Below are 57,671 nucleotides of genomic sequence, written 5' to 3' on the forward strand. Positions count from 1 at the left end.
CAACGAAAAAGTGGAACAGGCCGAAGCGATGGGTCGTCCGATTCCCGATCCGTTCTGGAAACCGGGCGACAGCATGGATATGACGCCGCCGGTTCTGGAGAAGCTGCCTTATATTGTTGTGATGGTCGATGAGTTTGCTGACCTGATCATGGCAGTCGGTAAAAAGGTGGAAGAGCTGATTGCGCGCCTGGCACAGAAAGCCCGTGCTGCCGGCATCCATCTGGTACTGGCGACACAGCGTCCATCTGTGGATGTCATTACCGGTCTGATCAAAGCGAACATTCCGACGCGTATCGCCTTTACCGTTTCCAGCAAAATTGACTCACGTACCATTCTCGATCAGGGCGGCGCGGAGTCATTGCTGGGTATGGGTGACATGCTCTACATGCCGCCGAACTCCTCGCTGCCGATTCGTGTTCACGGTGCGTTTGTTCGTGACCAGGAAGTGCATGCAGTGGTTCAGGACTGGAAAGCGCGTGGTCGTCCGCAATATATCGACAGCATTACGGCGGGCGAAGAGAGCGAAAGTGCCGGTGGTATCGACAGTGATGAAGAGCTCGATCCGCTGTTCGATCAGGCGGTCGGTTTTGTGGTCGATAAGCGCCGAGCGTCGATTTCAGGCGTTCAGCGTCAGTTCCGCATCGGTTATAACCGCGCGGCACGTATCATTGAACAGATGGAAGCGCAGGGCATCGTTTCTGCACCAGGACACAATGGTAACCGTGAAGTGCTGTCGCCACCGCCACACGATATGTAGTGGCTAAATGTTTTGAAACACAACGCAATGAGCCAGTTCCGACTGGCTCATTGTTTTTATGCGGTTAAACCCCATATCTGAATCAGCTTTCGGTTTTTTCCTCTGTTCTGAGGGCGGAACGGCGGCCAGGCTTAATGCAGTTATTGATGGGAACGTTTAAATAAGGAATTGAAGCAGATGAAATTACGCGTAATCGCTCTGGGCCTGTTGGCCACCTTTTCTTCAGCCAGCGTTCTGGCTGATGCTTCCAGTGATCTGCAACAGCGCCTGAACAAGGTCAGCAGCTTCCACGCCAGCTTCACCCAAAAAGTGACCGACAGCAGCGGCGCGAATGTGCAGGACGGCGAAGGCGAATTGTGGGTAAAACGTCCCAGCCTGTTTAACTGGCACATGACCGCGCCGGACGAAAGCATCATCATCTCCGACGGTAAATCGCTGTGGTTCTACAACCCGTTTGTTGAGCAGGCGACAGTCAGCCTGTTGCAGAATGCGACCAGCAACACGCCCTTTATGCTGATTGCCCGCAACCAGTCAAATGACTGGAAGCAGTACAATATCAAACAGCAGGGTGACAATTTTGAACTGACACCTAAGAACAGCGACGGCAACCTGAAACAGTTCACCATCCAGGTGACGTCCAGCGGGACCATTAACCGCTTCAGTGCTATCGAACAGGATGGCCAGCGCAGCGATTACCAGCTGAAAAGCCAGCAGAATGGCGCTATCAGCCCGGATAAATTCACGTTCACACCGCCAAAAGGCGTGACGGTGGACGACCAACGTCAATGAGGTCACGGTGAGTAACCTGTCCCTGGATTTTTCCACCGAAAATTTCAAACCTCTGGCCGCGCGTATGCGGCCAGAAACATTGAAACAGTACATTGGTCAGCAACATCTGCTGGGCGCAGGCAAACCTCTGCCGCGCGCGATTGAAGCAGGGCACCTGCATTCAATGATCCTGTGGGGACCTCCCGGGACCGGCAAGACCACGCTGGCTGAGATCATTGCCCATTACGGTAACGCCGATGTGGAGCGTATTTCGGCCGTCACCTCTGGCGTAAAAGAGATCCGTGAGGCGATTGAGCGGGCCCGTCAGAATAAACATGCCGGGCGGCGCACGATCCTGTTTGTGGACGAGGTCCATCGGTTCAACAAGAGCCAGCAGGATGCCTTTCTGCCCCATATCGAAGATGGCACCATTACCTTTATTGGTGCGACCACCGAAAACCCCTCTTTTGAACTTAACTCTGCGTTGTTGTCACGCGCCCGCGTTTACCTGCTGAAATCACTGACTCTGGAAGATATTGAGCAGGTGCTGGATCAGGCAATGCAGGATAAAGCGCGAGGTTATGGCGACAGTGACATCGTGCTGCCGGACAACACACGCAGGATGATCGCTGAACTGGTTAATGGTGATGCACGTCGGGCGCTGAACACGCTGGAGATGATGGCTGATATGGCCGAAATCACCGCATCAGGTCAGCGAGAACTGACGCCGCAGCTGCTTAACGAAGTCTCTGGTGAGCGATCCGCGCGGTTTGATAATAAAGGCGATCGTTTTTACGATCTGATTTCCGCACTGCACAAATCGGTACGCGGCTCCGCACCGGATGCGGCGCTCTACTGGTATGCGCGCATTATCACTGCGGGCGGCGATCCGCTCTATGTGGCTCGTCGGTTGCTGGCAATCGCCTCCGAAGATGTCGGCAATGCCGATCCACGCGGTATGCAGGTGGCGATTGCGGCCTGGGATTGCTTCACGCGCGTCGGGCCGGCAGAAGGGGAGCGCGCGATTGCCCAGGCCATTGTTTATCTGGCTTGCGCGCCTAAAAGTAATGCGGTCTACAACGCGTTTAAAGCCGCTATGCGTGATGCGCGCGACCATCCCGATTACGATGTGCCGGAACATCTGCGCAATGCCCCGACTAAGCTGATGAAAGAGATGGGCCTGGGTAAAGAGTACCGTTATGCCCATGATGAAACCAACGCCTATGCTGCTGGCGAAGTCTATTTCCCGCAGGAACTGGCCAGCGCGCGCTATTACACCCCAACCCAGCGCGGGCTTGAGGGTAAGATTGGTGAAAAGCTAAGCTGGCTGGCCGAGCAGGATCAAAATAGCCCGACAAAACGCTACCGCTGAAACAGACGTTACGGTAATGTGGGCAATGTTTTCAACGCATTCCGCTGGAATGCGTCCCTTCTTTCAACCAACTTTTTATACACAGGATAAGCATGCTCGATCCCAATCTGCTGCGTAACGAGCCAGACGCAGTCGCAGAAAAACTGGCACGCCGGGGATACAAACTGGATGTGGAAACGCTGCGTTCGCTTGAAGAGCGTCGCAAAGTGCTGCAGGTGGAAACAGAAAATCTGCAGGCAGAGCGTAACTCCCGATCCAAATCCATCGGTCAGGCCAAAGCACGTGGGGAAGACATCGAGCCGCTGCGTCAGGAAGTGAACGCGCTGGGCGAACGCCTGGATGCCGCAAAAGCAGAACTGGATGAACTGCAGAATCAAATCCGTGACTTCTCACTGGCACTGCCGAACATTCCGGCCGATGAAGTGCCGCTGGGCAAAGATGACAGCGAAAACCAGGAAGTGAGCCGCTGGGGTATCCCGCGCGAGTTCAGTTTCCAGGTTAAAGATCACGTTGAGCTGGGTGAAGCGGCTAAAGGCCTTGATTTTGCGTCTGCCGTGAAACTGACCGGTTCACGCTTTGTGGTCATGCAGGGGCAGATTGCCCGCCTGCACCGTGCACTGAGTCAGTTTATGATTGACCTGCACACCGAGCAGCATGGCTACCTTGAAACCTACGTGCCTTATCTGGTTAACCACGAAACGCTTTACGGTACCGGACAGCTGCCTAAGTTTGGCGAAGACCTGTTCCACACCCGTCCGCTGGAAGAGGAGTCAGACAGCAGCAACTATGCGTTGATTCCTACTGCGGAAGTGCCGCTGACTAACCTGGTGCGCGATGAGATCCTCGAAGAGGATAGCCTGCCGGTTAAACTGACCGCGCATACGCCGTGCTTCCGTTCTGAAGCGGGTTCTTACGGTCGTGACACGCGTGGCCTGATCCGTATGCACCAGTTCGACAAAGTTGAGATGGTGCAGATCGTCACGCCGGAGCAGTCAATGGAAGCACTGGAGGAGCTGACCGGTCACGCTGAGAAAGTGCTGCAGCTGCTGAACCTGCCATATCGTAAGGTTTTACTCTGCACCGGCGATATGGGCTTTGGATCGACTAAAACTTACGATCTGGAAGTCTGGCTACCGGCGCAGAATACCTATCGTGAAATTTCATCCTGTTCCAACATGGGTGATTTCCAGGCGCGTCGTATGCAGGCGCGTTGCCGCAACAAACAGGATAAGAAACCGCGTCTGGTTCATACCCTGAATGGCTCAGGGCTGGCCGTAGGCCGTACCCTGGTGGCGGTGCTGGAAAATTATCAGCAGGAAGATGGCCGCATCACTGTGCCTGAGGTTTTACGCCCCTATATGAATGGCGTCGAAATTATCGGCTAAGCAACAGTGACTCTCTGAACCCGGCCATGGCCGGGTTTTTTTATGTTATAGCTCCGGAAAAACTGTTTTGTCATGCCTTAATTTAATCACAAATAAACGTTATCGATATCAGTCAGGCCGGAATGGCTAAAAATCTAATTTTTCATAGAGATAGCATTTAGCGACCTGCCGCTTCTTACAATTGTAACCTACTGAAGATTAGTAAATTAAATTGTCGCACAGCAAAATGTGCTGCCGTTAAAATTCGCCCATTGACTTTAAAAAAGCCAGTGGCAAACTGCGCGCAATTTCCTTCATTTGCTCTGGTTTCTATCCCCTATGTCAACCTGGTCACGCCCTGTGATATTGCTGCTTTGCGGCCTGATGTTAATGACGGTCGCAATTGCCGTGCTGAATACGCTCGTTCCACTGTGGCTGACGCATGACTTACTGACAACCTGGCAGGTGGGCATCGTAAGCTCCTCCTATTACACCGGTAACCTCGCAGGAACGCTGCTGGCTGGCTGGTTAATCAGGCAGTACGGCTTCAACCGCAGCTACTACCTGGCTACCTTGATGTTTGCCGTCGCGACCCTGTGCCTGGCGATGATGTCGGGTTTCTGGGCATGGAGTTCAATGCGTTTCATCGCCGGTGTCGGCTGTGCGCTGATGTGGGTGGTAGTTGAGAGCGCACTTCTGTGCAGCGGAACGGTACGTAATCGGGGACAGCTGCTGGCGGCCTATATGGTTGTCTATTATATCGGCACCGTGACAGGCCAGTTGCTGGTCAGCAAACTGTCTACGGAATTACTCAGCGTGATCCCGTGGGTGACGTCGCTGGTCTTCTGCGCCGTGCTGCCGCTGGTCTTTACTCGCGTCTCCGCCAGCGGTGAAGCGACAGAAGCCGCTCCGGCCCGCATCTGGCCGATGCTGCGTCGCCGTAGCTCACGGCTGGGCATCAATGGCTGCATTATCTCTGGCATCCTTCTGGGCTCGCTTTATGGCCTGATGCCGCTTTACCTGTCACATCAGGGTATGAGTGATGCTAATGTGGGTTACTGGATGGCGTTGCTGGTCAGCGCAGGCATTGTGGGCCAGTGGCCAATTGGCCGTCTGGCCGATCGTTTTGGTCGCATGCTGGTGCTGCGAGTCCAGGTCTTTGTGGTTATCCTGGGGGCGATGGCCATGTTAACCAATGCCGCGATGGCGCCAGCGCTGTTTGTTCTGGGACTGGCGGGCTTCACACTCTATCCGGTGGCGATGTCATGGGCTTGCGAGACGGTTGCGCATCATGAACTGGTTGCGATGAATCAGGCGCTGCTGATGAGTTATACCGTGGGCAGTCTGGCTGGACCGGCAATGACCTCTGTTCTGATGCAGAATTATTCTGACCAGCTACTGTTCGTGATGATCGCTGCTGTGGCGCTAGTTTATCTGGTGATGCTGCTGCGCAAAGCGAATCATCAGGCTACGCCAGTGGCACATGCCTGATCGCTGAACAGCAAAAAGGGAGCGTTAAGCTTAATGCCAGTCAGTTAAGCGACAGGGGATAACGCAGTCTGGTGCCGGGCAGGGGCTGGCGGTCCTCGCGCCGCTGCGCGGTTCCTTCACGTCATTCCTCTGCCTGACGGACCGCCGGGGATGGCACATCCTGTGACGTCCCGTCTTTCGCCCGCGTCCTGCGGGCTCTCCTGGCTAATGTTCAGCGCTGCGGATTGCCTGCCCCTGCCCGGCACCTGCCTGCTCTGAAATTTCAGTGTGTATTTGTTAAAAAGGGCACGAGAGTGGAGGCCTGAGCGCCTCTGCTGCTGAAAGGGCTATCCGCAGCGCTGAGGCGTGACGGCGGGCCAGAATTCCACGCCGTCACAGCCGAAGGTACCGCGTGAGCGGCGCGAGGACGGCCCGGCAGCAGCAGAGGTGCTGCGGCTCGCTCGCCCGGAAAAAAAGCTGCCACGTTTGACCGTGACAGCCTTTACAAATCTAATCTTAACTGACCAGCATTAAGCACCCTTTTTTGTGGCAGATTCTTCAGTACATCACTTCGTGGCCATAGCTGGCGAGAATGTTTTTCACGCGCTCCATCGTCTCTTTGCTCGGTGGCTTCACCCCGTCCAGCTTGTACTCTTCACCCATCGCAATCCATTTATGCTTACCCAGCTCGTGATAGGGCAGTAATTCAATCTTCTCAACGTTCTCCATGTCACGCGTGAATTCACCCAGCCGATGCGCGGTGTCATCATCGTCGGAATAGCCAGGCACCACGACAAAACGGATCCATGTCCGTTTGCCTTTTTTCTGCAGGTAACGGGCAAAGTCCAGCGTACGGTGATTGGAGACACCCACCAGAATCTGATGCACGTCATCATTCATCTGTTTCAGGTCGAGCATCACTAAGTCGGTAACGTCGAGCAGTTCATCGATCACCGGATCATAGCGGCGTACGAAGCCGTTGGTGTCGAGACAGGTATGAATACCTTCGGCCTTGCAGGCCCGGAACCAGTCGCGCACAAATTCAGCCTGAAGAATGGCTTCACCGCCTGACGCCGTGACGCCGCCGCCAGAGGCGTTCATAAAATGGCGATAGGAGAGCACATCCGCCATCAGCGCTTCGACGCTGATCTCTTTGCCACCGTGAGTATCCCAGGTGTCGCGGTTGTGACAGTAGAGGCAGCGCATCAGGCAGCCCTGGAAGAAGGTGATAAAACGGATACCGGGACCATCGACGGTGCCGCAGGATTCAAATGAGTGGATACGACCGTTAACTGACATTGCGATGTTTTCTCCAGTGAGTCTGCCAGGACAGACGGCGCAATCTCTGTTGCGCTCAGGGCAGGAAATCGATTCTGGTGGGAACCTTGATGGAGATGACCACCAGAACAGACTTTAAATAAAAGGCTCCGCGAGGAGCCTTTTTTATCGGGTAGAGCAGGTAATTACAGTGACTGAGTGAAGGTTCGGGTAATCACATCCTGCTGCTGCTCTTTAGTCAGTGAGTTAAAGCGGACAGCGTAACCGGAAACGCGAATGGTCAGCTGCGGATATTTCTCTGGATGTTCCATCGCATCCAGCAGCATTTCACGGTTCATAACGTTAACGTTGAGGTGCTGACCGCCTTCGATGCTGGCTTCGTGATGGAAGTAACCATCCATCAGACCGGCAAGGTTGGTTTTCCGCACGTTATCATCTTTACCCAGCGCGTTTGGTACGATTGAGAAGGTATAGGAGATACCATCTTTCGCATAGGCAAACGGCAGTTTCGCGACGGAAGTCAGTGAGGCAACCGCACCTTTCTGGTCACGACCATGCATCGGGTTAGCACCTGGTCCAAACGGTGCGCCAGCGCGACGTCCATCTGGTGTGTTACCGGTTTTCTTACCATATACCACATTCGAAGTAATGGTCAGAACAGACTGAGTCGGCACGGCATTACGATAGGTGTTCAGCTGCTGAATTTTCTTCATGAAGCGTTCAACCAGATCGCAGGCCAGGTCATCTACCCGTGAGTCGTTGTTACCGAACTGCGGATATTCGCCTTCGATATCGAAGTCGATGGCCAGACCATCTTCGTCACGGATCGGTTTCACTTTGGCATATTTAATGGCAGAAAGTGAATCCGCAGCGACAGAGAGACCCGCGATACCACAGGCCATGGTGCGGTAGACATCCCGATCATGTAAGGCCATCAGTGCCGCTTCGTAGCTGTACTTATCATGCATGTAGTGAATGATGTTCAGCGAAGTCACATACTGTTTTGCCAGCCAGTCCATGAAGTGATCCATACGCTCCATGACGGTGTCGAAATCCAGCACGTCGTCGCTGATTTTGTCGCCTTTCGGTCCAACCTGCATTTTCAGCTTTTCATCCACGCCGCCGTTGATTGCGTAGAGCAGCGTTTTCGCCAGGTTGGCACGTGCGCCAAAGAACTGCATTTGTTTGCCGACAATCATCGGGCTCACGCAGCAGGCGATTGCGTAGTCATCATTGTCGAAATCAGCACGCATCAGGTCATCGTTCTCATACTGCAAAGATGAGGTATCGATAGAGACTTTAGCGGCATATTTTTTGAAATTAATCGGCAGTTTTTCTGACCACAGGATGGTCATGTTCGGCTCAGGTGAAGGACCCATGGTGTAGAGGGTATTCAGGAAGCGGAACGTACTTTTTGAGACCAGAGTACGGCCATCAACGCCCATACCTGCCAGGGATTCCGTTGCCCAGATTGGGTCACCTGAGAACAGCTCATCATATTCAGGTGTGCGCAGGAAGCGAACCATGCGCAGTTTCATCACCAGATGGTCAATCAGTTCCTGTGCCTGTTCTTCAGTCAGTTTGCCGGCTTTAAGGTCACGTTCGATGTAAACATCAAGGAAGGTTGAGACGCGGCCAAATGACATGGCAGCACCGTTTTGTGATTTAACTGCAGCCAGGTAGCCATAGTAAGTCCACTGTACTGCTTCAACCGCATTGGTAGCCGGACCGGAGATGTCATGGCCATATTTTGCTGCCATCTCTTTGATCTGGGCCAGCGCATGATGCTGGTCAGAAATCTCTTCACGCAGACGAATGGTCGCTTCCAGATTAACGCCATTCTCTAAATCTTCCTGCAGTGAGGCGAACTGAGCGAATTTATCCGCCATCAGGAAATCGATGCCGTACAGCGCCACACGACGATAGTCACCGATAATACGGCCACGGCCATAAGCATCAGGAAGGCCGGTCAGGATACCTGATTTACGGCAGCGCAAAATGTCCGGGGTATAAACATCGAACACGCCCTGGTTGTGCGTTTTGCGGTATTCGGTGAAGATTTTTTTCAGTGAAGGGTCGAGTTCACGGCCATACACTTTGCATGACCCTTCGACCATTTTGATGCCGCCGTAAGGAATGATGGCGCGTTTTAATGGCGCTTCGGTCTGCAGACCAACAATTTTTTCCAATGGCTTAATGATGTAACCCGCGTCGTGCGAGGTAATGGTTGAGGCGAGATCGGTGTCGAAGTCGACTGGCGCGTGGGTGCGGTTCTCAATTTTGATACCTTCCAGCACGCTTTCCCACAGTTTGGTGGTCGCTTCGGTGGCACCCGCCAGGAATGACTCGTCACCTTCATATGGGGTGTAGTTTTTCTGAATGAAGTCGCGCACATTGACGCTATTCTGCCATTCGCCTTCAGCAAATCCTTCCCATGCTGAAGCCAGTTTTGCATTAAGTTCGGTCATAATATACCTGCCTTATATGAGGAGACTTTACGGTCGGGCACAGCCAACTTCCTGTGCCGTCAAAAATGCGTTTAATGAACCTGGTCACCTTTACGGAGATAGATAACCCAGTAGGTCAACCCAACCAGAACGCCGCCGCCGATAATGTTTCCGATCGTTACGGGAATCAGGTTGTCGATAATAAAGTTACTGAGGGTCAGTGAGTGAAACTGTGCCGCCGTGGTGCCAGCTGCCTGCCAGAATTCAGGTGTCGCGAAGTCACGAATAGCAATGGCATAGGGTATAAGAAACATGTTGGCGATACTGTGTTCGAAACCGCTTGCGACAAACATCGCAACAGGCAGAATCATCACGACCAGCTTATCGGTCAGGGTGCGGCCTGAGTAACTCATCCAGACGGCGAGACAGACCAGCAGATTGGCCAATGTACCCAGACAAACCGCTTCTATGAAGGTGTGATGCATCTTGTGGTCGGCGGTTTGCAGGACATTCAATCCCCAGGCACCATTCGCGACCATGTGCTGTCCGGCAAACCACATCAGGGCGACAAAGAAGAGTGCGCCTGCAAGGTTACCGGCGTAAACGTTAATCCAGTTGCGGGCCAGCTGTCCCCAGCTGATACGGCCACTGGCTTTGGCGACAACGATTAATACAGTAGAGGTAAAAAGGTCAGCACCGCATACCACGACCAGCATTAAGCCGAGTGAGAAGCAGATACCTCCAATCAGTTTGGCTATGCCATAGGGCATCGCGCCGCTACCGGTGGTTGCTGTAATATAAAAAACGAATGCGATTGAGATAAATACGCCGGCGTTTATTGCCAGAAAGAAGGTCGTAAAAGGATGTTTGGTTGCTTTATAGATACCCGCGTCTTCGGCCACTTTCGCCATCGCGGCGGGTAATAAAAGATTAAAAGGGTTGTCAGTTTTCACACTAACTTACTCCTGAAGTTGTCTGAAAAAATACTAACAAAGGAGTATAGGTCAGTAATTGATATGGATCATGTTTGCCAGGGTGGTAACCCACTGGTCGCAAATTAATGAGAAAATAATGAGTTAACTAACTGAATATAAAAAAATAAATATATTTTAAAAATACAAAAATATTTTAATATAAAGTGACGCGCCACTTTTTAAGTTCAGGCTGTGTTATTAATTAATGGCTTATATGTTAATTAAAATGATGTGATGTAATAGGAAGGAATTTTAAAGTAGCTAATGTTTCATAGAGAAAGTGGGGAAGGATGGCACCAGATAAATCCAGTGCCATGTTTAGCCGTCTGCTTTCAGTCTGACGCGTTATGGCTTACGCGTTTTTCCAGTAGTGACGTTTGGCGTTTTGCAGTTTTTCGTAGGCGGCAAGCAGAGACTGATGGGCCGGGAAGGCCTGCAGCTCATCATCAACAGCCTGAAGGCCGTTAAACGGATTCTCACCACTGATCGCGGCGGAGGCTGCTTCCATTGCGCTCTCACCATACATCCGCAGGAAAGCGTGATGATACTGCAATGGATCACGCTCATCTTCCATAGCCAGTAACAGCAGGGTCTGCAGGCAACGATAGTAGTTAGCGCGCTCTGGCGTAAAGATTGAGCTGTTAAACTCCATCGTCCATTCTGTCCAGATCAATGCCTGATCCAGATCGCCGCCCGCCAGCGCCAGCATCGCTTTTAATTCGCCAACACGCAGCGTGTACCAGCCATTGTCTTTACCGGTCGCCAGACCCAGCAGCTCACGAACGCGGGTGAAGTCATCAAAGCCTTCATCATCAAGCTGTCCAATCAGATCCAGATACTCTTCCGGATTCCAGTTGCTGTCAGGCAGGGCCAGCAGGGTTTCACGCATGCCCGCTCCCATGCTGTTGTTCGCCAGGAACAGATCTTCTGCCGGATAGATATCAGACATGCCTGGCACGATGATGCGGCAGGCATAGACACCAAGATGTTCGTAGTCTGCAATATAGACTTCCTGATCTTCCGAGGCGAAGATTGCCATCAGCGTGGCGAATTCCTGTTCGGTGCTGCCCGCGAATGACCAGTCGACAAAAGGATAATCCGCAGTTTCTTTAAACAGATCCCAGGAGATCAGGCCGCTTGAATCGATGAAGTGTGTTTCAAGGTTGGCATGCTCAGCCACTTCTTCGTCATCAAAGGTCGGTGGGGTAAACACATCCAGATCTTTGAGGCTTCGGCCCTGCAGCAACTCGGTAACGGTACGCTCCAGCGCCACACCGAAATCAGGGTGAGCACCAAATGAGGCAAAACAGGTACCGTTGGTTGGGTTAAACAGCACCACGCAGATAACCGGATATTTACCGCCGAGAGAGGCGTCATAAGCGAAAATCGGGAAGCCTTCCGCTTCAAGACGTGCAATTGCTTCGATCACCTCAGGATAACGCTGCATCACGTCATCAGGAATCGCAGGCAGGCTGATCGCTTCAGCAATAATGCGGTTTTTAATGTAGCGCTCAAACACTTCAGACAGCCCCTGAACACGCGCTTCATTCGCGGTATTACCTGCCGACATGCCGTTTGAGACATAGAGGTTGCCGATAATATTCATCGGGATATAGACAGTCTGCTGGTCGGACTGACGGGTAAAGGGCAGGGCGCAGATACCACGTTCAGTATTCCCGGACTGCAGATCAATCAGGCCGGAAGCCGTCAGTGCATTGTCGGGATCGTAAAATGCGCGCAGGCGCGGATCCAGAATACCTTCAGGTAAGGACTCATCATCAGGTAACGCAAACCATTTTTCATTGGGATAGTGAACAAAATCGCCGTTAGCGATCTTTTTTCCCAGCCAGAAGTCAGCAAAAAAATAGTTAGTTGAGAGACGCTCGAAATACTCGCCCAGCGCGGAGGCCAGCGCCGCTTTTTTACTGGCGCCCTTGCCGTTGGTAAAACAGAGCGGGCAATCGCGGTCGCGGATATGCACTGACCAGACATGGGGGACAGGATTAAGCCAGGATGCTTCTTCAATGTTAAAGCCAAGATCCTGCAGCTTGTTCTGGAAACGCGCAATGGAGTCTTCCAGTGCGGCATCTTTGCCCGGGATAAATGTTTGCGTCATAGTGCCGCTCTCTCAGTTGTCATAGGGTGCGTAAAGCGCGCAATGATACGGATTTTGCTAACAGACCGCTATCAGGGCGGGACATTTTTACCGGCTTACTTTACCGGCTTAGTTTTCATCACTTCTGCTCTCAGGCCAAACGCGGATTAATGGCGCTGGATAAAACCTCACAAAATTCCGCGCAGGTTTGCATTGGTAACATAACCTCCGGCGAGCCAGATTCAGAAAATGTGACCGCTCCCTGATTTATGATTGCAGCTATCAGAATGCAGTGATAAAACCGGATGGTTATTCATAACCGTTCGATATGACAGTGGTGAGGGGAAATGACGCAAGTTTATAATTTTAGCTCTGGCCCGGCGATGCTACCGGTTGAAGTGCTTCGTCGTGCAGAACAGGAACTGACGAACTGGCGCGGTCTGGGTACCTCTGTAATGGAGATCAGCCACCGCAGTAAAGAGTTTATCCAGGTGGCTGAAGAAGCGGAGCAGGACTTCCGTGATCTGCTAAAAATACCGTCCAATTACAAAGTTTTATTCTGTCATGGCGGGGCGCGTGCGCAGTTCGCTGCCGTACCGGGAAATCTGCTGGGTAAAGCGACCAGTGCCGACTATGTTGATGGTGGTTACTGGGCGCATAGCGCAATAAAAGAAGCGGAAAAGTATTGTTCCCCACGCACGCTGGATGTCAAAACAACGCGCGACGGTAAACGGGCCATCCTGCCGATGAGCGAATGGGAGGTGAGTGAGACGTCCGCTTACCTGCATTTCTGCCCGAATGAAACCATTGATGGCATCGCGATTGACGAACAGCCCGACTTTGGCAGTAAAACTGTTGTTGCTGATTTTTCATCCACCATTCTGTCACGCCCGATCGATGTGAGTCGTTACGGTGTGATCTATGCGGGTGCGCAGAAAAATGTGGGCCCGGCCGGATTAACGCTGGTTGTCGTTCGCGAAGATCTGCTGGGTCAGGCGCACGCCTCTGTGCCCTCAATCCTCGATTACAAAGTGCTGGCCGATAACGATTCGATGTTTAACACCCCGCCGACTTTTGCATGGTATCTCTCAGGTCTGGTGTTTAAATGGCTGAAAGAGAAGGGCGGTGTGGCTGAAATTGATCGTATCAATCAGGCAAAATCTGACCTGCTTTATGGCGTAATCGATCACAGTGGCTTCTATCGTAATGATGTGGCGACAGAAAACCGCTCACGCATGAACATCCCTTTCCAGTTGGCTGATGCTTCACTCGATGCGCTGTTCCTGGAAGAGTCGTTTAAGGCGGGATTACACGCGCTTAAAGGCCATCGTGTAGTAGGCGGTATGCGCGCCTCTATTTATAATGCGATGCCGCTGGAAGGTGTGAAGGCCCTGACCGATTTCATGGTCGATTTTGAACGCCGTCACGGCTGATTATTAAGATATCAGCATTGATGCTGATGCCAGACCTCGTCACACGGCGAGGTCTCTGTATTTTTTGAGGATTTCGTTTCACATGCAGGACTCCCTGACTCTCCAACCGATTGCGCGCGTCAACGGCACGGTAAATCTGCCCGGCTCAAAGAGCGTTTCCAATCGTGCATTGCTGCTGGCTGCTCTGGCTAAAGGTACAACCCGTCTCACCAACCTGCTCGACAGCGACGACGTTAAGCACATGCTGAATGCGCTGACCGCGCTTGGCGTAAACTATACGCTTTCCAGCGATCGCACCCTGTGTGAAGTGACGGGAAATGCCGGGCCACTGCACGCATCTCAACCGCTGTCACTGTTTCTGGGCAATGCCGGAACCGCAATGCGTCCGCTGGCCGCGGCGCTTTGTCTGGGCCAGCACGATATCGAACTGACCGGTGAACCCCGCATGAAAGAGCGTCCGATCGGGCATCTGGTTGACGCACTTCGTCAGGGCGGAGCAACCATTGAGTACCTGGAAAACGAAAACTATCCGCCGCTGCGTTTACGCGGTGGTTTTACCGGGGGGGAAGTCAGTGTGGATGGCAGCGTTTCCAGCCAGTTCCTGACAGCGCTGCTGATGACCGCGCCGCTTGCACAGCAGGATACCTGCATCACCATCAAAGGTGATTTGGTGTCGAAACCTTACATCGATATTACCCTCAATCTGATGCAGTGCTTTGGCGTCGAGGTTGAGAATCAGAACTATCAGCGCTTCCTGATCAAGGGACAGCAACAGTATCAGTCGCCGGGTGATTACCTGGTTGAAGGCGATGCCTCTTCCGCTTCCTATTTCCTGGCCGCTGCCGCCATTAAAGGCGGAACGGTTCGTGTTACCGGGATTGGACGCCAGAGTGTGCAGGGTGACATCCGGTTTGCTGACGTGCTGGAAAAGATGGGCGCGACGATTGAGTGGGGCGATGATTACATTGCCTGTACGGCCGGAAAACTGCAGGCCATCGATATGGATATGAACCATATTCCGGATGCTGCAATGACCATCGCGACTACAGCGCTATTTGCAGAGGGCACCACCCGGTTACGCAATATTTATAACTGGCGGGTAAAAGAGACCGATCGACTGAGTGCAATGGCTACAGAGCTGCGTAAAGTCGGGGCAGAAGTCGAAGAGGGTCATGACTACATCCGTATTACGCCGCCAGCGACGCTGATTCATGCGGATATTGGTACCTACAATGACCACCGCATGGCGATGTGTTTCTCTCTGGTTGCACTTTCTGATACCCCGGTGACCATTCTCGATCCTGGCTGTACTGCTAAAACCTTCCCGGACTATTTCGTTCAGCTGGCTAAAATAAGCCAGAGCGCCTGATATCTCCCTTTCCGGTGCGGTTCGCACCGGAACTCCCCTGATTTTATCTGGCTGTAACAGGCCAGAGATCCTCTGAATTGACTAAGATTACGAACCTGATCAGTGCGAAAGGGTAACCAAGCCGTGCTATGCAGCGTATAATGCTAGTCATTAATGGTGACCGAAAGGTCAGGAAGCACGCAGCAACAGGAGGGAATAATGACAGTAACTGCCCCGGTCATAACTATTGATGGGCCAAGTGGAGCGGGAAAGGGAACCCTGTGCAAAGCGATGGCGGAATCGTTGCAGTGGCATCTGCTGGACTCCGGTGCTATTTATCGCGTGCTGGCGTTAGCCGCATTGCATCATCAGGTGGATATTGAATCTGAAGAAGCGCTGGTGCCGATTGCCGCTCACCTGGATGTGCGCTTTGTGTCACAAAATGGTGAAATGCAGGTCATACTTGAAGGTGAAGATGTCACCGGTGAAATCCGTACTCAGGAGGTCAGCAACACCGCCTCACGTGTTGCCGCTTTTCCCCGGGTACGCGAAGCGTTATTGCGCCGCCAGCGCGGTTTCCGCGAGATGCCGGGCCTGATTGCTGATGGCCGTGATATGGGCACCGTGGTTTTTCCGGATGCGCCAGTGAAAATTTTCCTTGATGCCAGCCCGGAAGAGCGTGCTCAGCGCCGTATGCTACAGTTGCAGGATAATGGCTTTAATGTTAACTTTGACCGCCTTTTAGCCGAGATAAAAGAACGCGACGACCGCGATCGTAATCGCGCAATTGCGCCTTTAGTAGCCGCTGGCGATGCATTGGTTCTGGACTCTACCGAGATGTCTATCGATCAAGTCATTGAAAAAGCGCTACAATATGCCCGCGAGAAGCTGGGTATTACGGCTTAACTGAATCTACCACCCTGTACCATGGATCCGGTGCCGGGCATGTGAAACAACCCCATCCGACATGAAGTCAGATGGACGTTAAATTGAAGAATCCTGAAGATTATCAATATGACTGAATCTTTTGCTCAACTATTTGAAGAATCCTTAAAAACAATCGAAACCCGCCCGGGTTCTATCGTTCGTGGCATCGTCGTTTCTATCGACAAAGATGTCGTTCTGGTTGATGCGGGTCTGAAATCTGAATCTGCAATTCCTGCAGAGCAGTTCAAGAACGCAGCCGGCGAACTGGAAATCCAGGTAGGCGACGAAGTTGATGTTGCTCTGGATGCAGTGGAAGACGGCTTCGGTGAAACCCTGCTGTCCCGTGAGAAAGCTAAGCGCCATGAAGCATGGATCACGCTGGAGAAAGCTTACGAAGACGCTGAAACTGTTACCGGTGTTATCAACGGCAAAGTTAAAGGCGGCTTCACAGTTGAGCTCAACGGTATCCGTGCGTTCCTGCCAGGTTCACTGGTAGATGTGCGTCCGGTGCGCGATACGCTGCACCTAGAAGGCAAAGAGCTTGAATTCAAAGTGATCAAGCTGGATCAGAAACGCAACAACGTCGTGGTTTCACGTCGTGCGGTTATCGAATCCGAAAACAGCGCAGAGCGCGATCAGCTGCTGGAAAACCTGCAGGAAGGCATGGAAGTCAAAGGTATCGTTAAGAACCTGACTGACTACGGTGCATTCGTTGATCTGGGCGGCGTTGATGGCCTGCTGCACATCACTGACATGGCATGGAAACGCGTTAAGCATCCAAGCGAAATCGTCAACGTGGGCGACGAAATCACCGTTAAGGTGCTGAAGTTCGACCGCGAGCGTACCCGTGTTTCTCTGGGTCTGAAGCAGCTGGGCGAAGATCCATGGGTTGCTATCGCTAAACGCTATCCGGAAGGCACCCGCCTGACCGGTCGTGTTACCAACCTGACTGATTACGGCTGCTTCGTGGAAATCGAAGAAGGCGTTGAAGGTCTGGTACACGTGTCTGAAATGGACTGGACCAACAAAAACATCCATCCGTCTAAAGTTGTTAACGTAGGCGACGTGGTTGAAGTTATGGTTCTGGACATTGACGAAGAGCGTCGTCGTATCTCCCTGGGTCTGAAGCAGTGTAAATCTAACCCATGGCAGCTGTTCGCTGAGACGCACAACAAAGGCGATCGTGTTGAAGGTAAAATCAAGTCAATCACTGACTTCGGTATCTTCATCGGCCTGGATGGCGGCATCGACGGTCTGGTTCACCTGTCTGACATCTCCTGGAACGCGACTGGCGAAGAAGCCGTTCGTGAGTACAAAAAAGGCGACGAAATCGCTGCCGTTGTACTGCAGGTTGATGCAGAGCGCGAGCGTATCTCTCTGGGCGTTAAACAGCTGGCAGAAGATCCGTTCAACAACTACATCACTTTGAACAAGAAAGGTGCCATCGTCACCGGTAAAGTGACTGCAGTTGATGCTAAAGGTGCTACAGTTGAATTAGCAGACGGCGTTGAGGGTTACCTGCGCGCTTCTGAAGCTTCACTGGACCGCATTGAAGATGCAACTCTGGTTCTGAACGTTGGCGACGACGTTGAAGCTAAGTTCACCGGCGTTGATCGTAAAAACCGTGTCGTAAGCCTGTCTGTCCGTGCGAAAGACCAGGCTGATGAGAAAGAAGCTATCAATACTGTTAACACCAAACAGGAAGAAGGCAATTTCTCTAGCGCTATGGCTGAAGCGTTCAAAGCGGCTAAAGGCGAGTAATCGGCCTGAAGCACCGGGTGGGCAACCACCCGGTTTCGGTAAAAGCTGTCATACATTCCCACAGGGATAAACCGGAGGTTACATGACCAAGTCAGAACTGATCGAAAGACTGGCGGGACAGCATACTCATATACCGGCGAAAGTCGTTGAGGATGCAGTAAAAGAGATGCTTGAGCACATGGCCACTACGCTGGCACAGGGCGAACGCATCGAAATCCGGGGATTCGGCAGCTTTTCTTTGCACTATCGCGCTCCGCGTACTGGACGTAACCCGAAAACGGGTGACAAAGTGGATCTGGAAGGTAAATACGTTCCCCACTTTAAGCCAGGCAAAGAGCTGCGCGATCGCGCAAATATCTACGGCTAAGCCGATACCGAACCAGATAAACGACATCTCCGGATGTCGTTTTTTTTGTCTGCGATTCAGGCTCAGACCTGACATCCGGATTGCTGTCATCAACACTGCAACGCCGCACTTTCTTTGCGAGACCGCTCCAGCCCGCCTGATCATCCGCTGTTACTTTCACCGCCTTTGCCCAGAATAATCGAACTGAATTAATGGATACGATTATGCTGACATGGATCGTTCTGGCGCGACTGGCGATCGTTGCAACGTTACCGCTACTGCTGATGGCCCGGCTGCCTTCCGGTGAGGTGATGGGGGGCTTCCTCCTCACAGGACTGGCTCTGCTGCATTGCCCTTACCAACCTGTCCGTCTGGCCGGTATTACTCTGCTGTTTCTGGCATGGGCCTGTAACGACGCCCGTCTCATGGTACGGGATATTGAAAATTTCTCGGCGCGTCCTGCCACCTACACCCTTCAGATCAGTGAACTGCGGAAAGAGCGGAAGCAAATCCGGGTTCGTCTGCTGAAAGAGGAGGGCAGGATGATTTTTCCGCCTCGCTTTGCCTGGCTCTGGTTTGATGCTGATCCGGAGATCTACTGTCCAGGACAACGCTGGACGATGAAACTGCGCCTGCGACCGGTACATGCCCGCCTTAATGAGGGCGATTTCGATGCGCAGCGTTTTGCACTGGCTAATAATACGCCGCTTCAGGGACGAATCCTTGAACAGGCAGCGGTAAGCGATCGTTGTGATAGCCGCTGGCGATTTATTTTATGGCATCGTGACAGGACCCGTGCAATGCCTGCGCGTGCAACGCTGGAGGCACTGGCTTTTGGCATTCGGGATGAGATGAGCCAGCAGACGCGACAGCTACTGCGGGATACCGGTACCGCGCATCTGATGGCGATATCGGGCATGCATATCGCCCTGGCCGCCAGCACCGGCTGGATGATTGCGCGTGGGGTGCAATTTATCTTGCCAGCCCGTTATATCAGCTATGTTTTTCCTCTCATCGTGAGCTGGCTGTTTGCTGCAATCTATACCTGGCTTTCCGGTGCACAGCCTCCCGCAGAGCGTTCACTGCTTGCCCTGACGCTATGGGCGATAACACGGTTTGCGGGTGTTCAGCTGAATAGCTGGCAGGTCTGGACGTTCTGTATTGCGTTGCTGCTGGTAACCGACCCGCTGACCGTGCTCTCTGACAGCTTCTGGCTCTCGGTACTGGCTGTCGGCATGCTGCTGGTCTGGTATCACTGGTTCCCGCTGCCTGCGGCGTTCCGTCGGCAACGGCGCTGGATTCCGGTACAGTTGCTGCATTTACAGGCGGGCATGATGATTTTAATGGTGCCGTTGCAGGTGGCGATTTTTAACGGTATCAGCCTGACTGCGCTGGTGGCAAATGTTGTCGCGATTCCGGTCGTCTCGTTTATTACCATGCCTCTGGTGACGCTCGCCCTGCTGCTGCCGGTAGCGCATTTATCCGGCTTCTTCTGGGGAGCGGCCGATCTCTCTTTACGTGCACTGTTTCATTGCCTGACGTTGCTGCCACCAGGCTGGTGGCCGCTGAGTGGTACAACCTGGTTTACGGTCATGGTATGGGGCGGTCTGATTCTCTGGCGTGCGCAACTCTTTTTCTCTCTGCCGTTAAGCAGCGGCGCCTTAGCGCTGGCAATGATACTGAGTCGCCAGCCAAATCAGGAGCAGGGCTGGCGAATCGATATGCTGGATATCGGGCACGGTCTGAGTCTGGTGATCAGCCAGGGCGACGAGGCAGTGATGTATGATACCGGCCCGCGCTGGCAGAACGATAATGCGGGGAGTCGGGTGATCATTCCGTGGCTGGAGCGCAGGCAGTTACGCTTAAAACAGGTCATCCTGAGTCATAAACATCTGGATCATACTGGCGGGCTGGAGGCGATTATTCAACGCTGGCCAGCGGTTGAAGTCAGAAGTGCGCTGGCTGATGAGGCACACTTACCCTGCGTACGTGGCACGCAGTGGCGCTGGCGGCAGCTCCACTTTCGGGTGGTCTGGCCGCTGACGGCACCCCTGCCGGGCGGGAATAATGACTCCTGTGTGGTGATCGTCGATGATGGTCAGGTTCGTCTGATGTTAACCGGTGACATTGAAGCGAAAGCGGAACGCCAGCTGGTGGCGCTGGAGAAGCAGGGGCTGAAGGTCGATATCCTGCAGGTCCCGCACCACGGCAGCCGAACGTCGTCGACCTCATTGCTGCTGCGTAAAGCCGCAGGCCACACCGCTATCGCCTCGCTGGCACGCTACAATGCATGGCGTATGCCCGCGAAAAATGTGCTGGAAAACTATCGAACGGCTGGTTTTCACTGGCTGGATACGGGTCAGTCAGGACAAATCAGTATCAGGATAGAGCAGGGCAGAGCGCAGGTTTCCACCTTGCGGGATCAATTAATGCCCCGTTGGTATCATCAGTGGTTTGGCGTCAAACGCGAATCCAGGTAGAATGGCCGGCTATTTCCAACAGCGTGAATAAATAATGCATCAAGATAAAGATCTCTCTACGTGGCAGACGTTTCGCCGACTCTGGCCGATGATCGCGCCTAACAAAGCGGGATTAATTGCGGCCTCAGTCGCCCTGATTATTAATGCTGCGGGCGACGCCTTAATGCTCTCACTGTTGAAACCGTTACTGGATGATGGTTTTGGTAAAGCTGACAGATCGGTGATGCTGTGGCTGCCGTTAGTGGTTATTGGCCTGATGCTGGTACGCGGAGTTACCAGTTATATCTCCAGCTACTGCATCTCCTGGGTCTCTGGCAACGTCGTGATGAACATCCGCCGCCGTCTGTTCAGCCATATGATGGGCATGCCGGTTTCGTTTTTCGACCAGCAGTCAACCGGCACCCTGTTGTCACGCATTACTTACGATTCTGAGCAGGTCGCCTCCTCTTCTTCGGGCGCGCTGGTCACCGTAGTGCGTGAAGGGGCTTCCATTATTGGCCTGTTTATCATGATGTTCTACTACAGCTGGCAGCTGTCGCTGATCCTGATTGTACTGGCACCTATCGTCTCCTTTGCTATCCGCACCGTCTCTAAGCGCTTCCGCACCATCAGTAAAAGTATGCAGAACACTATGGGGCAGGTGACAACCAGCGCCGAGCAGATGCTGAAAGGGCACAAAGAAGTGCTGATTTTTGGCGGACAGGACATTGAATCGGAGCGCTTTTCCCGCGTCAGTAACCGGATGCGTCAGCAGGGAATGAAACTCGTTTCAGCCTCCTCCATTTCCGATCCGATTATTCAGCTGATCGCGTCACTGGCACTGGCTTTTGTGCTCTATGCCGCCAGCTTCCCCAGCGTCATGGATACCCTGACAGCCGGTACCATCACCGTGGTCTTCTCCTCGATGATTGCCCTGATGCGCCCGCTTAAGTCTCTGACCAACGTCAACGCCCAGTTCCAGCGTGGGATGGCGGCCTGTCAGACACTCTTCTCTATTCTGGATAGTGAGCAGGAAGTGGATAACGGTACGCGCGAAATCACCCGTGCTAAAGGGGATATTGAATTCCGTGATGTGACCTTTACCTACCCTGGTCGTGAAATTCCGGCACTGCGTAATATCAATCTGTCGCTGCCGGCAGGAAAAACGGTGGCGCTGGTGGGCCGTTCCGGTTCCGGTAAGTCTACGATGGCGAGCCTGCTGACCCGCTTTTATGACATCCAGCAGGGCGAAATCCTGCTGGACGGTCATGATCTGCGTGAGTACAGCCTGCGCACATTGCGTAATCAGGTGGCGCTGGTGTCACAGAATGTGCACCTCTTCAACGACACCATTGCTAATAACATCGCGTATGCCCGCAGTGAGCAATACAGTCGTGAAGAGATCGAGCAGGCGGCCACCATGGCGCATGCCATGGACTTTATCAATAAAATGGATAAAGGCCTGGATACGATGATTGGCGAGAATGGCGTGCTGTTATCTGGCGGTCAGCGTCAGCGTATTGCCATTGCCCGTGCGTTATTACGTGATTGCCCGATCCTGATCCTCGATGAAGCCACCTCGGCGCTGGATACCGAGTCTGAACGCGCGATTCAGTCTGCACTGGATGAGTTGCAGAAGAACCGTACCTCGCTGGTAATTGCGCACCGACTCTCTACCATCGAGAAAGCGGATGAAATCGTGGTAATTGAAGATGGCCAGATTGTTGAACGCGGTACGCATCAGGTGCTGTTAGCAGAACGCGGTGCCTATGCACAGCTGCACAAGATGCAATTCGGCCAATGATTGAACATATCTGGAGTGGTCGCTCAGCGCTATGGCTGCTGCTATGGCCATTCAGCCTGCTGTATGGTGCGATCACGGCCCTGATACGCTTCAGTTACAGGCGCGGCTGGCGTAAAAGCTGGCGTGCGCCCCTGCCGGTCGTGGTGGTGGGTAACCTGACTGCTGGCGGGAATGGAAAGACGCCGGTGGTCATCTGGCTGGTCGAGGCGTTACAGCAGCGCGGCCTGCGCGCTGGCGTGGTATCCAGAGGCTATGGCGGCAAGGCGGAACACTATCCCTTGCTGGTCACGGCGCAGACCCCCACCGAACAGGCCGGGGATGAGCCGGTATTGATTGCCCAGCGCACTGGGGCGCCGGTCGCGGTCGCGCCTCAACGGCGTCGGGCGATTGAGGCGTTACTGAAACAGGGTTCGCTGGATGTGATCATCACGGATGATGGCCTGCAACATTACGCCCTGCAGCGCGATCGCGAAATCGTGGTGGTTGATGGAGTCCGTCGTTTTGGTAATGGCTGGTGGTTGCCTGCCGGACCGATGCGTGAACGTGCCGATCGTCTGCAGCAGGTCAATGCAGTGATCATCAACGGCGGCGAAGCACAGCCCGACGAGATTGCCATGCAACTTCAGCCCGGGCTGGCCACCAATCTGCTCACCGGTGAAAGCTGCCCGACTGAGCAACTGGGTGCGGTAGTCGCTATGGCCGGTATTGGTCATCCCCCGCGTTTTTTCACCACGCTGAAACAGCAGGGTATAACGCCGGTCGCAGAGATCGCCTTTGCCGATCATCACGCCTACAGCAAAGATGAACTGACCCGATTACTCCAGGCGGGTCAGCAACTGCTGATGACCGAAAAGGACGCGGTGAAATGCCGTCACTTTGCCCAGCCTGACTGGTGGTATTTGCCGGTCGATGCCCGTTTGACCGGTAACGCCGTGACGCCGTTACTGGACGATATTGAACAACTCTGTCGCCATATTTCCTGATACCCGCCCCCGTTCAGGTGAAGCCTGATAAGGAAGAGGATGAACAGTACGCATTCACTTTCGCTACAGCAAGCACGCCACCTTCATCTCGCCGCGCAGGGCCTGCTGCGAGCTCCGGCAAAACGCGCTGTTTATCAGGATCTGATTAACTGCATTTCCCGCATGTCGCTGCTGCAAATCGATACCATTCATGTGGTGGCCCGTAGTCCGTATCTGGTGCTGTTCAGTCGCCTGGGGAACTATCCTCAGGCATGGCTGGAACAGGCTCTGGCACAGGGTGAACTCTTTGAGTACTGGGCGCACGAAGCCTGCTTTATTCCCCGTGCCGATTACAGGCTTCTTCGTCATCGCATGCTGTCGCCGGAACGTCTGGGCTGGAAATACAATGCGCAATGGGTCGCTGAGCACCAGCAGGCCATTGCCGGATTACTGCAGCAGATCAGAGACAACGGCCCGGTACGCGCCGCCGATTTTACCCACGCCGATAACCCGAAGTCAGGCTGGTGGGCATGGAAACCGCACAAACGTCATCTGGAAAATCTGTTCAGTGCCGGTGAGTTGATGGTCACCGAACGCCGTAATTTTCAGCGTGTCTACGATCTGCGCAGCCGCGTAATGCCCGACTGGCAGGATGCGATACATGGCATCAGTGAAGCGGAGGCAACCCGTCAGATGCTGATGAACAGCGCCCGCAGCTTAGGGGTTTTCCGCGCGGCCTGGCTGGCGGATTACTATCGCCTGAAGCGGGCACCCGTGAATGACTTTATCGCTGACGCCCAGGCTGCGGGCGATCTGGTCGCCGTCAATACAGAGGGACTGGGCGCAATGTGGCTGCATCGCGACTCTTTGCCGTTGCTGGAGACGCCGCTGCAGGCGACGCACAGCGCGCTGCTGTCGCCGTTTGATCCGGTGGTCTGGGATCGCAAGCGCGCGCGGGAGCTGTTCAATTTTGACTATCGTATTGAGTGCTATACCCCGGAGGAAAAACGCAAATTTGGCTATTTTGTTTTGCCCATCCTCCATCGTGGTCAGATAAAAGGGCGACTGGATGCCCGCATGTTGCGTCAGGCAAAACAGCTGGAGATTAAAAATATCTGGCTGGAGAAGAAGACCCGCGTTACGGCGCGATTTTTAGTGGATATCCGGCGTGCTATCGAACGCTTTGCGACGTGGCAGGGTGCTGAAAGCGTCGCTATTTTGCAGGCACCCGACGCGCTTAACGATCAGTGGCCAGCCCTGTGGACGCTGGATTAATCAATTTTGCGGCAGCCGCTGCGGGATGGCGTTTTACCCCATCCCGCACGAGCCGCGCTATGGTATGCTTGAATCCTTAAGCATTCGGTCCCTGATGGAGGACATATGGATCATCGTTTACTCGAAATCGTTGCCTGCCCGGTTTGCAATGGCAAACTCTACTTCAACAATGCTCAACAGGAGCTGATCTGCAAACCCGACGGCCTGGCCTTCCCGGTCCGGGACGGCATTCCGGTGCTGCTGGAAACAGAAGCCCGCACGCTGTCAGTTGAAGAGATTCATCCATGAGTTTCACCGCTATCATTCCTGCGCGTTATGCGTCAACCCGCTTACCCGGCAAGCCGCTGCTCGATATCCACGGTAAACCGATGGTCGTGCATGTAATGGAGCGGGCCCGTGAATCGGGTGCCAGCCGGGTCATTGTTGCCACCGATCATCCCGACGTGGCGCAGGCAGTGGAAGCGGCAGGCGGCGAAGTCTGCATGACGCGCGCCGATCACCAGTCTGGCACTGAGCGGCTTGCGGAAGTGATCGAAAAATATCAGTTTGCCGATGATGAAATCATCGTAAACGTGCAGGGCGACGAGCCGATGATTCCGGCCGAGATTGTGCGTCAGGTGGCGACCAATCTGGCGGGATCGGCGGCCGGGATGGCGACGCTGGCGGTGCCGATCACCGATGTGGAAGAAGCCTTTAATCCGAATGCGGTGAAAGTCGTCATGGATGTGAATGGCTACGCGCTCTATTTTTCACGGGCGACCATCCCCTGGGATCGTGAACGGTACGCCGCATCGCGCGAGCAGATCGGTGATACGCTGCTGCGCCACATTGGCATCTACGCCTACCGTGCTGGTTTTATTCGCCGCTATGTCGCCTGGGCGCCTTGTCCTCTGGAACAGATTGAGCTGCTCGAGCAACTGCGTGTTTTATGGTACGGCGAAAAAATTCATGTCGCCGTCGCGAAAACCATTCCCAGTGTGGGTGTGGATACGCCAGACGATTTGCAACGCGTTCGTGATGCCATGCAGGCCTGACAAACGGGGAGCCTGTCTCCCCGTTTCAGCGCAACGTTCTTGATCCGCCGCTAAACTTATCTCCAACACTTCCTTCAGGATATTGTGATACTCATCTGAGGAGGATGCCGCATGGAACAGCTTAAATCGGAACTCACGCTGGCGCTGGGTGAAACCATCAGCCGCCTCGAAATGATCAGTGAACATCCACCCACCCGGCTTTATGCGTTATACGATCGGGACGGGCGCCCCATGCCGGTGGTGGCGAAATATTTTCGTCATCAGGGCCGGGCGGCGATGGAAGCCAGAAAGCTGGCGCTGCTGGGCCAGGCCGGACTGATCGCCGTGCCGGCAGTCTATGGTCTGGTGATGAGCCAGCAGCCGCCGGTGCATGAAATGCTCCTGCTGGCGCGACTGAATGGCGTGACGGCGGAGGCACCTGCGCGGGATGCTCAGCGCTGGCAGCAGTTTTGCGAACAGGTGGTCGAGGGAGTGCTGGCCTGGCACCGGCTCGACAGCCATGGCCTGGTCGGTACAGTGGACAGCACGCAGCAGAACAGCTGGCCTGCCTGGTATGCACAACGGGTTGAGGTGCTATGGGCGACCCTGAGCTATCTGCGTCCGCCAGCCTTTACGCTGGAAGATCGCCAGATTCTGTTTCGCTGCCGGGCGCGACTGACGCATCTGTTTCGCGGTTTCGACGATCCCTGTGTGATGGTTCACGGCAACGTGCAGTTGCAGAGCATGCTGAAAGATAGCCGCAGTGACCAGTTAATCGCGATGACACAGCCGGGCACCATCCTCTGGGCACCCCGTGAATACGATCTTATCCATCTGGATACCTCGCCTGCCGAAACGGCGCTGTTGCACAGCTACCTGCAACGGGCGCCTGTTTCAGAAGGTTTTGTCTGGCGTCGGTGGGTTTATCAACTGTGGGACTGCATTGATCATCTGGTACAGACCGGCACGTTTAATCGTCCGCGTTTTGACCATGCACGCGCGCAATTACTTCCCTGGCTCGGCTGAGTCCGATTCCTCGCCTTTCAGCTGTTGCAATAGTGTGCCAAGCGTTTCGTAGACCGCACGTTCGCTGTGACTCAGCCAGATCGATGAGGGTATCGCCCGTTCCCATCCATTCAGCGGTGACGTAATCGCCAGCTGATTCGCGGGAGCGGCCATCGGTTTCAACCCGACAGCGTGGAAAAAGCGTATTGCCCGCGGCATATGATTCGCTGATGTGACCAGCAGAAACGGGCGATCGCCCACCACGGTTTTAACTGCCTGCGCTTCATCCGCGGTGTCACGGGGCTGGTCGAGAATCTGAATATGTTCGCGGGGTATGCCCAGACTTTCCGCCACCTGTGCCGCTACCCAGGCGCTACTCTTTGGGTTGGTGCCGCCCGCTGCGCCGGTAAAAATCAGGGTCGACTGCGGATTCCGCTGCCACTGACGAACGCCTTCTGCCACGCGCGGCAGACTGTTATTCAGCAGGTTCGAGCTGGGTGCCCACGCCGGGTTAAAGGTGTAGCCTCCACCCAGCACCACAATGTAGTCCACCTTCTCTGATCCGTTCCAGGTCGGATAGCGGCTATCCAGCGGCAAAAGCAGACGATCGGCCAGCGGTTGCAGGCTCAGCAGCAGCAGTAACAGCCAACTGACGGTGATCACGGTTTTGCCGCTTTTCTGCCAGCCAGTAAACCAAAGCAGTAAAATGCCAAGCGCCATCAGCAAAAGCAGAAACGGCAAGGGTAAAAGCAGCCCGCCGATAACTTTTTTAAGGGTAAATAACATCAAAAAAGAGTCCTGTTGTCCGAAAATAGAGCACCCGGAAGGGAAGATGGGGATGAAAGGTTCATTCTTCTGGTGCCTGTGACAAAATAGCACAAGTCTCACCGCAGCATACCGGAGCGCATGCCATGCAGGATCGTAACTTTGACGATCTCGCGGATAAATTTTCGCAAAATATTTACGGCACCACTAAAGGGAAGATACGCCAGGCCATCCTCTGGGATGAGCTGGAGAAGATAGTGCCCGGTCTGTCACCGCACCCGCTGTCGGTGCTGGATGCTGGCGGCGGTGTCGGCCAGGTCTCCAGCGGGCTTGCTGCGCAGGGCCATCAGGTTCTGCTGTGCGACCTTTCCAGCGAGATGCTGCGCCGGGCCGCGGAAAATGCGGCGGCGCAGGGTGTGAGCCACAACATGCAATTCAGACAAATTAGCGCTCAGCAGGTGGGTGAACATTTGGATAAGCCGGTGGATCTGGTATTGTTCCACGCTGTGCTTGAGTGGGTCGCTGAACCGGAGAAAGTGCTGAAAGCGCTGTTCGATCTGCTGCGTCCGGGGGGCGTCATGTCGCTGATGTTTTACAATCTGCACGGCCTGACATTGCGCACCTTAACGCTGGGTAACTTCGGCTATCTGCGCACCAACCTGACCAAACGCAAAAAGCGAACGCTGTCGCCTGACTATCCGCGCGACCCCGAGCAGGTCTATCGCTGGCTGGAAGCGTGTGGCTTTGTGATTGAGCAGCGTGCCGGGATCCGGGTGTTCAGTGACTACATGAAGCCGCCGAAGGGCGAGCCAAAAAGCGACGACGAAATTATTGAGATGGAGCGGCGTTACTGCCGTCAGGAACCCTTTTTGAGCTTAGGGCGCTACATCCACGTGACCGCGCGTAAACCCGGGCAGAAGGACGAATTATGAGTGAATTTTCCCAGACGGTACCTGAACTGGTCTCCTGGGCGCGCAAAAATGACTTTTCCCTTGCGCTGCCAGTGGAACGTCTGGCCTTTTTGCTGGCTATCGCCACCCTCAACGGTGAGCGGATGGATGGCGAAATGAGCGAAGGCGATCTGATTGATGCTTTCCGTCACGTCAGTAAAGCTTTCGAACAAACCCATGAAACCGTGTTGGTTCGTGCCAACAACGCCATCAACGACATGGTGCGACAGCGCCTGCTCAACCGTTTTACCAGTGAACTCACTGAAGGCAATGCCATCTATCGCCTGACGCCGCTGGCGATCGGCATCACCGACTATTACATCCGTCAGCGTGAGTTCTCGACCCTGCGCCTGTCGATGCAGCTGTCGATTGTGGCCAATGAGCTTAAGCGGGCAGCCGATGCCGCGCAGGAAAACGGCGATGAGTTTCACTGGCACCGCAATGTTTTCGCGCCGCTGAAATATTCCGTGGCGGAGATCTTCGACAGCATCGATATGACCCAGCGTCTGATGGATGAACAGCAGCAGGCGGTTAAAAATGATATCGCCGAACTGTTGAACAAAGACTGGCGCGCGGCCATCTCCAGCTGTGAAATGCTGCTTTCTGAAACCTCAGGGACGCTGCGTGAACTGCAGGATACGCTGGAAGCCGCAGGCGACAAACTTCAGGAAAATCTGCTGCGCATTCAGGATGCCACGCTGGACAGTCCCGATCTGGGCTTCGTCGATAAGCTGGTGTTTGATCTGCAAAGCAAACTCGACCGTATTACCAGCTGGGGCCAGCAGGCGATTGACCTCTGGATCGGCTATGACCGCCACGTCCATAAATTTATTCGTACCGCCATCGACATGGATAAAAACCGCGTCTTTGCGCAGCGCCTGCGGGTATCGGTGCAGAATTACTTCGACGCGCCCTGGGCGCTGACCTATGCCAACGCCGACCGCCTGTATGACATGCGTGATGAGGCGCTGACGCTGCGTAACGACGAAGTAATGGGTGAACTGCCGCCGGAGATGGAGTACGAAGAGATCAACGAAATCCGCGAACAGCTGGCAGCGATGATTGAAGAAGCGCTGCAGGTCTACAAATCGCAACAAAAACCGCTCAACCTCGCGTCAGTGATGCGCGACTACCTGGCCCAGTATCCCCGAGCCCGCCATTTCGATCTGGCGCGTATTGTGGTGGATCAGGCGGTGCGCCTTGGCGTAGCGGAAGCTGATTTAGCCGGTTTGCCTGTGGAATGGCAAGCCATCAATGATTACGGAGCCAAGGTGCAGGCACATGTCATCGACAAATATTGAACAAGTGATGCCGGTTAAGCTGGCACAGGCACTGGCCAACCCGATTTTTCCTGCGCTGGACAGCCAGTTACGCGCCGGACGCCATATCGGTATCGAAGAGCTGGATAATCACGCTTTTCTGATGGACTACCAGTCGTTTCTCGAAGAGTTTTACAGCCGCTATAACGTTGAGTTAATTCGTGCGCCGGAAGGCTTTTTCTATCTGCGTCCGCGTTCAACCACGCTGATTCCGCGTTCCGTGCTCTCTGAACTGGACATGATGGTCGGGAAGATTCTCTGCTATCTCTATCTCAGCCCGGAACGACTGGCCAATGAAGGTATCTTCACCCAGCAGGAGTTGTACGACGAACTGCTCTCTCTGGCCGATGAGAACCGCCTGCTGAAGCTGGTCAATCAGCGTTCAACCGGTTCGGATCTGGATCGCACCAAACTGCAGGAGAAAGTGCGCGCCTCTCTGAGCCGCCTGCGTCGCCTTGGCATGGTGTGGTTTTTCGGCAACGACAGCAGCAAGTTCCGCATCACGGAATCGGTGTTCCGCTTTGGTGCCGACGTGCGCGGCGGTGATGATGCCCGTGAAGCGCAGCTTCGTCTGATTCGTGATGGCGAAGCCATGCTACTGGAAAACGCGACAGCACCGGTCGACACCGATGAAGGTGAAGGACAGGAAGGTGACGCGAGTGAGAACGCAGAGGAAGAACAGGCATGATTGAGCGCGGAAAGTTTCGTTCGCTTACGCTGATCAACTGGAACGGCTTTTTTGCCCGTACCTTTGATCTCGATGAATTAGTGACCACGCTGTCAGGCGGTAACGGTGCGGGTAAGTCCACCACGATGGCGGCATTTGTCACCGCGCTGATCCCCGATTTAACGCTGCTGCACTTCCGTAACACCACCGAAGCGGGCGCGACTTCAGGATCCCGTGACAAGGGTCTGCACGGTAAACTGCGGGCCGGCGTCTGCTACTCCATGCTCGATGTCGTGAACTCACGCCATCAGCGTGTCGTGGTCGGTGTCCGTCTGCAACAGGTCGCCGGACGTGATAAAAAGGTCGATATCAAGCCATTCAGTATCCATGGCCTGCCCACCGACACCAACCCAACCGATATGCTGACGGAAGTGCTCAACAGCCGTCAGGCACGCGTATTACCGCTGAACGAAGTCAAAGAGCGGGTTGAGGCGCAGGAAGGCGTGCAGTTCCGCGCCTATAACTCAGTCACCGATTATCACGCCATGCTGTTTGATCTTGGCGTGGTGCCGCGTCGTCTGCGCTCTGCCAGCGATCGCAGCAAGTTTTATCGTCTGATTGAAGCCTCGCTGTATGGCGGTATCTCCAGCGCCATCACCCGATCGCTGCGTGATTACCTGCTGCCAGAAAACAGTGGCGTGCGCAAAGCGTTCCAGGATATGGAAGCCGCGCTGCGCGAGAACCGCATGACGCTGGAGGCGATCCGCGTTACCCAGTCTGACCGGGATCTCTTCAAGCATCTGATCTCCGAGGCGACCAGCTACGTTTCGGCTGACTATATGCGCCACGCCAACGAGCGTCGGGGACACCTCGACAGCGCGTTACAGCTGCGCAGCGAGCTGTTCAGCAGCCGTAAGCAGCTCGCCACCGAGCAGTATCGTCATGTTGAGATGGCGCGCGAACTGGCTGAGCACAGTGGTGCAGAAAACGATCTTGAAGTCGATTATCAGGCTGCCAGCGATCACCTGAACCTGGTACAGACGGCGATGCGTCAGCAGGAGAAGATTGAGCGCTACGATGCGGATATCGAAGATCTGACGCTGCGGCTGGAAGAGCAGACCGAAGTGGTCGCAGAAGCGCGTGAAATTCAGGAAGAGAATGAAGCGCGTGCCGAAGCGGCTGAGCTGGAAGTGGATGAGCTGAAAAGCCAGCTGGCCGATTTCCAGCAGGCGCTCGACGTGCAGCAAACCCGCGCTATCCAGTATCAGCAGGCATTGCAGGCGCTGGAGCGCGCTCGCACGCTCTGCCAGCTGCCCGATCTGAGCATTGAAAATGCGGCTGAATGGCAGGAAAGCTTCCAGGCCAAAGAGGAAGAGGCGACAGAACGGTTGCTGCGCCTGGAGCAGAAGCTGAGCGTAGCGGAAGCGGCGCACAGTCAGTTTGAACAGGCGCTGGCGCTGGTGACCAGCATTGCCGGTGACGTGACCCGTCAGGATGCCTGGCAAACCGGCCGCGAACTGCTGCGTGATGCCAGCAACCAGCGTCATCACGCCGAGCAGCTCTCTTCGCTGCGTCTGCGTCTCAATGAGCTGGAACAGCGTCTGCGCGAACAGCATGAGGCGGAGCGTCTGCTGGCGGAATTCTGCAAGCGTCAGGGGCAGCATTATGAAGCGGATGCGCTGGCAGGCCTGCAGCAGGAGCTTGAAGCACAGATTGAACAGCTGAACAGCAGCGTTTCCGACGCCGGTGAGCAGCGCATGATGATGCGCCAGGAGCTGGAGCAGCTGCGTGAACGCATCACCAGCCTGACCGCCCGTGCGCCACACTGGCTGGCGGCGCAGGAGATCCTGACCCAGCTTAGCGAGCAGACCGGCCAGGCGCTGAACAGCAGCCAGGACGTGACCGAATATATGCAGCAGCTGCTGGAGCGTGAGCGTGAAACCACTGTCGAGCGCGACGAAGTGGCCGCTCAAAAACGTGATATCGAGCGGCAGATTGAACGTCTTAGCCAGCCGGGCGGTGCGGAAGATGCGCGCCTGACCCAGCTGGCAGAACGGTTTGGCGGCGTGTTGCTGTCAGAGATTTACGATGATGTGACGCTGGATGATGCGCCGTACTTCTCGGCGCTCTACGGTCCGTCGCGTCATGCGATTGTGGTGCCGGATCTCTCCCGCGTTCGTGAGTTGCTGGATGGTCTGGAAGAGTGTCCGGAAGATCTCTACCTGATCGAGGGTGATCCGCAGTCGTTCGATGACAGCGTCTTCAGCGTCGATGAACTGCAGAATGCAGTGGTGGTGAAGGTGGCGGAGCGTCAGTGGCGCTACTCCCGCTTCCCGAAAATACCGCTGTTTGGCCGCGCGGCGCGTGAGAATCAGCTGGAGCTGCTTCACCTTGAGCGCGATAAGCTGGCCGAACGCTACGCCACGCTGTCGTTCGACGTGCAGAAAACGCAGCGTCTGCATCAGTCATTCAGCCGCTTTATCGGCAGTCATCTGGCCGTCGCCTTTGACGCCGATCCGGAAGCGCAGATCCGTCAGCTCGGCGCGCGCCGGGGTGAGCTGGAGCGGGCGCTGAATCAGCATGAGAGCAACAATCAGCAGCAGCGTCAGCAGTATGAGCTGGCCAAAGAGGGCGTGTCACAGTTAAACCGGCTGCTGCCACGCGTCAATCTGCTGCTGGACGACACGCTGGGCGATCGCTGTGAAGAGATCCGCGAGCAGGTCGATGCCGCACAGGAAGCGGCGCGCTTCCTGCATCAGCATGGCGCTAAGCTGGCGAAACTGGAACCGATTATCGCCGTGTTGCAGAGCGATCCGGAACAGCATGAGCAGTTACAGGCGGATTATCAGCAGGCGCAGCAGCAGCAGCGCAACGCCCGTCAGCAGGCCTTTGCCCTGACAGAGGTGGTGCAGCGTCGCGCCCACTTCAGCTACGACGACTCGGCCAGCATGCTCAATGGCAACAACGACCTCAGCGATAAGCTGCGTCAGCGTCTGGAGCAGGCTGAGGGCGAACGCAGCCGCAGTCGTGATCGCCTGCGTGAACATCAGGCGCAGCTGACGCAATACTCCCAAGTGCTGGCCTCGCTGAAAAGCGCCTATGACGCCAAACGCGACATGCTGAAAGAGCTGCAGCAGGAGATGCAGGATATTGGCGTCCAGGCTGACAGCAGCGCGGAAGAACGCGCGCGTGTTCGCCGTGACGAACTCTACACGGCACTGAGCCACAACCGCGCCCGCCGCAATCAGCTGGAGAAACAGCTCACCTTCTGCGAAGCGGAAATGGATAACCTGCAGAAGCGACTGCGTCAGCTGGAGCGTCAGTATCATCAGGTACGCGAACAGGTGGTCAGCGCCAAAGCGGGCTGGTGTACCGTACTGCGTCTGGTGAAAGAGAATGGCGTTGAGCGTCGTCTGCATCGTCGTGAACTGGCCTACCTGAGCGGCGATGAGCTGCGCTCTATGTCGGATAAAGCGCTGGGTGCGCTGCGTCTGGCGGTAGCAGACAACGAACATCTGCGCGACGTGCTGCGACTGTCGGAAGATCCAAAACGTCCGGAACGTAAAATTCAGTTCTTTATTGCGGTTTATCAGCATCTGCGCGAGCGTATTCGTCAGGATATTATTCGTACAGACGATCCGGTCGAAGCGATTGAGCAGATGGAAATCGAACTGAACCGTCTGACGGAAGAGCTTACGGCGCGTGAGCAGATGCTGGCAATCAGTTCGCGCAGTGCGGCCAACATCATCCGTAAAACGATCCAGCGTGAACAGAACCGCATCCGCCAGCTAAACCAGGGTCTGCAGACCGTCAGCTTTGGTCAGGTACGCAGCGTGCGGCTCAACGTGAACGTGCGTGAAACCCACGCCATGCTGCTGGATACGCTGTCGGAAGAGCACGAGCAGCATCAGGATCTCTTTAACAGCAATCGGCTGACCTTCTCGGAGGCGCTGGCGAAGCTCTATCAGCGTCTTAATCCGCACATTGATATGGGGCAGCGTACGCCGCAGACCATCGGTGAGGAGCTGCTGGACTACCGCAACTATCTGGAGATGGAAGTGGAAGTCAACCGCGGTTCCGATGGCTGGCTGCGCGCAGAGAGCGGGGCGCTCTCAACCGGTGAAGCGATCGGTACCGGTATGTCCATTCTGGTGATGGTGGTGCAGAGCTGGGAAGAAGAGTCCCGCCGTCTGCGCGGCAAAGATATTTCGCCATGCCGACTGCTGTTCCTTGATGAAGCGGCCCGTCTGGATGCCCGCTCCATCGCCACGCTGTTTGAACTGTGTGAGCGACTGGAGATGCAGCTGGTGATTGCAGCACCGGAGAATATCAGTCCGGAAAAAGGCACGACCTACAAACTGGTGCGTAAGGTGTTTAATAACACCGAGCATGTGCATGTGGTCGGTCTGCGTGGTTTTGCTGCCGATCCTTCGCCGGTGCGTGCGGGAAGCGACGCAGATGCGCTGCCCGATTTAACCGCTGAAAATTCGCAGGCGGAAACGTAGTCAAAAACTGAACCATTCGTTAATCTGGTTACGGCATTTGTCGCATGAGGCAAATGCCGTTTTTGTTTGTATACTCACATGATGAGTCACAGCGCGGTCGCAGTGGATACAGGGAACACTGCGAAGTTGAAAAACAAGGGGGCAGGGATGTTGCTGGTAAAAAAATTAAATCATCATCGCGTTCTATCATTGTTAGCGCTGGCGCTAACGGTTGTTCCATTTACGCTACCGCAGGCCGCTGTCATCGCCGCTTTGCCCGGGACAACGCAGGCGGCTATCTCCGTTTCCGAAAGTCAGCAACGCATCCGGCAGGCGTTTTCCAGCGCCGATCAGCCGTTTTATCTGGCACCGCTGGCGACGCTCTATGCATCCCGCCATATGCAACCGCTCTGGCAGGATCCCCAGGCGGTGCAAAAATTTCAGCAGCAGCTGGCTGAAGTGGCGCTTTCCGGCGTTCAGCCACAGTTCACGCGCTGGATTGAGCGTCTGACTAACCCGGCGATAACCGGCTTTGCCCGGGATGTCGCGCTGTCCGATGCGATGCTGGGCTATCTGCAATTTGTTTCGAATGTGCCGACGCAGGGTGAAACCTGGCTTTACAGCAATGTTCCCTACCGGCTGACGCAGCCGTCGGTGGCGGTCGTGAATCAGTGGCAGAACGCGGTCAATGCAGGTTCAGGCAACACGTTTATTGCGTCACTGCAGCCGCAGCACCCGCAGTATCAGCCGATGCACGCCGCGCTGAAAACCCTGCTAGGCGATAAGCAGCCCTGGCCGCAGTTGAAAAGCAGTGAAACACTGCGTCCGGGACAGGTCAGTGACGATGTTCCGGCGCTGCGTGAAATCCTGCAGCGCAGCGGCATGTTAACGTCGCAGGTTAATGCGCCGGCACCGGATGACGATGCGGTGCCGGTGGCCGCCTCACCAGTGACCCACAGCGACCAGCCGGTTGCGGTCAGCCCTTCCGCCGCGCCAGTCACCGATCTGTCTGCGCCTTCACTGCAATCGCCGGGTAACGTTCAGAGTCAGACGCTGGAAGGGAATACCGCCAATGTCTATGACGAGACGCTGGTGGCGGGTGTGAAGCGTTTCCAGCAGTGGCAGGGACTGGATGGCGACGGTGCTATCGGTGCCAGAACGCGGCAGTGGCTTAACGTCTCTCCGCAGATGCGTGCTTCATTGCTGGCGCTGAACATTCAGCGACTGCGCCTGCTGCCGGACGATATGCACAACGGCATTATGGTGAACATCGCCAACTACTCGCTGATTTATTACAACAACGGCAACAAGATCCTCTCATCACGGGTCATCGTCGGGCGTCCCGATCGCAAAACGCCGTTGATGCGCAGCGCGCTCAATAATGTGGTGCTGAACCCGCCGTGGAATGTGCCAACCACGCTGATGCGCAAAGATATCATTCCGAAAGTGAAGCAGGATCCGACCTATCTCTATAAGCACGGTTATACCCTGTTGTCGGGCTGGAGCGCTGATGCTGAAGTGATCGATCCCAGCATGATCGATTGGCGCATGGTTACCGCTTCATCGTTCCCCTATCGGTTGATTCAGGCACCGGGTGTGGCGAATGCGCTGGGCCGCTATAAATTTAATATGCCCAGCTCAGATGCGATCTATCTGCACGACACGCCGAACCACAACCTGTTCCAGCGTGATATCCGCGCGCTCAGCTCAGGCTGCGTCCGGGTAAATAAAGCGTCTGAACTGGCAGGTTTATTATTGCAGGATGCTGGCTGGAACGATGCCCGCATCTCCAGCACGTTAAAAGAGGGTGACACCCGCTACGTGCCCATCCGCCATCGCATCCCGGTCAATCTCTATTATCTGACGGCGTGGGTCGCTGATGATGGCAAACCGCAGTTCCGCACAGATATTTACAATTATGATGACACCGCCCGTTCGGGCAGTCAGGCACTGAGTCGGGCTGAGCAACTGCTGCTCTAGTGATTGATTTTAAATCGTTAGCGGCGCGCAGGTTACTCACATAAATCTTATCAAATGACGATCCCTGGCGGGATCGTCACGCAAAGAGATTGCAGATGGGTTGACGCTCCACTGAGAGAAAGTTATGGTTCGGGCTGTGCGCTTTTTGCACATTTCTATGGCTTCACTCTCAGGTAAATCGTTACATGTCTACTATTGATTCTTTTCGTCGCAAACTACTGCTGTGCGGTAGCGCCGCCGCCGGTCTGGCATTATTACCCGCTTCTGCAAGGGCCTCGCTTTCTACCTCTCGCCCGCGTGTATTAATGCTTAATAATCTTCACACCGGTGAAACCCTTAAAACTGAGTTTTTTAATGGTAAGAGTTACGACAAGGATGAGTTGTCACGATTAAATCACTTTTTCCGGGACTATCGCGCCAATAAAGTGAAAAGCATCGATCCACACCTGTTTGATCAAATCTTCCGCCTGCAGGCGCTGCTGGGAATGCGTAAACCGATACAGCTGGTTTCGGGCTACCGTTCACTGGCAACCAACAACATGTTACGTGAGAGCGGTCCTGGGGTGGCAAAGCACAGCTATCACACCAAAGGCCAGGCAATGGATTTTCATATCGAAGGGGTTTCTCTGGCCAATGTACGCAAAGCGGCGTTATCTCTGCGTGCGGGTGGTGTAGGATATTATCCCCGCAGTAACTTTGTACATATTGATACCGGGCCGATCAGGCACTGGTAATGACACCGGCAACGCTGCGTGAGCCGGTCATGGAGCGTTATGAATTACCACATTATTCCTGTTACCGCGTTTGCCCAGAACTGTTCAGTTATCTGGTGCGAGTCCACTCGTGAAGCCGCGCTGGTCGATCCAGGCGGCGATGCCGATCTGATCAAAGAGACGCTGGAACAGCTCAGACTTAAACCTTCCCGGATTCTGCTGACTCATGGACACCTTGATCACGTCGGGGCCGCCGTTGAGCTGGCTGCCTTCTGGCAGATTCCGATTGTCGGACCACAAAAGCGTGATGCATTCTGGCTGGAGGCGCTGCCTACCCAGAGCCGGATGTTCGGACTTGATGAGTGCGCGCCTTTTACCCCCGATCGCTGGCTGGAAGAGGGGGAGAGCGTACAGGTAGGGCTGACCACGCTGGAAGTCCTGCATTGTTCAGGCCATTCGCCTGGCCACGTGGTGTTTTTTGATCGTCCGGGACGGTTATTGATCTCAGGCGATGTGATTTTTAATGGTGGTGTGGGACGCACAGACTTCCCACAGGGCGATCATCAGCAGTTAATCGAGGCTATCCGCACGAAACTGCTGCCGCTGGGCGATGATGTCACTTTTCTGCCCGGTCACGGCCCGATTTCCACGCTGGGGCATGAACGCATCAGTAATCCTTTTCTGCAATAAAAATGGGCCAGCAGGCCCATTTTTCAATTCGGTCATCCTGCTTACAGCACGGCGACAATGGCTTCGCACAGCGCCGACATATTGTCTGGCGTCATGCCCGCCACATTCACCCGACCTGAGTTCACCGCGTAGACACCAAACTCTTCACGCAGGCGAATGACCTGCTCTTTAGTTAAGCCACTAAACGAGAACATGCCGTTCTGCTTAATAATAAAGCTGAAGTCGCGCTGTGCGCCTTTCTCTGCCAGGGTGTTTACGAAGAGCTGGCGCATGCGCTGAATGCGCTGACGCATGTCCGACAACTCCTGCTCCCAGATGGTACGCAGAGTATCGTTGCCCAGAATGGTGGCGACGATGGCGGCGCCATGTGCCGGCGGATTGGAGTAGTTGGCGCGAATGGTGTACTTCACCTGACTGAACGCGGTATCTGCCACGCTCGTTTCGGCGGCAACCAGCGTGATGGCACCGACACGCTCGTTATACAGGCCAAAATTCTTGGAGTAAGAGCTGGCGACGATAAGTTCCTGATGCGAGGCGGCAAAAATACGCAGGCCTTCTGCATCTTCCTCCAGACCACGGGCAAAACCCTGGTAAGCGAAGTCGAACAACGGCAGCCAGCCATTGGCCTGTGACAGCTGCGCCAGCTGTTGCCACTGCTCGGCGGTGGGGTCGATACCGGTCGGGTTATGGCAGCAGCCGTGGAACAGCACCACGTCGCCTGGCTGAACCTGTTTAAGTGACGCCAGCATACCATCGAAATCGAGCGTATGGTTTGCAGCGTCATAATAGTGGTATTCACAGACTTCAAGACCGGCAGCATTGAACACGTTGTTGTGATTCGGCCAGCTCGGATTGCTGATCCAGACCCGCTTCACCGAAGTTTGCGTGGCGAGGAAATCGGCTGCAACGCGTAGCGCACCGGTACCACCCGGTGTCTGAGCCGTGCGAGCGCGGCCAGCGGTGATTAGCGGGCTCTGGTTGCCAAACAGCAGGGCCTGCGTGCAGCGGGCGAAATCAGCCAGGCCATCAATGCTGAGATAGTTTTTGGTGGTTTCATTTTCCAGCAGATATTGCTCAGCTTTTTTAACACTGGTCAGCACCGGGGTCTTGCCGGTTTCGTCTTTATAGACGCCGATACCCAGATTGATTTTTTCCGGGCGGTCGTCAGCACGAAACAGATCGGCCAGCCCAAGAATAGGATCGGCGGGTGCAGCAGAGATCGATTCAAACATGTGTCAGGTCCATTAGCGTGAACTTTAGCGAAAAGAGCTCTCAGGTTAGCGTCCGGCCAGACAAATGCCAACCGTTTGCGAGACAAATTCATACATTTTGCAGTGTGGATTGCGCGACGGGGAAAGGCAGTGATTAAAGCGGGGTAACGGCGCGGGGAAAAACGTACCTGTTTGGAATAGCAGCCATAAAAAAACGGGGCTAATGCCCCGTTTTTCAACATGTTCGAAGCAGGATTAGAACTGGTAAACCAGGCCAACTGCTACAGTGTCATCAGTGTTCAGATTCAGACGGTTGTTGTCATCCAGCTGGTTGATCTGATAGTCCACATAGGTAGACATGTTTTTGTTGAAATAGTAAGTCGCGCCAATATCAATGTATTTGATCAGGTCAGCATCGCCCACACCTTCGATATCCTTGCCTTTAGACTGAACATAAGCAATGGATGGGCGCAGGCCGAAGTCGAACTGATACTGTGCTACCAGCTCAATGTTCTGTGCTTTGTTAGCAGAGGCAGCGCTGGTAGTGTTATTCAGTCCAGTTACAACAGAGATTGGCGTAGAGTTACGGGTTTCACCGTACATTGCTGCCAGGTAAACGTTGTTTGCATCATATTTCAGAGCAGTTGCCCAGTTTTCAGCGCGTTTGCCCTGACCAACAACGTTACCGTTGATATCGGTAGTGCCGTCTGCCTGAGAGTTGGTACGATCGCTGCTGCTGTATGCGCCAACAACACCAACACCGATTGGTGAGGTATAGGTGGTTGATGCACCCCAGCCGTCGCCGTTAGCACGACGAGTGTCGGTACGCTCGTTTTTACCCTGATACTGAACTGCGAAGTCCCAGCCATCTACCAGACCAAAGAAGTTGGTGTTGCGGTAGGTCAGCAGGCCGGTGCTACGACCGTTCATGAAGTTATCTGAATATCCTGAATCACCACCGAACTCTGGCAGCATATCGGTCCAGCCGATTGCATCATAAACCACGCCGTAGTTACGGCCGTAGTCGATTGAGCCTGCATCACCAAATTTCAGACCGGCAAAGCCCAGACGGGTTTTATTGTCAGCTTGTGCGTCAGAACCCTCAGAGTTGTTCGCCTGGATGTTGTATTCCCACTGGCCGTAACCGGTCAGTTGGTCGTTGATCTGAGTTTCGCCCTTGAAGCCAAAACGAACGTAAGATTTGTCGCCGTTATTGCCGTCGTTATCTGGTGCATCGTTATCAGAGAAGTAATGCAGGCCAACAGCTTTACCGTACAGGTCCAGTTTGTTGCCGTCTTTGTTATAGATTTCTGCAGCATTTGCTGCGCCGGCGGCTAACAGAGCAGGGATAACCACTGCAAGAATATTGCGCTTCATCATTATTCATTACCCTCATTGGAGTTATTTGTACACCTGCCACTGCCGTCAGGAAATCTTTACAGAACCCTGAACGAAGTTTGGTGTCTTCCTGTGTCTGCACGCATCTTTCCATCCCACCCGCCGTAATTCTAGCGCTTAAATGCTACTAAACTCGTAATCTTGTTTCAGTAAGAAAATATGTATTACAAAATGTAAAAAACACGGAACTTTGTGAGAGAACTCAAAATTTACAAAAATAAAAAAAGGCCGGCAGTGCCGACCTCGTTATATATATGAATTTCTTATATTTAATGCCGAATATCAGAAACTCGCGTTGCGTGGGGTGCGCGGGAAGGGGATTACGTCCCTGACATTTTGTACGCCGGTGACATAGGCGATTAAACGTTCAAAGCCTAATCCAAAGCCAGAATGTGGCACGGTACCGTAGCGACGCAGGTCACGATACCACCAGTAATCTTCTTTATTCAGACCCATCTCTTCCAGACGCGCATCCAGGACATCCAGACGTTCTTCACGCTGTGAACCGCCAATGATCTCACCAATGCCTGGCGCCAGAACATCCATCGCCGCCACGGTTTTGCCATCGTCATTCAGGCGCATATAGAACGCTTTAATGTCTTTCGGATAGTTTTTCACCACCACCGGCGCTTTAAAGTGTTTCTCGGCCAGGTAACGCTCATGTTCAGAGGAGAGGTCAATACCCCATGAGACCGGGTTTTCGAAGGTCTGACCGCAGTTCATCAGGATCTCAACCGCATCGGTGTAATCCACCTGCGCGAAATCGGTGGTGATGAAACGCTGCAGACGCTCAACCGCCTCTTTATCTACCCGCTCAGCAAAGAAGGCCATGTCATCGGCACGCTCTTCCAGCACCGCGTTGAAGACATACTTCAGCATTGATTCGGCCAGTGCAGCGGCATCATCCAGTGAGGCAAAAGCGATTTCCGGCTCCAGCATCCAGAATTCCGCCAGATGGCGGCTGGTGTTGGAGTTCTCTGCGCGGAACGTCGGACCGAAGGTGTAGATCTTCGACAGGGCGCTGGCATAGGTTTCGCCATTCAGCTGACCTGAAACGGTCAGGAACGCCTCTTTACCAAAGAAATCTTCGCTGAAGTCAACTTTGCCCTGATCGTTACGCGGCAGATTTTCCATATCCAGCGTAGAGACTCGAAACATTTCGCCGGCACCTTCGGTATCGGAGGCGGTAATCAGCGGCGTCGAGACCCAGAAATAGCCATTTTCATGGAAGAAGCGATGCAGCGCCTGCGCCAGGGTGTGGCGAACGCGGGCGACCGCGCCAATCAGGTTGGTGCGCGGACGCAGGTGAGCCACTTCGCGCAGATACTCGATACTGTGGCGTTTCGCCGCCATCGGGTAGCTGTCGGGATCTTCCACCCAGCCCACGACTTCAAGGTGGGTCGCCTGAATCTCAAACGCCTGGCCCTGACCCGGCGAGGCCACCACTTTACCGGTGACGATAACGGAACAGCCCGTGGTCAGACGCAGCACTTCATCCTGATAATTATTCAGAGAATTATTGACGACAGCCTGAACGGGATTAAAGCAGGAGCCGTCATAGACAGCGATGAAGGAAAGACCGGCTTTGGAATCTCTTCGGGTACGCACCCAACCACGTACGGTGACTTCACTGTCAACCGCGACGCGACCGTGCAGTACGTCCGCTACAGGCACTACGCTCATAAATATCTCTCTATATAGAAGAAGTGAGTAAAAAAGTTGCCCCATCCGGGGTTTTGCTATGTTACTTGCGAGTCTTCAGGAAACAAGCAAAATTCAGGGGGAAAGCAGATTTATTACAGCAGAGGCGGGGCGTATCAACGCCCCGATAAGAAGAGGATTAACTCGCTTTTTTCACCAGCGGCAGATCAAAAGCTTTACGCAGGGCTCTGACAAAGGCTTTATCCTGGCAGATAGTTTTGCCCGGGCTGTCTGAGAGTTTCGCCACCGGCTTGCCATTGCACTGCACCAGTTTGATAACGATGTTAAGTGGCGTCACGCCCGGAATATCGCAGGTGAGGCGGGTACCGATGCCGAACACGACGTTAGTCCGCTGGCCAAAGTGGCGGTACAGCGCCAGCGCTTTGTCGAGATTCAGGTTGTCAGAAAAGACCAGGTGTTTGCTTTGCGGATCGATACCCAGCTTCTGGTAGTGGGCGAGCGCTTTCTCGCCCCATTCGACCGGATCGCCGGAGTCGTGGCGCAGTCCCTGGTAGCGGCGGGCAAACACCGGACCGAAATCGCGCAGAAAGGCGTCCATGGCGATGCAATCGGTCAGGGCGATGCCCAGCTTATCGTCATACTCATCCAGCCACGCCTGCAGCGCCGCGCGCTGGCTGTTGGCCAGTACCGGACTGATCTGCTGGAAGGCCTGGAACCACTCGTGCGCCTGTGTTCCCACCGGCGTCAGTGACAGACGGCGCGCCAGATCATAATTACTGGTGCCAATCAGCCACGGAAAATCCTGTTTCAGCGTTGAGACGATCGACTGCTGCACATCCTGCGAATAGCGACGACGGGTGCCGAAATCCATCAGGCGGAAGCGTGACATATCAAGGTCAGCAACCTGGCCTTTAAAGTCGCCGAGTTTCTGATGTAAGTGGTCAAGTGCCTGCTGAGTAGTGACCTGCGGCGTGCGATGACGATGCACAATCTCACTGATCAGCGCCAGCAGCGGCACCTCCCACATGATCACTTCTCGCCACGGCCCCTGAATACGGAGTTCCAGCTTGCCATGATGATTGCGCACCTCAACCTGATCCGGGTTATAGCGGAACTGGCGTAACCAACTGAGGTAATCCTGCCGGAAGAAGGGAAGGTGAGACAACCAGGTCGCTTCATCATCAGTCAGCGCCAGGTGTTGCATTGCGGTTATCGCGTCACGAATTTCGTCAGCGTAGAGACCCAGCAGTTCGTCGCCGCGGCAGCGAAACTCCGCCGCCACCGTTATGTCATGATAGCGGTGGAAAACGGCCTGCTGCATATGGAGCTTATAGGCGTCCGTATCCAGCAGCGAGGTCAGTATCGGGGAAGCATGTCCTGTCATGGCGCGTTTCAGCATCCTGTTCGGTGGCGCAGAGCCCGGTGTTGTACATAGTCATAAAGACGCAAAAGTATAATTCACTATCTGAAGCCGATCACAGCATATTTCAGTCGGGCGGGTCGAGGCCAATCTGTGCCATTGTTAACAAAGTGTAGCCATTTCACCCTTTAGGTGCATTGTGCGTGGCAAGCTTGTAGTAACAAGCTTAGACTTTGCCGGTAAACTTATAACAACGCGAGACGCAATATGACGCAACAGCCCCAAATCAAGTATCGCCACGACTACCGTGCGCCTGAGTACACCATCACTGATATCGATTTAACTTTTGAACTGGATGCGTCCACCACCCGCGTAACGGCCATCAGCCAGGTTAAACGACTGGGCGAGAGCCAGGCTGAGCTGCGACTGGACGGCGAAGCGTTAACGCTGATTGCGCTGGAGGTCGACGGGCAAGCCTGGACGGCCTTCCGTGAAGAAGAGGGCGCACTGGTCATCAGCCAGCTGCCGGAAAGCTTCACTCTGAAAATTATTAATGATATTCATCCGGAGCAGAACACCGCGCTGGAAGGGCTGTACAAATCGGGCGAGGCGCTCTGCACCCAATGTGAGGCTGAAGGCTTCCGTCATATTACCTGGTATCTCGATCGCCCCGACGTGCTGGCGCGCTTTACCACCACCATTTATGCCGATGGTGAACGCTATCCATTCCTGCTCTCCAACGGTAACCGCATTGACAGCGGCCGGGATGAGCAGGGTCGCAGCTGGGTGAAGTGGCAGGATCCGTTCCCGAAACCCTGCTACCTGTTTGCGCTGGTGGCGGGCGATTTCGACGTGCTGCGCGACAGCTTCACTACCCGTTCAGGACGTGATGTGGCGCTGGAGATCTTCGTCGATCGCGGTAACCTCGACCGTGCCGACTGGGCGATGACCTCGCTGAAAAACAGCATGAAGTGGGATGAAGAGCGTTTCGGTCTGGAGTATGACCTCGACATCTTTATGATCGTGGCGGTGGACTTCTTCAACATGGGTGCCATGGAGAACAAAGGCCTTAACGTCTTCAATGCCAAATATGTGCTGGCTAAAGCGGAAACGGCGACGGACAAAGATTACCTGGGCATTGAAGCGGTTATCGGTCACGAATATTTCCATAACTGGACCGGTAACCGCGTGACCTGCCGCGACTGGTTCCAGCTCAGCCTGAAAGAGGGACTGACGGTGTTCCGCGATCAGGAGTTCAGCTCTGATCTGGGTTCACGCGCGGTGAACCGCATTGATAACGTGCGTATCGTACGCGGTGCGCAGTTCGCCGAAGATGCCAGCCCGATGGCACACCCGATCCGTCCGGATCAGGTCATCGAGATGAACAACTTCTATACCCTGACGGTGTATGAAAAAGGGTCAGAAGTGATCCGTATGATGCACACCCTGCTGGGTGAAGAGAACTTCCAGAAGGGCATGAAGCTCTATTTTGATCGCCACGACGGCAGCGCCGCCACCTGCGATGATTTTGTTCAGGCAATGGAAGATGCTTCAAATGTTGACCTGTCGCAGTTCCGCCGCTGGTACAGCCAGTCCGGTACGCCAGTGCTGACGGTGCGCGACGATTACAACCCGGAGCTGGAGCAGTATACGCTGCACGTCACGCAGCACACGCCTGCAACTGCCGATCAGAAAGAGAAGCTGCCGCTGCATATCCCGCTGGATATTGAACTCTATGATGGCGAAGGCAAGGTGATCCCGCTGCAGAATAATGGTCATCCGGTACATCATGTGCTGAATGTCACCGAGGAGTTCCAGACCTTTATTTTCGATAACGTCTACTTCCAGCCGGTGCCGTCGCTGCTGCGTGAATTCTCTGCCCCGGTGAAGCTCGATTACAAATGGAGTGATGCTCAGCTCACCTTCCTGATGCGTCATGCACGCAACGACTTCTCCCGCTGGGATGCGGCTCAGAGCCTGCTGGCGACCTATATCCGTCTGAATGTCGCCCGCTATCAGCAGGGTCAGCATCTGTCACTGCCGCTGCATGTGGCCGATGCCTTCCGCGCGGTGCTGCTGGATACCGACTGCGACCCGGCGTTGACCGCGCTGATCCTGACGCTGCCGTCGGAAAATGAGATTGCCGAGCTGTTTGATACTATCGATCCGCAGGCGATTGCGCTGGTGCGCGACGCGCTGCAACGCACGCTGGCACGCGAACTGGCCGATGAGTTTTTTGCGATCTACAACGCCAATCAGCAGCCTGAATACCGCGTGGAGCATGACGCGATTGGTCAGCGCAGCCTGAAAAATATCTGCCTGACCTATCTCGCCTTCAGTGATGCGCAGCTGGCGGATAAACTGGTGCAGACCCAGTATCACCAGGCGACCAACATGACCGATGCGCTGGCGGCGCTTTCTGCTGCTGTTGCGGCACAGTTACCGTGCCGTGATGCGCTGCTGGCAGCTTACGATGAGCGCTGGCATCAGGATGGTCTGGTGATGGACAAATGGTTTGTGCTGCAGGCGACCAGTCCGGCCGCTAACGTGATGCGCAATGTGCGTCAGCTTCTGAATCATCGCTCCTTCACCATGAGTAATCCGAACCGCGTTCGCTCGCTGGTGGGTGCCTTTGCCTCGGCTAACCCGGCCGCGTTCCATGCTAAAGATGGCAGCGGGTACAAGTTCCTGGTGGAGATGCTTACCGACCTCAACACCCGCAATCCGCAGGTTGCGGCACGGATGGTGGAGCCGCTGATTCGCCTGAAACGTTATGACGAAGACCGTCAGGCGATGATGCGCCAGGCACTGGAGCAGCTGCTGGAGCTGGATAAACTCTCTGGCGACCTCTACGAGAAAATTACCCGGGCACTGAACGCCTGATAATTAAAAAGGGGAGCGTCTGAGACACTCCCCTTTTTCAGCGCTGCTGCGCGTAACGAACCGGCTGCGGTCGCTCCGTACGCTGCATGACCCGATCCAGTACCTCCGCTTCCAGCTCGGCCAGCCGCGCCGATCCGCGGCGGCGGGGACGGGGCAGATCCACCAGCAGATCCAGCCCGATCTGACCCTCTTCGATCAACAGCACGCGATCTGCCATCACCACCGCTTCACTGACGTCATGCGTAACCAGCAGCACGGTAAAGTGATGCTGCTGCCACAGTGACTCAATCAATCCCTGCATTTCAATGCGGGTCAGGGCATCCAGCGCCCCCAGCGGTTCATCCAGCAGCAGTAAACCGGGCCGGTGGATCAGCGCCCTGGCCAGTGCGACGCGCTGTTTCTGGCCGCCGGAGAGGGCGGCTGGCCACTCATCAGCCCGATCGGCGAGGCCTACCGCCGCCAGTGCATCCAGCGCCGCGCTGCGCCATTCGCGTCCGCGCAGACCCAGCCCGACGTTATCGATCACTTTTTTCCACGGCAGCAGTCGCGCATCCTGAAACATCAGGCGGGTATCTTCACGAGCCGACTGCAGCGGCGCATTGCCTGCCAGCAGTTCACCGCTGGAGCTCTGTTCGAGACCGGCCAGCAGGCGCAGCAGCGTGCTTTTACCACAGCCGCTGCGACCCACCACCGCCACAAACTGACCTGAGGGAATATGCAGGTCAATCTTATTGAGAATGGTGCGGCTGCCATACTGTTTGCTGACGCCGTTAACGCCAACCGGGGTGCCGGTGTTGAGGCGCGCCGGTGAGAGAGTCTGGCTCATGCGTTCTCCTCCTTCAGTTGATAAGCGGGATGCCAGCGCAGCCAGACACGTTCAAGCAACAACGCGGCGACATCCGCCAGTTTGCCGAGCAGGGCGTAAAGAATAATGGCGACCACCACCACATCGGTCTGCAGGAATTCACGCGCGTTCATGGCCAGATAGCCGATACCCGCGTTGGCAGAGATGGTCTCTGCGACAATCAGCGTCAGCCACATCAGGCCCAGCGCGAAACGCACGCCGACCATGATATTGGGCAGCGCGCCTGGCAGGATCACCTGGATAAACAGGCTCCAGCCGGAAAGGCCATAGCTGCGCGCCATCTCAACCAGCCCGCGATCGATGTTGCGGATGCCGTGATAGGTATTCAGGTAGATCGGGAACAGCGTCCCCAGCGCCACCAGAAAGATTTTGGCGGACTCATCGATACCGAACCAGAGGATCACCAGCGGGATCAGCGCCAGATGCGGCACATTGCGCAGCATCTGTACCGAGGTATCCAGCAGTCGTTCACCGGTTCTGGAGGTGCCGGTAATCAGCCCGAGCAGCAGGCCGATAGAACCGCCGATACTGAAGCCGATCAGCGCCCGCCAGCTACTGATCGCCAGGTGCTGCCAGAGTTCACCACTGGCGGTCAGCTGCCAGAAGGTGGTCACAATTTTCTCCGGTGCGGGCAGAATACGGGTCGACAACCAGCCGGTTTGCGAGGCAATCTGCCACACCACGACCAGCAGCGTCGGCAGCAGCCAGGGCACCAGCGTATCAGCAAGGCGTTTTCGGGTTCTGGTCATCATGCTCTCCTCAGCCCCGGGCGACTTTTTTCTCAGGGGTAAAATCGTTGGCTACCGCTTCACCGTGTGCCTGAACCACGCGCGGCTGGGGCACCAGTGGAACCTGCAGATCAAGATGCGGGAACAGCAGTTCACCGACGCGATAAGCCTCTTCCAGATGCGGATAACCCGACAGGATGAAGGTCTCAATGCCCAGCGCTTCATACTCTTTGATGCGAGCGGCCACGGTCGGACCATCGCCGACCAGCGCGGTCCCGGCTCCGCTGCGCACCAGGCCGACGCCTGCCCACAGGTTGGGGCTGATTTCGAGCTTGTCGCGGCGACCGCCATGCAGTGCGGCCATCCGGCGCTGCCCCACAGAATCTGCCCGCTGGAACGCCGCCTGCGCTTTCGCGATGGTGGCGTCATCCACATTGGCAATCAGTTTGTCTGCGGCCTGCCAGGCCTCTTCATTGGTTTCACGCACGATCACATGCAGACGGATGCCGAACCGGACGGTGCGTCCCTGGGCTGCCGCTTTCGCGCGCACCTGATCAATCTTCTCTTTAACCTGCGCAGGGGGTTCGCCCCAGGTGAGGTAGACATCGACCTGTTCGGCCGCCAGCTCCTGGGCGGGTTCAGAAGAGCCGCCAAACCACAGCGGGGGACGAGGCTGCTGAACCGGTTTAAACATCAGACGCGCACCGCGAACCTTCACATGCTTGCCTTCATAATCGACGGTTTCGCCTTCCAGCACCCGACGCCAGACGCGGGTAAACTCGGCGGATTCCGCGTAACGCTCGCGGTGATCGAGAAACACGCCGTCGCCCGCCAGCTCTTCCGGATCGCCGCCGGTCACCAGATTAAACAGCGCACGTCCGTTAGAAAGACGGTCCAGCGTGGCGGCCTGACGTGCTGCCTGGGTCGGTGAAATCACTCCAGGACGCAGCGCCACCAGGAATCGCAGGCGCTGCGTCACCGGAATCAGCGAGGCGGCAACCAGCCAGGCATCTTCGCAGGAGCGGCCGGTGGGGATCAGTACGCCGCCAAAGCCAAGGCGGTCAGCGGCCTGCGCCACCTGTTGCAGATAGGCGTGATCAACCGGTCGCGCCCCTTCGGCAGTACCAAGATAGTGGCCGTCGCCATGCGTCGGCAGGAACCAGAAAATGGATACGCTCATTGTTGCTCCTTATTGCGTCACGGTATGCGGATGCCAGATGCGATCCTGGATCGTCACTTTTACTGGCAAGAGATGATTGGCATAGAACAGGTCAGCAGTGCGCTGCTGAGCTGCGGCAGTTTCGGCACTGACCGGCGAAATCCGGGTGGGTGGCCGATGGCTGAGGTAGCTGGCGATAACCGGTTCGGGCAAGCCCATCGCCTGCGCCAGTAACGTGGTGCTCTGCTGACGCTGGCTGATTGTCAGCGCGTCAGCAGTGCTGAAGGTGTCGAGCACCTGCTGAATAAACGCGCCATGGGCTTCGGCGTAGCTGCGGGTCGCTAAATAAAAGGAGCCGGTCAGGTTAAGGGAGCTGCCATCAATCAGCAGGCGCGAATTCCCCTGCAGCAGCACTGATGAATAGTAGGGGTCCCAGATTGCCCAGGCATCAACGTCACCCTGCTGGAAGGCGGCGCGTGCATCGGCGGGGGTGAGATAGACCGGTGTGATGTCTTTAAAGGTCAGACCCGCCTGCTGCAAGGCACGCAGCAATAAATTATGTGAGCTGGAGCCTTTCTGGAAAGCCACTTTCTTGCCTTTCAGATCCGCAACCTGTTTCAGCGGGCTGCTTTTTGGCACCAGAATCACTTCCGCTTTGGGTTTTGGCGGCTCCGCGCCGACATAAAGCAGATCCGCGCCCGCGGCCTGGGCAAACAGCGGGGGAAGATCACCGGTGCTGCCCAGGTCGATACTGTTGATATTCAGCGCTTCCAGCATTTGCGGACCTGCAGGGAACTCGATCCACTTAATCCGGGTATGGGGAAATCGTTTTTCCAGTAACTGATGTGACTTCGCCAGCACCATGCTGACCGAACCTTTCTGATAGCCGATGCGAATCTCAGACGGATCGGATTCGGCGGCCTGTACCTGGAGGCCAGCCAGTAAAAGTCCGGCCACCAGCCACTTTCCTAATCTCTGTTTCATCGACCTCTTCCTTATACCGCTTGCGCAACGGGATGGTGGTGACGGGTCAGCGCCAGCCAGAAGGCGGAGACGGCTTCATCCAGGCGCTGTGACAGTGAATCCTGCAGTTCGGGCTGACGGTCGTAATGGCTGATCTGGCTGTCTTCGGCATAAACACCATGCAGGATCTCCTGCGCCTTTAAGGCGTTGAGCACCGGCTTGAGGGCATAGTCCAGCGCCAGCATATGACCGGCGCTGCCGCCGCTGGCCAGCGGTAATACGACTTTGTGTTCCAGTGCGCGCTCAGGCAGCAGATCGAGCAGAGTCTTCAGCGCACCCGAAAACGACGCTTTATAGATAGGTGTCGCAATAATCAGGCCATCAGCCGAAGCCAGATCGTCACGCAGGGCGAGAAGCGCAGGCGCATCAAAACGCGCATTGATCAGATCGTCAGGCTGAAAGTTGTGAATATTCCAGGGGATGACTTCAATGCCACGCGCCTCCAGCTTGTGCTGACATAGCGTCAGCAGTGAGGTTGAGCGGGAGGGGAATCGTGGGCTGCCTGCCAGCGTAATAACTCGCATCATCACTCCTTATAACTAAAAGTTATTGATTATCAAATGTTGAGAACTTATATCTTCATACTGTCAGAGCAGGAGAGTGGGCTTAAATGATTTATCCGGCAAAGTAAGGGTGAAATCTGCAAATAGAAGCGGTAGTGGCAGGTGTCAGCATCGCCGCTTCCGATAATTCTTAAATTATGTGTCGGCAGCAGAACAATTCATTAAGAGGGATGATACGAGATCGTCAAAATGAGACGGTTCAGCAGAAAAAATAGCTTTCGTCTGATTGCTTAATCATTTTCCCTGAGAGTGGCGCGGCAATAAAGCGAAACGGCTGACAAAAAAGCGCTGCGAAGCAGCACAGAATCAGCTTATCTGCGGCAAGCATCTTTCAGGGATTAGGATTAGTTGCAGAAAGAAGACTGTAATAAAAATGAAGGAATGCTGAACTTATTCATCGTTTCAGATGTTCGCTTACAGATTCCTGAATCTGGTTACGTCTGCTTCACAGGGCTATTTTAAATCGATCATCAACGGTTTTAACATTAACGCAGGCTATAGATGCACTTTCGTTAACAGTGATTCTCACGTGAAACGTTAAGATAATTTTTACGACTGGTCTTTTTTCGCCTTACCGGTTTAAGATAATCAGGCTAAATGAAAGCCATCATAATATTAGCGTATTACTCTTTTCGACGTTTCGCCTCTGGTCATGCCCTGCATCTGGCGGGTGAATCGTATTGTCTTTTTTCTAACAGCAGAGAATTGCCTATGTCTGACACTTTATTATCAGTGATTATTCCTACTTACAATGTTGAAAAATATATTGTGGAGTGCGTCGATTCATTATTACGTCAGGTTAAAGCGCCCAATGAAATACTCATTGTGAATGATGGCTCCACCGATGGAACATTAGCCTTACTTGAACAGAATTATGCGCATCTTTCTCAGGTGAAAATAATTACCACTGAAAATGGCGGTGCCGGTCATGCACGGGATGTGGGTATTGAGCAGGCGCAGGGCCAGTTTCTCTTTTTCTGTGACCCGGATGACGTCGTAGCGGATGGGCTGGTAGCTGAACTGGCCATGGTGGCGGAAAAGCACCCTGAAACCAACCTGTTCTGTTTTAACTCCTGCGTCTACCGCGATGGTCAGACAGAGATCACATCGCCAAAAGTCAGACACGAACACTTCGGCCAGCAGAAATCGCAGGAAGTCTTATTGGGCCTGCTGCGTAACGGCAGCTATACCTCTGCGGCCTGGAGCTATGTCATCAGCAAACGCGTTATTGAGCAGCATAAATTACGCTTTGTTAAGCGCGTTCATGAAGATCACAATTTTACGCTCTCCTGCTTTATGAAAAGTCAGCAGGCATGGGTCAGTCATCAGGTCTATTATAAACAGCGTATTCGCAACGGCTCACTGACTAACAGTACCAAAAGTAATGAGTTTTTCTATCAGCGCTATGATGCCTTTATGCACGCCTACAACACCTTAACCTGTTCTCAGGTTAAATCAGCGTGGCGCGATACGCTGGAAAAAGCTTATTTAGTGCACTCGTTTCGTCTGATGATCTATTTGTCGCTCTATAATCGCACCCCTGTTCCGGAATATGTGCTTAACGCTATTCGCTTTATGGGCCGCAATGTGAAAACAGAGAGCTTTAAAGAGTGGTTATTGTTCAAACGTCCTGAACTGTTTATAGCGCTACAGCATTACAAGGTTAAAAAAGAGCTGAAAAACGCGGCCTGATTCTGAAAAACAGCCTGATTCTGAAAAGTGTTTAGCGATATTGTTTATGCCTTTACGAAATGAGAAGGTGAGACATGCAATGTGTATAAGGTTGTTGCGTCATGGCAAAAGTTCTCGATAAAAGTCTGGTTATTAATATTTTTTCGCTGCTGGCTTACCGCGGCGCGTCGTTTTTGTTCCCGCTGGCCACGCTGCCCTATCTTGCCCGCGTTCTGGGCGTAGAGCAGATGGGTACGCTGGCGCTGGCGATCGCCTGCGTGCTCTATTGCAGCACCATCTCCGACTGGGGATTCAATGTCTTTACCACCAAAGATATTGCTCACCATCGTGATGACAAAGAACGCGTCAGTCAGCTCTTCTGGTCAACGTTTAACGCCAAGCTGATGCTGCTGGTGGTCACCAGCGGCACGCTGCTGACCGCGACCTGGTTCAATCCCTCCTGGCACCCTCTGTTCTTCATCATTCTGGCGAACTGCACCACGCTGGTCGGCTCGCTGTTTTCATTTGGCTGGCTGATGCAGGGCTTTGAGAAGCTGGGTAAGACGGCGATGATCGCCACCTTCGGTAACTTCTGTGCGATTCCGCTGACCTTTTTGCTGGTGAAATCCCCGCAGGACACCTGGCTGGCGGCCCTGATCCCTGGCGCGGTCTCCATTATCAGCGCGGCGATTACGCTGAAGTTTGTGCTGGAGATGAAAGTCATTGGCCGCTATCGCTTTGAACCACGCGAAATCAAACAGCGCATCACCGACAGCATGGATGTGTTTATCGCCATTGCCGGCGCTAACCTTTTCAACAGCGTCAACGTGGTGATTCTCGCCTCCTTTGCTTCTACTTACATGGTCGGGATCTACAACGGCGCCGATCGCCTGCGTAAAGCGGCTAACTCTGTCCCGGAGCAGATCGGCAGCGCCTTCTTCCCGCGCGTCAGTCACCTGTTCGGCCGGGATAAACGGGCCGCGATTGCGGCGACACGTAAAAGCCTGCTGCTGTCGTTCTCCCTGAGTCTGGCAATTGTGATCTTTACCTGGTTTTTTGCTGACCTGGTGGTCTCAATCTTACTGGGTAAAGACTTTATCCCGTCGGCGGATGTGCTGCGCGTCTTTGTGCTCTGCTTCCTGTTTGGCAACATTGCCTATCCGGCTGGATTGCAGATTCTGATCCCACATGGTCTGGCCCGCCAGCGTATGTGGGTGATGATGGCCGCTGGTGTGGTTAACGTGCCGCTGTGCTGTTTCCTGGCGTGGAAGTTTGGCGCAATCGGTGCCGCATGGTCGATGGTCGGGGCTGAAGCGTTTGTCTGTCTCGGTATTTTTGGCATCATGCAACGTCACGGCATCCTGCGGGAATATCTGTTTCCCTCTGAGGTGAAAAATCACCCCGTAAACGATTCCGCCGCGTAAGATCAAAGCATTTTCAGATAGTTTTATGCATCTCCGCTGTTCGATTTACTTTTGCGCCAGAGCACTTTACCATTCTGGCGCACATTTTCCCGTGCACCGACTTCCACGATCGCTTCCGTCCTTCAGGAGAGTGCATGTTTTATCCTATCGTCCGACCGGCGCTGTTTAAACTCGACCCCGAACGCGCACACGAACTCACCTTTCAGCAACTGCGTTTTATGAATGGCACCCCGCTGGAGATGTTTTATCGCCAGAATCTGCCGTCGCGTCCGGTCACCTGTATGGGACTGACCTTTAAGAATGCCTTGGGCCTGGCGGCGGGTCTGGATAAAAACGCAGAGTGTATTGATGCGTTTGCGGCGATGGGCTTTGGTTTTGTTGAAGTCGGCACCGTCACACCACGCGCTCAGGCAGGAAATGATAAGCCACGCATGTTTCGTCTGGTCGAAGCGGGCGGAATTATCAATCGGATGGGATTTAATAATCTCGGTGTTGATCACCTGGTTGAGAACGTGAAGAAAGCGCGTTTTAACGGCGTGCTGGGGATCAATATCGGTAAAAATAAAGATACGCCGGTCGAGCAGGGCAAAGATGATTATCTGATCTGCATGGAGAAGGTCTATGCCCACGCCGGTTATATCGCCATCAATATTTCTTCGCCTAACACGCCAGGTTTGCGTTCGCTGCAATATGGCGAGGCGCTGGATGATCTGCTTTCTTCCATCAAACTGAAACAAAAAGAGCTGGAACAGCGTCATCTTAAATATGTTCCGCTGGCCGTAAAAATTGCGCCCGATCTCTCTGAAGAAGAGTTAATTCAGGTCGCGGACAGTTTAATACGTCATCAGATTGATGGCGTGATTGCCAGCAATACCACGCTCGATCGTTCGCTGGTGAGCGGTCTTAAGCATGCTGAGGAAGCGGGTGGGTTAAGTGGACGGCCAGTACAGTCGCGCAGTACGGCAGTGATCCAGCGCCTCTCTCAGGAACTGCAGGGACGGTTGCCGATTATTGGCGTAGGCGGGATCGATTCTCTGACGGCAGCGCGTGAAAAAATAGCCGCCGGGGCAACACTGGTTCAGATTTATTCAGGCTTTATTTATCAGGGACCAGGCTTAATTAAAGATATCGTCACCCATCTCTAAGACAATTCTCACAATGATTGGCCGGGGGGTTTATTTATCCCCTCGGCTCGTTTATATTTTGTCCTGTTGCACGCTTTTTCAGCTTTTCCTTATATTTCTTTTTTCGCTGAATTCTGCGTGATTTTTGGCGCAGCGGTAAATACAGGGCACACGATGAAAATTAAACCCGATGATAACTGGCGTTGGTATTTTGACAGCAGCCACGACCGAATGATGCTCGACCTGGCAGACGGTATGCTTTTCCGTTCCCGTTATTCCCGCAAAATGCTGACGCCGGATGCCTTCACTGAATCGGGTTTTTGTGTCGATGACGCTGCCCTTTATTACACCTTTGAAGAGACCTGCCGTCAGTGCAAACTCAGTGGCAGCCATCGCGCCGAACTGGTGTTAAATGCGTTGGTCGCTGCACGCTTCCTCAAGCCACTGATGCCGAAAAGCTGGCATTTCGCCTCTTATGCCCCGGCAATGCAGCCCCGTCCCGGTGAAATGGTGCAGGTTACGCTGGCAGAAGAGGGGACGCAGGCGCGTCTGCTGGTGGTTGAGAGTGGCGATAACGCGGCGCTCTGCCTGCTGGCGCAGCCGGGATTGACGCTGGCCGGAAAAAACATGGTGCTCGGCGATGCCATCAAGGTGATGAACGATCGCCTGCAGCCTCTGTATCAGGATGTCGCGCCGCGCTACGCCCGCGCAGTCTGATTACCTTAGTTCTACATCGCCAGCCGGAATACAACTGCAGCTCAACAGCGTGCCGTCCTGACGCAGGGCGCTCTGTTTCAGCGCCTTAACCTCACCCGCGACCAGACTCAGCTTGCAACTGCCGCACAGTCCCGCCCGACAGGAGTAGGGGATCCGGAAGCCCTGCATCTCCAGCTGATCCAGTAATACCTGCTGATTATCTCCGGTGAACGTATGCCCCTGAAACGTGATGGTCACGGCATCTGGCGCCTGCTGCTTTGGTTTCAGTGTTTCGACTACTTCACCGGCACCATAGCTGCGCGGTGCATGACGTTTCAGGACAATCATCTCATCACCGGCGCGCACCACCCCACTGTTGCGCGCCACTAAGTTCAGACCGAAATCAATATCCCCGCTGCCATCCAGGGCGGTACGGAACGTCTGCAGCGTGGCCAGCGGATGACCGGCAGGATGCTTAACGCCGGTCTCGGTGCTGACAGTGGTGAGCACGCAGCGACTGCATGGCTTAGGCACCTCGAATATCACGTCGCCAATCTGAATCTCCGCCCAGCTGTCTTCATCCCACGCGGCAGCGCCGCTGACGACCAGATTCGGACGAAACTGTTCGGCACGGACGCTGGCCGGGCAGCGCTGTTGCAGATCATGCAGCGACGCGTTGTTGATCAGCAAAAACGGAAAGCCGTCAGCAAAGCTCAGCGGAATATGATTAAACGCTTTAACCCGGCGGCTGGGTTGCGGCCCGACCCAGCGCAACTGAACCTCACGCGGGAAGAACTGGCTCAGCCATTGATTAATCGCACGCGGCGCTATGCGCGCGGTGAAATGGTTTCCCCAGACTTCGGTGGGGTGATCCTGCTCATCGAAATCGCTGAAGCGGATCAGGGAGTGACTGCCATCCGGGGCCGTCAGCAGCAGGCCATCCGGTAAAATAGCGGGTGTGAAGCGTACCATCTCCGGGTGCTGCCGGGCAGTAATAAAGGTGCCATCAGGTTCGGTCACCATAAACAGACGATCAAATGCCAGTCCGCTGTCAGTGACCAGCGCGTGTGACAGCGCTAATCCCCGCATCGACTTCACAGGATGAATAAATAAGCGGGAAAGCGTGATCATGGTGTTCTCCTTGAACCCGACGCGCGACACAAAAGAAGCTAACTTTATGACATAGGTCTCCGATTCGCTATAATGCGCGACAATTTTCTCAAGAGTTAAAAAGTGACGATATGAATTCTCTGTTTGCCAGCACGGCGCGTGGGCTCGAAGAGCTGTTAAAAAGTGAGCTGGACGCGCTGGGCGCGCAGGATTTGCAAGTGGTGCAGGGAGGCGTTCACTACGAAGCCGACGATCGCACCATGTACCAAAGCCTGATGTGGAGTCGTTTAGCATCACGCATCCTGTTGCCGCTGGGAGAGTTTGGCGTCTACAGCGATCTGGATCTCTATCTGGGTGTGCAGAGCGTG

45 protein-coding genes (2 of these 45 cut by a window edge) are annotated in these 57,671 nt (G+C 54.6%); 30 read left to right on the plus strand and 15 right to left on the minus strand.

All coding sequences use genetic code 11. From position 1 onward, the window contains the following. The 5 genes from FOV68_RS08065 to FOV68_RS08085 all read left to right on the plus strand — a co-directional run. Positions 1-757, plus strand: the end of a protein-coding gene (locus FOV68_RS08065; protein ID WP_143990590.1) for a DNA translocase FtsK 4TM domain-containing protein. The gene continues 2,789 nt to the left of window position 1, outside the view; 757 of the gene's 3,546 nt are visible here — the last part of the coding sequence; its start codon lies off the left edge, out of view; its stop codon occupies positions 755-757. Between the two features lie 177 nt (positions 758-934). After that, the gene (lolA, locus tag FOV68_RS08070) at positions 935-1,546 is read left to right on the plus strand and encodes an outer membrane lipoprotein chaperone LolA (protein WP_003849334.1); all 612 of its coding nucleotides are present in this window, start codon (positions 935-937) and stop codon (positions 1,544-1,546) included. Between the two features lie 7 nt (positions 1,547-1,553). Continuing rightward, positions 1,554-2,897, plus strand: a complete 1,344-nt coding sequence (locus FOV68_RS08075) for a replication-associated recombination protein A (RefSeq protein WP_033757131.1) — start codon at positions 1,554-1,556, stop codon at positions 2,895-2,897. A 92-nt stretch (positions 2,898-2,989) separates the two neighbouring features. Next, positions 2,990-4,282: a serine--tRNA ligase gene (serS, locus tag FOV68_RS08080; RefSeq protein WP_143990591.1), complete on the plus strand. Its 1,293-nt coding sequence runs from the start codon at positions 2,990-2,992 to the stop codon at positions 4,280-4,282. Between the two features lie 318 nt (positions 4,283-4,600). Continuing rightward, entirely contained in the window at positions 4,601-5,752 is a 1,152-nt protein-coding gene (locus FOV68_RS08085; RefSeq protein ID WP_031594116.1) for an MFS transporter, read from the plus strand. Positions 5,753-6,289: 537 nt separating this feature from the next. Here the strand turns inward: FOV68_RS08085 and pflA are convergent. The 4 genes from pflA to ycaO all read right to left on the minus strand — a co-directional run bounded on the left by pflA (position 6,290) and on the right by ycaO (position 12,546). After that, positions 6,290-7,030, minus strand: coding sequence for a pyruvate formate lyase 1-activating protein (gene pflA / locus FOV68_RS08095; protein WP_010254935.1), 741 nt, complete (start codon positions 7,028-7,030; stop codon positions 6,290-6,292). 164 nt (positions 7,031-7,194) lie between these two features. Continuing rightward, positions 7,195-9,477, minus strand: a complete 2,283-nt coding sequence (gene pflB / locus FOV68_RS08100) for a formate C-acetyltransferase (RefSeq protein ID WP_064704727.1) — start codon at positions 9,475-9,477, stop codon at positions 7,195-7,197. A 71-nt stretch (positions 9,478-9,548) separates the two neighbouring features. Beyond that, a complete protein-coding gene (focA, locus tag FOV68_RS08105) occupies positions 9,549-10,409 on the minus strand; it encodes a formate transporter FocA (RefSeq protein ID WP_010254939.1) in 861 nt (286 codons plus the stop codon). 373 nt (positions 10,410-10,782) lie between these two features. After that, entirely contained in the window at positions 10,783-12,546 is a 1,764-nt protein-coding gene (gene ycaO / locus FOV68_RS08110; RefSeq protein ID WP_010254940.1) for a 30S ribosomal protein S12 methylthiotransferase accessory factor YcaO, read from the minus strand. Positions 12,547-12,872: 326 nt separating this feature from the next. Between ycaO and serC the strand changes: the two genes are divergently transcribed. The 12 genes from serC to FOV68_RS08170 all read left to right on the plus strand — a co-directional run bounded on the left by serC (position 12,873) and on the right by FOV68_RS08170 (position 26,879). Continuing rightward, the gene (gene serC, locus FOV68_RS08115) at positions 12,873-13,958 is read left to right on the plus strand and encodes a 3-phosphoserine/phosphohydroxythreonine transaminase (RefSeq protein WP_010669757.1); all 1,086 of its coding nucleotides are present in this window, start codon (positions 12,873-12,875) and stop codon (positions 13,956-13,958) included. 82 nt (positions 13,959-14,040) lie between these two features. Further along, on the plus strand, positions 14,041-15,327 hold the full coding sequence (gene aroA, locus FOV68_RS08120; RefSeq protein ID WP_031594113.1) for a 3-phosphoshikimate 1-carboxyvinyltransferase: 1,287 nt from the start codon (positions 14,041-14,043) through the stop codon (positions 15,325-15,327). Between the two features lie 198 nt (positions 15,328-15,525). Next, on the plus strand, positions 15,526-16,212 hold the full coding sequence (cmk, locus tag FOV68_RS08125) for a (d)CMP kinase (RefSeq protein ID WP_031594112.1): 687 nt from the start codon (positions 15,526-15,528) through the stop codon (positions 16,210-16,212). Positions 16,213-16,320: 108 nt separating this feature from the next. After that, on the plus strand, positions 16,321-17,994 hold the full coding sequence (rpsA, locus tag FOV68_RS08130) for a 30S ribosomal protein S1 (RefSeq protein ID WP_003849352.1): 1,674 nt from the start codon (positions 16,321-16,323) through the stop codon (positions 17,992-17,994). Positions 17,995-18,076: 82 nt separating this feature from the next. Then, positions 18,077-18,361, plus strand: coding sequence for an integration host factor subunit beta (gene ihfB / locus FOV68_RS08135; RefSeq protein WP_003849360.1), 285 nt, complete (start codon positions 18,077-18,079; stop codon positions 18,359-18,361). Positions 18,362-18,564: 203 nt separating this feature from the next. Beyond that, positions 18,565-20,820 (plus strand): DNA internalization-related competence protein ComEC/Rec2, encoded by a 2,256-nt coding sequence (locus tag FOV68_RS08140; RefSeq protein ID WP_186289722.1) that lies wholly within the window; start codon positions 18,565-18,567, stop codon positions 20,818-20,820. Positions 20,821-20,854: 34 nt separating this feature from the next. Further along, complete coding sequence (gene msbA, locus FOV68_RS08145; RefSeq protein WP_143990593.1) at positions 20,855-22,603, plus strand: lipid A ABC transporter ATP-binding protein/permease MsbA; 1,749 nt, start codon at positions 20,855-20,857, stop codon at positions 22,601-22,603. Next, a complete protein-coding gene (lpxK, locus tag FOV68_RS08150; RefSeq protein ID WP_143990594.1) occupies positions 22,600-23,586 on the plus strand; it encodes a tetraacyldisaccharide 4'-kinase in 987 nt (328 codons plus the stop codon). The genes msbA and lpxK overlap by 4 nt, the downstream gene beginning before the upstream one ends. A gap of 39 nt (positions 23,587-23,625) precedes the next feature. Further along, entirely contained in the window at positions 23,626-24,840 is a 1,215-nt protein-coding gene (locus tag FOV68_RS08155) for a winged helix-turn-helix domain-containing protein (RefSeq protein ID WP_143990595.1), read from the plus strand. A gap of 105 nt (positions 24,841-24,945) precedes the next feature. Then, positions 24,946-25,128, plus strand: coding sequence for a Trm112 family protein (locus FOV68_RS08160; RefSeq protein WP_003849374.1), 183 nt, complete (start codon positions 24,946-24,948; stop codon positions 25,126-25,128). Then, entirely contained in the window at positions 25,125-25,874 is a 750-nt protein-coding gene (kdsB, locus tag FOV68_RS08165; RefSeq protein WP_010254955.1) for a 3-deoxy-manno-octulosonate cytidylyltransferase, read from the plus strand. The genes FOV68_RS08160 and kdsB overlap by 4 nt, the downstream gene beginning before the upstream one ends. 111 nt (positions 25,875-25,985) lie before the next feature. After that, the gene (locus tag FOV68_RS08170) at positions 25,986-26,879 is read left to right on the plus strand and encodes a fructosamine kinase family protein (protein ID WP_039387601.1); all 894 of its coding nucleotides are present in this window, start codon (positions 25,986-25,988) and stop codon (positions 26,877-26,879) included. Here the strand turns inward: FOV68_RS08170 and elyC are convergent. After that, the gene (gene elyC / locus FOV68_RS08175) at positions 26,859-27,644 is read right to left on the minus strand and encodes an envelope biogenesis factor ElyC (protein WP_083068550.1); all 786 of its coding nucleotides are present in this window, start codon (positions 27,642-27,644) and stop codon (positions 26,859-26,861) included. The two genes, FOV68_RS08170 and elyC, sit on opposite strands and share 21 nt — an antisense overlap. Positions 27,645-27,769: 125 nt before the next feature. Here elyC and cmoM point away from each other — a divergent pair, with 125 nt between their 5' ends. The 7 genes from cmoM to FOV68_RS08210 all read left to right on the plus strand — a co-directional run bounded on the left by cmoM (position 27,770) and on the right by FOV68_RS08210 (position 38,426). Beyond that, positions 27,770-28,555 carry a tRNA uridine 5-oxyacetic acid(34) methyltransferase CmoM gene (gene cmoM, locus FOV68_RS08180; protein ID WP_031594104.1) on the plus strand — a complete coding sequence of 262 codons (786 nt, stop codon included), beginning with the start codon at positions 27,770-27,772 and terminating at the stop codon, positions 28,553-28,555. Next, positions 28,552-29,874 (plus strand): chromosome partition protein MukF, encoded by a 1,323-nt coding sequence (gene mukF, locus FOV68_RS08185; protein WP_003849384.1) that lies wholly within the window; start codon positions 28,552-28,554, stop codon positions 29,872-29,874. The genes cmoM and mukF overlap by 4 nt, the downstream gene beginning before the upstream one ends. Then, on the plus strand, positions 29,855-30,580 hold the full coding sequence (mukE, locus tag FOV68_RS08190) for a chromosome partition protein MukE (protein ID WP_022625940.1): 726 nt from the start codon (positions 29,855-29,857) through the stop codon (positions 30,578-30,580). Before mukF ends, mukE begins: the two co-directional genes overlap by 20 nt. After that, the gene (gene mukB, locus FOV68_RS08195; protein ID WP_039387595.1) at positions 30,577-35,064 is read left to right on the plus strand and encodes a chromosome partition protein MukB; all 4,488 of its coding nucleotides are present in this window, start codon (positions 30,577-30,579) and stop codon (positions 35,062-35,064) included. Before mukE ends, mukB begins: the two co-directional genes overlap by 4 nt. Before the next feature lie 147 nt (positions 35,065-35,211). Next, positions 35,212-37,023, plus strand: a complete 1,812-nt coding sequence (gene ldtD, locus FOV68_RS08200) for a L,D-transpeptidase (protein WP_143990596.1) — start codon at positions 35,212-35,214, stop codon at positions 37,021-37,023. Positions 37,024-37,208: 185 nt separating this feature from the next. After that, on the plus strand, positions 37,209-37,757 hold the full coding sequence (locus tag FOV68_RS08205) for a YcbK family protein (RefSeq protein WP_010254972.1): 549 nt from the start codon (positions 37,209-37,211) through the stop codon (positions 37,755-37,757). A 39-nt stretch (positions 37,758-37,796) separates the two neighbouring features. Then, positions 37,797-38,426 carry an MBL fold metallo-hydrolase gene (locus FOV68_RS08210; RefSeq protein WP_143789214.1) on the plus strand — a complete coding sequence of 210 codons (630 nt, stop codon included), beginning with the start codon at positions 37,797-37,799 and terminating at the stop codon, positions 38,424-38,426. Between the two features lie 41 nt (positions 38,427-38,467). Here FOV68_RS08210 and FOV68_RS08215 read toward each other — a convergent pair whose 3' ends face one another. The 4 genes from FOV68_RS08215 to pncB all read right to left on the minus strand — a co-directional run bounded on the left by FOV68_RS08215 (position 38,468) and on the right by pncB (position 44,081). Continuing rightward, positions 38,468-39,658, minus strand: a complete 1,191-nt coding sequence (locus tag FOV68_RS08215; protein ID WP_143990597.1) for an amino acid aminotransferase — start codon at positions 39,656-39,658, stop codon at positions 38,468-38,470. Between the two features lie 234 nt (positions 39,659-39,892). Beyond that, positions 39,893-41,017, minus strand: coding sequence for a porin OmpF (ompF, locus tag FOV68_RS08220; protein ID WP_069026024.1), 1,125 nt, complete (start codon positions 41,015-41,017; stop codon positions 39,893-39,895). Between the two features lie 300 nt (positions 41,018-41,317). Then, a complete protein-coding gene (gene asnS, locus FOV68_RS08225; protein WP_033766846.1) occupies positions 41,318-42,718 on the minus strand; it encodes an asparagine--tRNA ligase in 1,401 nt (466 codons plus the stop codon). A 157-nt stretch (positions 42,719-42,875) separates the two neighbouring features. Next, entirely contained in the window at positions 42,876-44,081 is a 1,206-nt protein-coding gene (gene pncB / locus FOV68_RS08230; protein ID WP_039387573.1) for a nicotinate phosphoribosyltransferase, read from the minus strand. A 243-nt stretch (positions 44,082-44,324) separates the two neighbouring features. Between pncB and pepN the strand changes: the two genes are divergently transcribed. Beyond that, the gene (gene pepN, locus FOV68_RS08235; RefSeq protein ID WP_143990598.1) at positions 44,325-46,940 is read left to right on the plus strand and encodes an aminopeptidase N; all 2,616 of its coding nucleotides are present in this window, start codon (positions 44,325-44,327) and stop codon (positions 46,938-46,940) included. A gap of 37 nt (positions 46,941-46,977) precedes the next feature. Here the strand turns inward: pepN and ssuB are convergent, their stop codons facing one another. The 5 genes from ssuB to ssuE are packed head-to-tail and all read right to left on the minus strand — an operon-like array spanning position 46,978 to position 51,239. Then, on the minus strand, positions 46,978-47,766 hold the full coding sequence (ssuB, locus tag FOV68_RS08240; protein ID WP_010254985.1) for an aliphatic sulfonates ABC transporter ATP-binding protein: 789 nt from the start codon (positions 47,764-47,766) through the stop codon (positions 46,978-46,980). Beyond that, positions 47,763-48,554, minus strand: a complete 792-nt coding sequence (gene ssuC, locus FOV68_RS08245; RefSeq protein WP_010254987.1) for an aliphatic sulfonate ABC transporter permease SsuC — start codon at positions 48,552-48,554, stop codon at positions 47,763-47,765. The genes ssuB and ssuC overlap by 4 nt, the downstream gene beginning before the upstream one ends. A 10-nt stretch (positions 48,555-48,564) precedes the next feature. After that, positions 48,565-49,713 carry an FMNH2-dependent alkanesulfonate monooxygenase gene (gene ssuD / locus FOV68_RS08250; protein ID WP_022625932.1) on the minus strand — a complete coding sequence of 383 codons (1,149 nt, stop codon included), beginning with the start codon at positions 49,711-49,713 and terminating at the stop codon, positions 48,565-48,567. 9 nt (positions 49,714-49,722) lie between these two features. Further along, positions 49,723-50,676: a sulfonate ABC transporter substrate-binding protein gene (locus tag FOV68_RS08255; protein ID WP_060679877.1), complete on the minus strand. Its 954-nt coding sequence runs from the start codon at positions 50,674-50,676 to the stop codon at positions 49,723-49,725. An 11-nt stretch (positions 50,677-50,687) separates the two neighbouring features. Continuing rightward, positions 50,688-51,239: an NADPH-dependent FMN reductase gene (gene ssuE / locus FOV68_RS08260; RefSeq protein ID WP_010669775.1), complete on the minus strand. Its 552-nt coding sequence runs from the start codon at positions 51,237-51,239 to the stop codon at positions 50,688-50,690. Positions 51,240-51,989: 750 nt separating this feature from the next. On the opposite strand from ssuE, the gene FOV68_RS08265 reads away from it, so the two are divergent. From FOV68_RS08265 to FOV68_RS08280, 4 genes are all read left to right on the plus strand, one after another. Beyond that, a complete protein-coding gene (locus tag FOV68_RS08265) occupies positions 51,990-52,970 on the plus strand; it encodes a glycosyltransferase family 2 protein (protein WP_033757180.1) in 981 nt (326 codons plus the stop codon). A 101-nt stretch (positions 52,971-53,071) separates the two neighbouring features. Continuing rightward, the gene (locus FOV68_RS08270) at positions 53,072-54,373 is read left to right on the plus strand and encodes a flippase (protein ID WP_031592844.1); all 1,302 of its coding nucleotides are present in this window, start codon (positions 53,072-53,074) and stop codon (positions 54,371-54,373) included. Positions 54,374-54,507: 134 nt separating this feature from the next. After that, positions 54,508-55,518: a quinone-dependent dihydroorotate dehydrogenase gene (gene pyrD, locus FOV68_RS08275; protein WP_143990599.1), complete on the plus strand. Its 1,011-nt coding sequence runs from the start codon at positions 54,508-54,510 to the stop codon at positions 55,516-55,518. Between the two features lie 153 nt (positions 55,519-55,671). Further along, positions 55,672-56,214, plus strand: coding sequence for a cell division protein ZapC (locus FOV68_RS08280; RefSeq protein WP_033757182.1), 543 nt, complete (start codon positions 55,672-55,674; stop codon positions 56,212-56,214). Here the strand turns inward: FOV68_RS08280 and FOV68_RS08285 are convergent, their stop codons facing one another. Then, positions 56,215-57,324 (minus strand): YcbX family protein, encoded by a 1,110-nt coding sequence (locus FOV68_RS08285; protein WP_069026029.1) that lies wholly within the window; start codon positions 57,322-57,324, stop codon positions 56,215-56,217. It abuts the gene before it with no gap. A 110-nt stretch (positions 57,325-57,434) separates the two neighbouring features. Between FOV68_RS08285 and rlmKL the strand changes: the two genes are divergently transcribed. Further along, positions 57,435-57,671 carry the 5' portion of a bifunctional 23S rRNA (guanine(2069)-N(7))-methyltransferase RlmK/23S rRNA (guanine(2445)-N(2))-methyltransferase RlmL gene (rlmKL, locus tag FOV68_RS08290; protein WP_033785545.1) on the plus strand. It continues 1,878 nt past the right edge of the window, so the window shows 237 of its 2,115 coding nt (coding positions 1-237); its start codon is at positions 57,435-57,437; its stop codon lies beyond the right edge, outside the window.

This window comes from Pantoea sp. paga (assembly GCF_007558755.1).
GTDB classification, from domain to species: domain Bacteria; phylum Pseudomonadota; class Gammaproteobacteria; order Enterobacterales; family Enterobacteriaceae; genus Pantoea; species Pantoea agglomerans.

Bases quoted from the DNA above. Each gene is read 5' to 3' on its own strand.
- pyrD (WP_143990599.1), top strand. From the start codon at position 54,508: ATGTTTTATCCTATCGTCCGACCGGCGCTGTTTAAACTCGACCCCGAA.
- ycaO (WP_010254940.1), bottom strand. From the start codon at position 12,546: ATGACGCAAACATTTATCCCGGGCAAAGATGCCGCACTGGAAGACTCC.
- rpsA (WP_003849352.1), top strand. From the start codon at position 16,321: ATGACTGAATCTTTTGCTCAACTATTTGAAGAATCCTTAAAAACAATC.
- FOV68_RS08280 (WP_033757182.1), top strand. From the start codon at position 55,672: ATGAAAATTAAACCCGATGATAACTGGCGTTGGTATTTTGACAGCAGC.
- FOV68_RS08265 (WP_033757180.1), top strand. From the start codon at position 51,990: ATGTCTGACACTTTATTATCAGTGATTATTCCTACTTACAATGTTGAA.
- aroA (WP_031594113.1), top strand. From the start codon at position 14,041: ATGCAGGACTCCCTGACTCTCCAACCGATTGCGCGCGTCAACGGCACG.
- pflB (WP_064704727.1), bottom strand. From the start codon at position 9,477: ATGACCGAACTTAATGCAAAACTGGCTTCAGCATGGGAAGGATTTGCT.
- pepN (WP_143990598.1), top strand. From the start codon at position 44,325: ATGACGCAACAGCCCCAAATCAAGTATCGCCACGACTACCGTGCGCCT.
- mukF (WP_003849384.1), top strand. From the start codon at position 28,552: ATGAGTGAATTTTCCCAGACGGTACCTGAACTGGTCTCCTGGGCGCGC.
- pflA (WP_010254935.1), bottom strand. From the start codon at position 7,030: ATGTCAGTTAACGGTCGTATCCACTCATTTGAATCCTGCGGCACCGTC.
- cmoM (WP_031594104.1), top strand. From the start codon at position 27,770: ATGCAGGATCGTAACTTTGACGATCTCGCGGATAAATTTTCGCAAAAT.
- serS (WP_143990591.1), top strand. From the start codon at position 2,990: ATGCTCGATCCCAATCTGCTGCGTAACGAGCCAGACGCAGTCGCAGAA.
- lolA (WP_003849334.1), top strand. From the start codon at position 935: ATGAAATTACGCGTAATCGCTCTGGGCCTGTTGGCCACCTTTTCTTCA.
- FOV68_RS08270 (WP_031592844.1), top strand. From the start codon at position 53,072: ATGGCAAAAGTTCTCGATAAAAGTCTGGTTATTAATATTTTTTCGCTG.
- ssuB (WP_010254985.1), bottom strand. From the start codon at position 47,766: ATGAGCCAGACTCTCTCACCGGCGCGCCTCAACACCGGCACCCCGGTT.
- ldtD (WP_143990596.1), top strand. From the start codon at position 35,212: ATGTTGCTGGTAAAAAAATTAAATCATCATCGCGTTCTATCATTGTTA.
- lpxK (WP_143990594.1), top strand. From the start codon at position 22,600: ATGATTGAACATATCTGGAGTGGTCGCTCAGCGCTATGGCTGCTGCTA.
- FOV68_RS08140 (WP_186289722.1), top strand. From the start codon at position 18,565: ATGCTGACATGGATCGTTCTGGCGCGACTGGCGATCGTTGCAACGTTA.
- serC (WP_010669757.1), top strand. From the start codon at position 12,873: ATGACGCAAGTTTATAATTTTAGCTCTGGCCCGGCGATGCTACCGGTT.
- kdsB (WP_010254955.1), top strand. From the start codon at position 25,125: ATGAGTTTCACCGCTATCATTCCTGCGCGTTATGCGTCAACCCGCTTA.
- asnS (WP_033766846.1), bottom strand. From the start codon at position 42,718: ATGAGCGTAGTGCCTGTAGCGGACGTACTGCACGGTCGCGTCGCGGTT.
- msbA (WP_143990593.1), top strand. From the start codon at position 20,855: ATGCATCAAGATAAAGATCTCTCTACGTGGCAGACGTTTCGCCGACTC.
- FOV68_RS08205 (WP_010254972.1), top strand. From the start codon at position 37,209: ATGTCTACTATTGATTCTTTTCGTCGCAAACTACTGCTGTGCGGTAGC.
- ihfB (WP_003849360.1), top strand. From the start codon at position 18,077: ATGACCAAGTCAGAACTGATCGAAAGACTGGCGGGACAGCATACTCAT.
- FOV68_RS08155 (WP_143990595.1), top strand. From the start codon at position 23,626: ATGAACAGTACGCATTCACTTTCGCTACAGCAAGCACGCCACCTTCAT.
- mukB (WP_039387595.1), top strand. From the start codon at position 30,577: ATGATTGAGCGCGGAAAGTTTCGTTCGCTTACGCTGATCAACTGGAAC.
- FOV68_RS08085 (WP_031594116.1), top strand. From the start codon at position 4,601: ATGTCAACCTGGTCACGCCCTGTGATATTGCTGCTTTGCGGCCTGATG.
- elyC (WP_083068550.1), bottom strand. From the start codon at position 27,644: ATGTTATTTACCCTTAAAAAAGTTATCGGCGGGCTGCTTTTACCCTTG.
- ompF (WP_069026024.1), bottom strand. From the start codon at position 41,017: ATGATGAAGCGCAATATTCTTGCAGTGGTTATCCCTGCTCTGTTAGCC.
- FOV68_RS08210 (WP_143789214.1), top strand. From the start codon at position 37,797: ATGAATTACCACATTATTCCTGTTACCGCGTTTGCCCAGAACTGTTCA.
- ssuE (WP_010669775.1), bottom strand. From the start codon at position 51,239: ATGCGAGTTATTACGCTGGCAGGCAGCCCACGATTCCCCTCCCGCTCA.
- FOV68_RS08215 (WP_143990597.1), bottom strand. From the start codon at position 39,658: ATGTTTGAATCGATCTCTGCTGCACCCGCCGATCCTATTCTTGGGCTG.
- cmk (WP_031594112.1), top strand. From the start codon at position 15,526: ATGACAGTAACTGCCCCGGTCATAACTATTGATGGGCCAAGTGGAGCG.
- FOV68_RS08170 (WP_039387601.1), top strand. From the start codon at position 25,986: ATGGAACAGCTTAAATCGGAACTCACGCTGGCGCTGGGTGAAACCATC.
- mukE (WP_022625940.1), top strand. From the start codon at position 29,855: ATGTCATCGACAAATATTGAACAAGTGATGCCGGTTAAGCTGGCACAG.
- FOV68_RS08160 (WP_003849374.1), top strand. From the start codon at position 24,946: ATGGATCATCGTTTACTCGAAATCGTTGCCTGCCCGGTTTGCAATGGC.
- FOV68_RS08285 (WP_069026029.1), bottom strand. From the start codon at position 57,324: ATGATCACGCTTTCCCGCTTATTTATTCATCCTGTGAAGTCGATGCGG.
- FOV68_RS08255 (WP_060679877.1), bottom strand. From the start codon at position 50,676: ATGAAACAGAGATTAGGAAAGTGGCTGGTGGCCGGACTTTTACTGGCT.
- ssuD (WP_022625932.1), bottom strand. From the start codon at position 49,713: ATGAGCGTATCCATTTTCTGGTTCCTGCCGACGCATGGCGACGGCCAC.
- ssuC (WP_010254987.1), bottom strand. From the start codon at position 48,554: ATGACCAGAACCCGAAAACGCCTTGCTGATACGCTGGTGCCCTGGCTG.
- pncB (WP_039387573.1), bottom strand. From the start codon at position 44,081: ATGACAGGACATGCTTCCCCGATACTGACCTCGCTGCTGGATACGGAC.